Origin of the sequence: Paenibacillus sp. LjRoot153 (assembly GCF_964253085.1) — a bacterium.
Taxonomy (GTDB): Bacteria; Bacillota; Bacilli; order Paenibacillales; family NBRC-103111; genus Paenibacillus_E.
The window spans coordinates 1-57,671 of sequence record NZ_CAXUQH020000002.1 but is presented as its reverse complement, the minus strand read 5'-3'; the positions used below and the strand labels follow the sequence as shown (position 1 = coordinate 57,671).

At 41.9% G+C, this 57,671-nt stretch carries 38 protein-coding genes; 33 read left to right on the top strand and 5 right to left on the bottom strand.

What is annotated here, in order from left to right:
• Positions 1 to 225: 225 nt before the first annotated feature.
• Positions 226 to 1,167, top strand: coding sequence for a hypothetical protein (locus ACSQ8P_RS35610; protein WP_436239717.1), 942 nt, complete (start codon positions 226 to 228; stop codon positions 1,165 to 1,167).
• An 875-nt stretch (positions 1,168 to 2,042) separates the two neighbouring features.
• Here the strand turns inward: ACSQ8P_RS35610 and ACSQ8P_RS35605 are convergent.
• Complete coding sequence (locus tag ACSQ8P_RS35605) at positions 2,043 to 2,801, bottom strand: MBL fold metallo-hydrolase (RefSeq protein WP_436239716.1); 759 nt, start codon at positions 2,799 to 2,801, stop codon at positions 2,043 to 2,045.
• Positions 2,802 to 3,833: 1,032 nt separating this feature from the next.
• Between ACSQ8P_RS35605 and ACSQ8P_RS35600 the strand changes: the two genes are divergently transcribed.
• From ACSQ8P_RS35600 to ACSQ8P_RS35590, 3 genes are all read left to right on the top strand, one after another.
• Entirely contained in the window at positions 3,834 to 5,873 is a 2,040-nt protein-coding gene (locus ACSQ8P_RS35600) for a methyl-accepting chemotaxis protein (RefSeq protein WP_436239715.1), read from the top strand.
• Between the two features lie 754 nt (positions 5,874 to 6,627).
• Positions 6,628 to 7,428 (top strand): putative bifunctional diguanylate cyclase/phosphodiesterase, encoded by an 801-nt coding sequence (locus ACSQ8P_RS35595; protein WP_436239714.1) that lies wholly within the window; start codon positions 6,628 to 6,630, stop codon positions 7,426 to 7,428.
• Positions 7,429 to 8,127: 699 nt separating this feature from the next.
• Entirely contained in the window at positions 8,128 to 9,942 is a 1,815-nt protein-coding gene (locus ACSQ8P_RS35590) for a sensor domain-containing diguanylate cyclase (protein WP_436239713.1), read from the top strand.
• Positions 9,943 to 10,247: 305 nt separating this feature from the next.
• Here ACSQ8P_RS35590 and ACSQ8P_RS35585 read toward each other — a convergent pair whose 3' ends face one another.
• On the bottom strand, positions 10,248 to 10,514 hold the full coding sequence (locus ACSQ8P_RS35585; protein WP_436239712.1) for a hypothetical protein: 267 nt from the start codon (positions 10,512 to 10,514) through the stop codon (positions 10,248 to 10,250).
• A gap of 483 nt (positions 10,515 to 10,997) precedes the next feature.
• On the opposite strand from ACSQ8P_RS35585, the gene ACSQ8P_RS35580 reads away from it, so the two are divergent.
• The 7 genes from ACSQ8P_RS35580 to ACSQ8P_RS35550 all read left to right on the top strand — a co-directional run bounded on the left by ACSQ8P_RS35580 (position 10,998) and on the right by ACSQ8P_RS35550 (position 22,714).
• Positions 10,998 to 13,712, top strand: coding sequence for a LuxR C-terminal-related transcriptional regulator (locus ACSQ8P_RS35580; RefSeq protein ID WP_436239711.1), 2,715 nt, complete (start codon positions 10,998 to 11,000; stop codon positions 13,710 to 13,712).
• A 224-nt stretch (positions 13,713 to 13,936) separates the two neighbouring features.
• Positions 13,937 to 14,248 (top strand): hypothetical protein, encoded by a 312-nt coding sequence (locus ACSQ8P_RS35575; protein ID WP_436239710.1) that lies wholly within the window; start codon positions 13,937 to 13,939, stop codon positions 14,246 to 14,248.
• Positions 14,245 to 14,928: a hypothetical protein gene (locus ACSQ8P_RS35570; protein ID WP_436239709.1), complete on the top strand. Its 684-nt coding sequence runs from the start codon at positions 14,245 to 14,247 to the stop codon at positions 14,926 to 14,928. Before ACSQ8P_RS35575 ends, ACSQ8P_RS35570 begins: the two co-directional genes overlap by 4 nt.
• Positions 14,929 to 15,904: 976 nt before the next feature.
• A complete protein-coding gene (locus tag ACSQ8P_RS35565) occupies positions 15,905 to 16,960 on the top strand; it encodes a DUF4309 domain-containing protein (protein WP_436239708.1) in 1,056 nt (351 codons plus the stop codon).
• Positions 16,961 to 17,985: 1,025 nt separating this feature from the next.
• Entirely contained in the window at positions 17,986 to 20,631 is a 2,646-nt protein-coding gene (locus tag ACSQ8P_RS35560) for a LuxR C-terminal-related transcriptional regulator (protein ID WP_436239707.1), read from the top strand.
• Positions 20,632 to 21,117: 486 nt separating this feature from the next.
• Positions 21,118 to 21,360 carry a hypothetical protein gene (locus ACSQ8P_RS35555; protein ID WP_436239706.1) on the top strand — a complete coding sequence of 81 codons (243 nt, stop codon included), beginning with the start codon at positions 21,118 to 21,120 and terminating at the stop codon, positions 21,358 to 21,360.
• Between the two features lie 622 nt (positions 21,361 to 21,982).
• Complete coding sequence (locus ACSQ8P_RS35550; protein ID WP_436239705.1) at positions 21,983 to 22,714, top strand: EAL domain-containing protein; 732 nt, start codon at positions 21,983 to 21,985, stop codon at positions 22,712 to 22,714.
• A gap of 1,483 nt (positions 22,715 to 24,197) precedes the next feature.
• On the opposite strand, the gene ACSQ8P_RS35545 is transcribed toward ACSQ8P_RS35550, so the two are convergent.
• Positions 24,198 to 24,341, bottom strand: a complete 144-nt coding sequence (locus ACSQ8P_RS35545) for a hypothetical protein (RefSeq protein ID WP_436239704.1) — start codon at positions 24,339 to 24,341, stop codon at positions 24,198 to 24,200.
• A gap of 252 nt (positions 24,342 to 24,593) precedes the next feature.
• Here ACSQ8P_RS35545 and ACSQ8P_RS35540 point away from each other — a divergent pair, with 252 nt between their 5' ends.
• Complete coding sequence (locus ACSQ8P_RS35540) at positions 24,594 to 26,486, top strand: LuxR C-terminal-related transcriptional regulator (protein WP_436239703.1); 1,893 nt, start codon at positions 24,594 to 24,596, stop codon at positions 26,484 to 26,486.
• Between the two features lie 28 nt (positions 26,487 to 26,514).
• Here the strand turns inward: ACSQ8P_RS35540 and ACSQ8P_RS35535 are convergent, their stop codons facing one another.
• On the bottom strand, positions 26,515 to 26,664 hold the full coding sequence (locus tag ACSQ8P_RS35535; RefSeq protein ID WP_436239702.1) for an IS3 family transposase: 150 nt from the start codon (positions 26,662 to 26,664) through the stop codon (positions 26,515 to 26,517).
• A 543-nt stretch (positions 26,665 to 27,207) separates the two neighbouring features.
• Between ACSQ8P_RS35535 and ACSQ8P_RS35530 the strand changes: the two genes are divergently transcribed.
• Entirely contained in the window at positions 27,208 to 27,405 is a 198-nt protein-coding gene (locus tag ACSQ8P_RS35530) for a hypothetical protein (protein ID WP_436239701.1), read from the top strand.
• 357 nt (positions 27,406 to 27,762) lie between these two features.
• Complete coding sequence (locus ACSQ8P_RS35525; RefSeq protein ID WP_436239700.1) at positions 27,763 to 29,157, top strand: PAS domain S-box protein; 1,395 nt, start codon at positions 27,763 to 27,765, stop codon at positions 29,155 to 29,157.
• 198 nt (positions 29,158 to 29,355) lie between these two features.
• Here the strand turns inward: ACSQ8P_RS35525 and ACSQ8P_RS35520 are convergent, their stop codons facing one another.
• Positions 29,356 to 29,961, bottom strand: coding sequence for a TetR/AcrR family transcriptional regulator (locus ACSQ8P_RS35520; RefSeq protein WP_436239699.1), 606 nt, complete (start codon positions 29,959 to 29,961; stop codon positions 29,356 to 29,358).
• A 168-nt stretch (positions 29,962 to 30,129) separates the two neighbouring features.
• Between ACSQ8P_RS35520 and ACSQ8P_RS35515 the strand changes: the two genes are divergently transcribed.
• From ACSQ8P_RS35515 to ACSQ8P_RS35425, 19 genes are all read left to right on the top strand, one after another.
• Complete coding sequence (locus ACSQ8P_RS35515; protein WP_436239698.1) at positions 30,130 to 30,954, top strand: alpha/beta fold hydrolase; 825 nt, start codon at positions 30,130 to 30,132, stop codon at positions 30,952 to 30,954.
• Positions 30,955 to 30,971: 17 nt separating this feature from the next.
• Entirely contained in the window at positions 30,972 to 31,532 is a 561-nt protein-coding gene (locus ACSQ8P_RS35510; protein WP_436239697.1) for a GNAT family N-acetyltransferase, read from the top strand.
• Between the two features lie 1,918 nt (positions 31,533 to 33,450).
• A complete protein-coding gene (locus ACSQ8P_RS35505) occupies positions 33,451 to 34,761 on the top strand; it encodes an MFS transporter (protein WP_436239696.1) in 1,311 nt (436 codons plus the stop codon).
• A 233-nt stretch (positions 34,762 to 34,994) separates the two neighbouring features.
• Entirely contained in the window at positions 34,995 to 36,299 is a 1,305-nt protein-coding gene (locus tag ACSQ8P_RS35500; RefSeq protein ID WP_436239695.1) for a M20/M25/M40 family metallo-hydrolase, read from the top strand.
• A complete protein-coding gene (locus tag ACSQ8P_RS35495) occupies positions 36,292 to 37,407 on the top strand; it encodes an alanine racemase (RefSeq protein ID WP_436239694.1) in 1,116 nt (371 codons plus the stop codon). The genes ACSQ8P_RS35500 and ACSQ8P_RS35495 overlap by 8 nt, the downstream gene beginning before the upstream one ends.
• 23 nt (positions 37,408 to 37,430) lie before the next feature.
• Positions 37,431 to 38,561 carry a M24 family metallopeptidase gene (locus ACSQ8P_RS35490; RefSeq protein ID WP_436239693.1) on the top strand — a complete coding sequence of 377 codons (1,131 nt, stop codon included), beginning with the start codon at positions 37,431 to 37,433 and terminating at the stop codon, positions 38,559 to 38,561.
• Positions 38,562 to 38,583: 22 nt separating this feature from the next.
• On the top strand, positions 38,584 to 39,243 hold the full coding sequence (locus ACSQ8P_RS35485) for a cyclase family protein (protein ID WP_436239692.1): 660 nt from the start codon (positions 38,584 to 38,586) through the stop codon (positions 39,241 to 39,243).
• Between the two features lie 22 nt (positions 39,244 to 39,265).
• Positions 39,266 to 40,288, top strand: coding sequence for a galactitol-1-phosphate 5-dehydrogenase (locus ACSQ8P_RS35480; RefSeq protein ID WP_436239691.1), 1,023 nt, complete (start codon positions 39,266 to 39,268; stop codon positions 40,286 to 40,288).
• A gap of 1 nt (position 40,289) precedes the next feature.
• Complete coding sequence (locus ACSQ8P_RS35475) at positions 40,290 to 40,691, top strand: Rid family detoxifying hydrolase (RefSeq protein WP_436239690.1); 402 nt, start codon at positions 40,290 to 40,292, stop codon at positions 40,689 to 40,691.
• 65 nt (positions 40,692 to 40,756) lie between these two features.
• Positions 40,757 to 42,094 carry a DegT/DnrJ/EryC1/StrS family aminotransferase gene (locus ACSQ8P_RS35470; RefSeq protein ID WP_436239689.1) on the top strand — a complete coding sequence of 446 codons (1,338 nt, stop codon included), beginning with the start codon at positions 40,757 to 40,759 and terminating at the stop codon, positions 42,092 to 42,094.
• A 132-nt stretch (positions 42,095 to 42,226) separates the two neighbouring features.
• Entirely contained in the window at positions 42,227 to 44,539 is a 2,313-nt protein-coding gene (locus ACSQ8P_RS35465; RefSeq protein WP_436239990.1) for a helix-turn-helix domain-containing protein, read from the top strand.
• A gap of 73 nt (positions 44,540 to 44,612) precedes the next feature.
• On the top strand, positions 44,613 to 46,235 hold the full coding sequence (locus tag ACSQ8P_RS35460) for an extracellular solute-binding protein (protein WP_436239688.1): 1,623 nt from the start codon (positions 44,613 to 44,615) through the stop codon (positions 46,233 to 46,235).
• A gap of 468 nt (positions 46,236 to 46,703) precedes the next feature.
• Positions 46,704 to 47,891 carry a trans-sulfuration enzyme family protein gene (locus ACSQ8P_RS35455; protein ID WP_436239687.1) on the top strand — a complete coding sequence of 396 codons (1,188 nt, stop codon included), beginning with the start codon at positions 46,704 to 46,706 and terminating at the stop codon, positions 47,889 to 47,891.
• A gap of 549 nt (positions 47,892 to 48,440) precedes the next feature.
• The gene (locus ACSQ8P_RS35450; protein WP_436239686.1) at positions 48,441 to 50,084 is read left to right on the top strand and encodes an extracellular solute-binding protein; all 1,644 of its coding nucleotides are present in this window, start codon (positions 48,441 to 48,443) and stop codon (positions 50,082 to 50,084) included.
• A gap of 87 nt (positions 50,085 to 50,171) precedes the next feature.
• Positions 50,172 to 51,134, top strand: coding sequence for an ABC transporter permease (locus tag ACSQ8P_RS35445; protein ID WP_436239685.1), 963 nt, complete (start codon positions 50,172 to 50,174; stop codon positions 51,132 to 51,134).
• Positions 51,135 to 51,152: 18 nt separating this feature from the next.
• The gene (locus ACSQ8P_RS35440) at positions 51,153 to 52,028 is read left to right on the top strand and encodes a carbohydrate ABC transporter permease (protein WP_436239684.1); all 876 of its coding nucleotides are present in this window, start codon (positions 51,153 to 51,155) and stop codon (positions 52,026 to 52,028) included.
• 36 nt (positions 52,029 to 52,064) lie between these two features.
• Positions 52,065 to 52,946 carry a dihydrodipicolinate synthase family protein gene (locus ACSQ8P_RS35435; protein WP_436239683.1) on the top strand — a complete coding sequence of 294 codons (882 nt, stop codon included), beginning with the start codon at positions 52,065 to 52,067 and terminating at the stop codon, positions 52,944 to 52,946.
• A 169-nt stretch (positions 52,947 to 53,115) separates the two neighbouring features.
• On the top strand, positions 53,116 to 56,046 hold the full coding sequence (locus tag ACSQ8P_RS35430; protein WP_436239682.1) for an OmpL47-type beta-barrel domain-containing protein: 2,931 nt from the start codon (positions 53,116 to 53,118) through the stop codon (positions 56,044 to 56,046).
• A 200-nt stretch (positions 56,047 to 56,246) separates the two neighbouring features.
• Positions 56,247 to 57,671, top strand: a 1,425-nt coding sequence (locus ACSQ8P_RS35425; RefSeq protein WP_436239681.1) for a choice-of-anchor Q domain-containing protein, incomplete at its 3' end; no start/stop codon positions are given.

The following is a 57,671-nucleotide window of genomic DNA, read 5'->3' as shown; positions in this document are numbered from 1 at the left end:
TTGCGATATATCGCAATAAATTGAATTTAAAAAATAAATATCGAACTTGAGATAATTTTATCTGACTAAATTTATCTCAAGTAATACTAGTAGTCGCTGACAGAAAGGTGTAAAATAATTACTACAATCCTAAAATTGATGAAAATAATATAAAACTGATTAAATTTGAGATAAACAAAAATCATATAAAGAGATAAATGCAAAGAAAGGTAGGGGCCATTAAATATGAATCAACCGACAATGGGAATAAAGCTTGCAACTGAATTTAGTCAGGATGCCCTTTTTAAAACTCTTGCGAAACTCGGAATGCAGGAAATGTTATTTGATAATCACATGGAAGATCTTTCAGATCAGAAAGATTATCAAACGACTGAATTTGAAAAATGGTATTGTGCTAATGAAGAAGAAGAGGATTACTTATGTACTGGTCCAACGATGAGGCATTGGCTGAAAGAGTTGAATGGATATATAGAAGCAAGGAGCATAGGGCGTAATCTGTCTTTAGATTATAAAGCAATCTTTAGACTCAAAATGATTTTATTGTTACGGAAAGAAAATTATAAAATGCCCCGTATAGCTGAGATGGTTGGTATAAGAGCAATATCTCCTGTTATAGTAATGGAGAATCAAAATCAGTCTCAGGAAATAATACATCCTTCAGTAAGGTCGAATTTCTCGGAAGAAGAGCTAAATCTGTTTCAGGGATTTATTGCCCAGCTTAGTTCAGGTCAGTTCAATGAATATATTGTGAATCTTGTTAAAGAAAATCAACAATTGATGCTACCTGGAGAAGAAAAAATAAATGAGTTGGAGCAAAAATTAGAACAAAGCAATAGGGAGCTCTTGGAATTAAGAGAAGCAACAGAAAAATACAATCAAACTTTAGAAAAACAAGAAAAAGAATTAGAGGAAACAAAAAAGCTTCAAAGCGATATTGCTAGAAAAGTCTCTGATGATTTAGAAGGCCTAAGATCCAAGTTGAAAACGGATGAAGAGTGGAAGACATATCAAGAAACAGTATCCGAACTCAGAATAAGTTCTGAGTTAAGGCATCAATCTTTAACAGAAGATCTAAATAAAATAAGGGAGCAAAATAATGCTAATGAACTTAAACAGGAGATAATTAATTCCTTGCCTTGGATAGTTAGGAAGTTGATGAGAAAATAATGATGAAAGAATCTTTGCTAAATATAGAGAATGGGGTTGCATGTGAATAGTCGTTGATACCTTGGGAATCGAGCTTCAGCGCATACTGCCGAATACAATGCCTGACTGAAAACGGTCGCGCTCAAGCTAGCAACATGACATTCGAGGAGGTGGCCGACTCAAGTCGGCGGTTATTCATACTTGCTATTCTTAAGGAAGGGCAACATCCAACGAGGCAGGCGTGTGCTACTATGTTGAGATATTCCAAAAGTGTCGAGGACATACGTGTGCAGCTTTCAAAGCAGCTCGGCGCGTAAGGGATCGGGTATGCTTAAGTGTCAAACCAACCCCCGTACAAAGCTCTTATAGACTATGAGAAATGAACGAAACCTAATGGAGTAGCATTATGAATGCCATAGAGCAACTACGGTAGGGCCAGGAGGCACGTATCGCTGACTAGAAAGTCGGATTATTACAATTGTGGCTAGGTGCACGGCAAACAATTAACGAAAAACTAATTGTTTGCTTAGTTTCATTGCATATCACAATGAAGGTAAGGTAGATAGACTCAACACCTTTGAGCAGTTACAGTCTATTTCAAGAGAAGTGTAGCGATCAATTTAATGAACTGCCATTACGAGGCTAGCGCAGTAAGAGCGTTAACCTCGTTAATCTATTTTGCAAGAAAATTAGAAAAATATGGTAATCATATTAATGTACGACTGAGATAAGGGATGAGACAGTTATATAAAGCCCGCAAATTGACTTTCATATAATTAGTTAGAAAAATTGGTGAAGTAATAAAGCGGCTCGTGCCTGCCTTATGATCATGGGCATTAAAGGGAAATATTGATTGATTTTTTCCAACACTTCTTTATCTATAAGTAAGATTATTCTTAGAAATCAATAACCTCCCCGTCGTGAGGAACAAAAGCAGCATGCTCAAGGCCTCGCTCCTTCAGAAAGGTCTGGAGATGCTTCCGCTTAAATGTACAATGGCTGATTGCATCCATATGTACGGCAACGATTTTCGTGGTTGGAGATAAGTGGGCAATACGAATAATATCTTCAGCTGACATCGTGATAATTGTCCCAAGCAACATCTGTGCGCGCGGCGTATTCAAAATCGCGATATCAGGTTGATGTACTCGGAACGCCTCTTCAATAACTGAGGTGTAAATACAGTCACCGACGATGTAAATGGAACCTTCCATTGGAGTGCTTAAGATAAATCCGGATACTGGACCGAGTAGCTTGGCGGCTAGGCCTAGCGCATGTTGTCCTTTTACTCGTTTCATCTGAATGCCGTACCATGCAAAAGTATCATGGATTTCATATACATGAAAGAAACCAGACTTTTGTAAAAAGACTTGGTCCTCGGGTTGACAGAAGATAGGAATACTCTTATTCAGAAAGGAGAGGGCCTTCTTATCAAAGTGATCAAAATGACGATGTGTCAGTAGGATGGCGTCCATGTTCTCGAAAAAGTGCAGTGGAACTGGTAGAGGAGTTAACGGGTTTCTGCGAAGTGTACGAGTGAAAGGAACTGGCGGGAGCTCGCCGACATCACTTAACATAGGATCAATCAGTATTTTTTTGCCATTGATGGTTAAAACCGATGTAGCGTTTCGAATGTGTTGAATAGAGATAGACATCGAGATCCTCCTTTAATTTTTAAAACCGACCGGTCTGTTTTTAAATTAACATAGTTCTGTGTACTAATCAAGCATATTTTTCTCGCTACCAGAATCCCTCACAACATGGTAGCTGATCAGGGCTGGCATTCCAGGACAGTTAACTCAAAGAGATCGCTATTAACGTTGTTTACTAACACATGATGAAATAAGTTTTACTCATGTGTCGTCGACAAAAATGGAGATTGCTATTTATCATTCTTGAGAGGATGTTTGATATGTATGGGATGGAAAAAATAGATAATTAATCTCATATCTAATCAACTTGGAGTTGGTAAATCAACTTCTTCGAAAAAACTATCACGCTGTAAATTATTGCGTTCTTATTGAGTGAGATGATCTAGTGCATATAAATATAGGAGTATTAATACCTCTATGGGAAGAACGATTAAGTCTAACATGGAAGCTCTCCCCAAAAAAACTTAAACAGTACTGTAGAACAGTACTTAAGTATCTACTTGGTAGTACCTTATTGCAGATATGATACATGTAAACTAAGTAAATGACATAGTCAGTTAAAACAGAACGAAGAAGAGGGTAATGCAAGTTAGAACAAAACCCCATAATGAATGGATCGAGGGCATCACCATCCTATTAGAAGATGATTTCATTGATGAGGAACAGAATAGTGTTTAAGAGCGACTAATCTAAAAAACCATAGAGACTATTGCAGAGTGCTAAGTGCAGATAGACTAGATAGACAGGGTAATATGGGCATCGTAATGTTTACTAGAAATCCGTTCGCTTACAGCTGTCAGTTTGGAATCTCTTACTAGGCCTGATGGGAACGCTCGCAAATCAAACCACCACTTTCTTACAGGAATAATTTATAAGAAGTTTGTGCAACAAAACTGCTATCATTTTTAATTTCAGCCCTTCGTTGCGATGCTCGACGGGTTTGCTTTTTTTCGGGACACATGTGACTTAGTACTCAGATCGACATAATGCAATACTGAAACAAACTCTATATTGTAAAAGGAGTAGTGATTGGTTGTGAAATTGAAAGGCATGTTTCGCTCTTCAGTATCTCTTAAATTATTCTTGATACTTTTGCCTATCATGTTAGTTGTTTTGTTATCGGCAGGTGCGCTAATTTTTCTCAACGCCAAATCCAATATGCAGTTACAAGTAGAACAAAATCTGCTGATTGAAAGCAAATCATTATCTTATCAATTGGGGGAGCTTTTTAAAGAAAAAGCAGAAATTCCCCGTATGATGTCTACAGATCCACGTACAGTTTCTTATCTGAAAAGCGTCAAGGCTAATAGTGATGCCATTACTAACAAGTTGTACAATGAAGTGCTGCAAAATTTAAAAAAAATTCAAGCAACTGACTCGCTGCTCTCTCTTGTTTATATTGTGGGGTTAAATAACAATTTTTATATAGGCCATGATGGCAGTGTGTCCAAACAGGATTTTATTGTTAAAGATCGACCGTGGTATCCAGAAGCTAGCAGGTCAAGTGATGTATCTTTCTCAGACCCATATATCGATCTCGCTTCAGGTCAGTTGGTAATTAGTATGATGAAAGCTATTAAAGAAGGTGATAATGTAATCGGTTATGTAGCTATAGATGTGAATTTGAGCTCCATTCCTGAAATTATGAAAACATACAAACCTGCAGATGGGGGATACGCTTTCCTTCTTGGAAAAACAGGTGAAACAATCTATCATCCTGACAAGTCTCAAATTATGATAAACAATATGAAAGAAAATAATTGGTTGCCAGGGTTATCCGACCATATTGACAATTCGAATAACGGCGTAATACTTACCAAGGAGAACAATGCTAGTGTGTATGTTGCATATGCTCCGATTAAAGATGCAGGTTGGAAGGTAGGTATAATAATGCCTCAATCCACAGCTTTGGCGAGTGTAACGTCTTTTACTCAAGACACAATTCTTTATTTGCTTGTTGCATTAATCGTTGTAACTATCGTTATCTTTGTAATGCTTCGCTACTTGTTGCTTCCTCTAAAAAGAATGAATCATGTCATTTCCGAATTCTCAGCAGGGAACTTGAAGCCTCGTTTTATTGTAAAAGGACAGGATGAAATTGCTCAAGTTAGCGAAAATTTGAATAGGATGATCGATGCCTTTACGATATTCCTTGCTGAAGTGCGGTGTACCGCCTCGGGTATGAGGGGGTCTTCAACCGATCTGACAGCGATGACACAACTTTCCCTAAAAGCTTTTTATCAAATTCGTGAAAGTATGAAAGAAGTAGCGAACAGCAGCGAATTTCAACGAGAGAGCGCTGTTCAAACTTCGAATGCCATGGAGGAAATGGCGGTAGGCGTACAGCGATTGGCAGAAGCATCCGGAACTGTGTCCGAAGAAGCGCAAGCGTCGCTTGAGCGTCTCCATATCGAACAGAACATTGTCAAAAGTACAGTTAAACATATGTCGACCGTGCAATTCTCTGTTCAAGAAACAGCTAGAGAGATGGAGAAACTGTCCGAATTTTCGATGGGCATTTCCGAGATTGTGTCCATCATCTCCAACATTGCGAATGAGACTCGACTTCTTTCACTAAATGCTTCTATTGAAGCAGCTCGTGTAGGGGAGCAAGGAAAAGGGTTTGCTGTCGTAGCTGGGGAAGTGAAGAAATTGGCTGAGCAATCTCATAATTCAAGTGTTCTCATTTCAGAAAAGGTTCAAACTATGCTAGATACGACCATGAAAGCTGTCAATAAGATGAACGAAAGTGTGAAGAATGTTCAGGAAGGTCGTGAAATGGTTTATCATATGGGTGGTGCATTTGAGAATATACAGATAACATTCAATAAAATTACGGATCAAATTACCGAGATATCCGCTGTAGCGGAGCAAATGGCGGCAGGTACAGAAGAAGTATCCGCTTCTATGAGTAGTATGACTGTATCGTATTTGACTACTGTCAAACAATCACAAATGATTAAAGTAGCTTCTGAAGATCAGAATGTAGTGGTACGTAACATTTCCGAGTCAGCCGACGATTTAAACCGAATGGCTGCTGAATTGAATCAGTCTTTATCAAACTTTGAAGGTTAATTTTATCTTTAACAATCATCTTACTATTTTAAAACGTGTTGTATTGTAGAACTCTGTTTTCTGCACTGTGTGCTTAAAAAATAAGACCGGATGCCTTTTTACAGGGAATCCCGGTCTTATTTTACTTGGTAATGTAGGTGGGTCCTAGTTAGTGTAATTAAATAATATCTCTAGGGTAGGGTCTAGCACGATTCACTCACTTTCGTGCTCTTTAGATTCAATTGACCAGAGATATTCTCTACACAGCATATTCATCGTGGAATAATCTTAATGCGATTCTGACAAATAACTGAACTGCAGGTGATGCTTCCTTAAAGGACGGACAAGCCAGGCCAAAGATCCTCCAAACAGGAGGATCCAAATCACGAATATGTACTTTCGTCAAATCTCTGGGCAACGCCAATTCGCCTAAAATGACATTCATCCCTTCAATAAAACACCTCTAAATAACACTAAAGTGTCTATACTTCAATACCGTAATATTGATAAGCTACTTGTAAATCGAACAATCAATTCGCACATGAAATAAGAAATCCGCTTACTTTCCTCAAGGCGTTTTTACAGCTGATCCAACAAACTATCCCTAGACTCGCATGGATAACTTTCCGAAATAATTTTATTATTTAGATTTTTCATTCAGTACTTGAACTATCTTCTTTCTTACATTTAAGAAAGCTTACTTTTCTAGTTAAATAATTGATCCTCTGGATAGAATGCTATTTTCTATTCAAATACATACTATAGGTGTGGTTAAATGGTCGGTGAAAAAGAAATATTCGAACAATATACATTAGAAAAAGATCTAATAAAGGCTTTTGAACGTCAAGAATTAGAAATATATTACCAACCCATAGTTAGTGTCAGTTCAAATAAAGTAATAGGTTTGGAGTCTTTTCTTAGGTGGAATCACCCCATTAGAGGAAACATACCCTCGATAGAGTTTATTCCTATTGCTGAAGAATCGGGGTTAATGAATAGTATTAGTGATTGGGTATTAAAAAAAGCCTCTTTAGATGTAGTACACCTTAATAGAAAATTTGGAATAGACTTATTTGTAACAGTAAACATTTCTGCCCCACAATTACATAGAAATCGATTTTTGGAGACACTCTTAAACATTCTTGAAGAAATCCCTATCGAAGTAAAAAATTTGAAGATAGAGATTACAGAAAGTCTTTTAATGCACGATACCGAAAATACAATTGAGATATTAAGAGACCTTCAAAAAATTGGTATTCAAGTGTATATTGATGATTTCGGTAAGGGATATTCTTCACTCAGCTTTTTGAAATTGTTTCCGATAGCAGGGCTTAAGATTAATAAGTCATTTATAACAAATTCCTTAATATTAGAGAAAGATGAAGCGATCGTTAGCGGAATAATTAATTTAGCACAGATCTTAGAATTAAAGGTAACTGCTGAAGGTGTAGAAACGCAAGAACAGTTAAATGTATTAGAAACATATCAATGTGATTACGTACAAGGAAATCTTTTTTCCAAACCTTTAGAATTGAAGGAACTATATATATTCTTTACAAAACTATCTTTGAATTGAATGAGAAACAATTCAACTCCCCACATAAAGTGTAGGGGTAGCTGGGTATGATTTCTATATATCATGTAATTACCTAAAATTATAAAAATCATGTCCAATGTGCTTCATGACGACTAATAATTATCGTGACTTCGTCTGCTAAGAAATAGGGACTATTATGCATAAACAAATCATACGAACACTAATAGAACCTGGACTTATTCTTACACTAATAGAAGTAACCGATTTTTAGTAATAAATGTGATTTAACACAAAAGAAATGTCTTTGATTAGTGGTCAAATTACTGCGGCTGTAGAAGCATATATTGCTCCTCGTAATTACTAGAATAAAGCTAAAATTTCACCATGTCTCGTCTAATGATCTAATCCATTTTCCAAACCCGATCAAGGATTTCCACGCAGGAAAACACCGTATCTTATTTCTAGCAAACAATAAGAGCAGTTCGTACTTCTTCCGGTTAATGCGCATTTCAGTATTCTCCTTGTGGATAAAGTAGGTTTGGATCAAGCCGAAGCAGGTTATTAATGATCATGGAAGTCGCTTGGGCCACCTTCACATGGAGGAAAGGTTTTGTAATGTAGTCAATAAGTATGGAATTGTGACGAATTAATTTTCTTAAATTAGATTAGAGAAGGATAACTTGATCCATGCCACTCATTAAGAGACTAATGATTACTTTTGGTTTCGCCCTACTCGTAGTGTTAATTATATTTGCATATTCTTTCAAAATCACTGCGCATGATCATTTAGAATACGGAGCAAAAAGTGGAGTATTTGATCTAACAAATGCGACTGGTGATTTTGTAAATCTTGATGGTATATGGAGTGTTTATTGGCACAATTTGTTTTTACCAGAGCAACTTGTTGATCGACTCCCAGATGCTCATGTGCAGGTACCTAGCTCGTGGATTAAGTACAATATGGCTGAGACTTCATATGAATCGTTAATCTTCGTAACGTATGCGATTAAAATTAGAATACCAGAACAAGATCAAGAGTGGGGAATAATTATACCTTCTTTATACTCCGCCTATAGGCTTTTTGTGAATGGAGAGGAACTTATTCAAAACGGGATTATAACAAATTCATCCCAATCACTGCTATTGAAACGAGAGAAGAGGGTTATTTATTTTCATACAAATGAAAAGGAAATAGATCTTGTGATGCAAGTGTCCCATAATTCTATTAATAATGGAGGAATCACACACACTATACAACTAGGGTCTTCAGAAAGGGTAGCAAGCATCCAAAAGCGGAAAGTTGCCATTGAAATGTTTTTAACGGGTGCATTATTTATTATGGCTGTGCATCACATTGGGATTTATTCGATGCGCAGGAAAGAACCTGCAGCGCTATATTTCGGTATATTTTGCTTAGCTATAGCTACACGTAGCGTTTTTGTTGGAGAAACTGTCATATTCAGGTTTCTTCCAAATATCAGCTGGGAACTAGCGATCAAAATTGAATATTTGTGTCTAAGTTTGAGTGTAGTAGCCTTCACTTTATTTCTTTTAAGCATTTACCCTAAGGATACTTCTGTGAAAATTCTACGGTTTGTGACAGCAATAGCTGGTGCTTACAGCTTCATCATTTTATTTGCACGACCACACGTATTTACTTCACTATTACCATACTTTCAATATTTTATCATAGCATTGATTGGCTATACGTTTCTTGTATTCACTTTTGCTATAGCCCGAAAAAGAGAGCGATCGTTTATATCAGCTGTAGGGGCTGTAGTTTTGTTATTAACCGCTATGAACGATGTGTTATATAGTCGTGGAATTATCAATACCGGAGATTATGTTACACTAGGCTTATTCGCTTTTGTTGTTGTACAATCGTATATACTTGCAGTAAACTTCTCCAAAGCATTTTCGTTTAACGAAGAGTTAGCTGGAAAGCTTCAAATGCTAAACAGTAATCTTGAAGAAAAGGTTAGGGAGCGTACGGTGGAACTAGAAAGAGCCAATCAATCATTGAAAAGCCAAGCATTAATCGATGGGCTTACAGGTATAGCTAACCGTAGATATTTCAATAAAATGTTTCAAAAACAACTGACAAAAGGGGAACAGTTTTCTCTTCTTCTCATCGATATCGATCATTTTAAGATGTATAACGATACATATGGTCATGTGTCGGGGGATGAATGCCTTAAGAAGGTAGCAGTGGCACTTCAGGAGGAGGCAGAGAATTATAGCGGTTATGCTTCCAGATATGGAGGGGAAGAGTTTGCTGTAATTGCTCCTATAGATGTTTCAGTTGCTATCCATCTTGCCGAGAGGTTAATTCTAAAAATAAGATCTTTACGAATTCCCCATGACACATCTGATACAGCTTCTTTTGTTACGATCAGCTGTGGTCTAATGGTTAGCAGTCAGTTAATATGTACTATTGAGGCAAATACTCATTCAATGCTTGAAGCCGCAGATGAGGCTCTTTATCAAGCTAAGCGACTTGGAAGAAATCGATTTAGTGTATTCGTGAGCGACTCTCTAACTACGAGCATGTGAAACGCATGCCGTATAGAACACATCGTTACGAGCTGCTCCTTTTTGGGACCTTCCGATTGATTTCTAAAGGGGCTGCCTCAAAAGTAAGTATGCTCGCTTGCTGAACAACTCGCCTGATGAAAAATCGTGTAAAAAATGAAGAGACGGCAGTGCAAGGGTGTTATCCCTGCGCCGCCATTTCTTGCTTTTGGTCTAACGCCAAAATCCCCGGTTGCCCTTCATTTGTCCATCTTTCCGACTCGATCATCCGCCGAACCGATAACGGATACACTTCCTTGCTTCGGAGCTTCTCTCGGGCTTGCTATTTATAACGCAGATACCTCAAACTGGCGCTGATCTCCCGATTCCATTGCGCTTTCGTGCAGGAGCTTAAGCGGACAACCTTCACAACTCGTACTCCCCGCGTTTTCCTTTCTCTCGTTAACCTCCAGTTTTTGGCTTGTCATCGAAGGTGCTTCACCGATCTTGGAAAGGTCTTGTTCAGTCTGTTCATGTTCTTCTTGCTTTTCGACATATTCAATCGTGGCGAACAGCGTCTGTACTTTCTCCTGCTTCGACTGTTCCACGACCACTTTACCTCAGTCGTACCCAAAGAACGGTTTACGCCATAAATTGTCTCACAGGTCACTTTATGACCTTTTGAGACAGCCCCAAGGTCCTAATATCTTGGTTTAACCGCTAAGGATCTGTAATGCCTTAAGAATTGGATAACGCTGGCATGACACGTACGACACGCATTGAATAGAAAGTTAAATCAAGCGGAAGTTCTCAGTCTGATTTTTGCTTGATGGAATTACTAGTAAAATAAAGTATTTGACCGTAAAATAAAGGTATAGGACATCCAAAGCATTAAGTAAACTATCTGATTTGTTATGGGATTACTTCTTTCACTTACAATCAAAGGAGTCTACCCAAATGGTCAACTGTGTTTGTTTATATACTGTAGTGGTGAAAGCTTTAATTGAAATTATCATGATTGATATGAGTCATAGAATGGAGCAATCAATAATGTTGAAATATGTAATTGAAAGTCATCTTCGTGGGAGTATCTATCTATGAATTTTCCAATTTTATATACTAAACTGTATATCCCCCTGCCACGGACTAAAGTTGTCCTCCGATCGCGCCTGATCGAGCGGCTGAACGAAGGTCTGGACCGCAAGCTGACCCTCATCTCTGCCTCCGCCGGCTTTGGCAAGACTACGCTAGTCAGCGAATGGGTCAGTGGTTGTGGGCGACCAATCGCATGGTTAACGCTAGACGAAGGGGATGACGACGTTGCACGGTTCCTAACTCACCTTGTCGCTGCTGTGCGAACGATTAATGGAAATATTGGAGAAGGCGTGATTGGTGCGCTCAAATCCGCACAGCCACCGTCAATAGCATCGATTTTAACGATCCTGCTCAATGAAATCACAGCCCTTCCGCACAAATTCGTCCTCGTCCTTGACGACTACCATGTTATTGGTGCCAAACAGATTGACGATGCCCTCATCTACCTACTTGAGCATCTCCCGCCACAGATGCACCTGGTCATCGCCACCCGTGAAAATCCGCAGCTTTCCCTGGGCCGGTTACGCGCCCAGGGCTATTTGACCGAGTTGCGTGCAACCGATCTGCGCTTTACTTCAAGCGAAGCGGCAACGTTCCTTAATCAGGTGATGGGCCTGGTTCTCTCAGTCGACGATATTACTGCGCTGGAGACCCGTACCGAAGGCTGGATTACTGGGCTCCAGCTGGCAGCTCTTTCGATGCAGGGGCGCGAGGACATTCCTGCGTTCATTCGAGCATTCGCTGGAGACAATCGGTACATTGTGGATTATCTGGTCGAAGAGGTACTGCAGCGTCAACCCGACGATGTCCGGAGCTTTTTGCTTCAGACCTCCATACTTGACCGGATGCATGGCCAGTTGTGCGATGCCGTCACTGGCCAAGAGGAAGGCATCGCACGTTTAGATGCCTTGGAGCGTGGCAACTTCTTTATCATTCCACTGGATGACAGGCGCCATTGGTATCGCTATCATCACCTCTTTGCCGAGGTTCTCTCTGCACATTTGAGGGAGGATCAGCCCGATCGGGTAGCTATGCTGCATCGGCGCGCGAGCATATGGTACGAGCAGTATGGCTCGGCGGCAGATGCTATCCGCCACGCGCTGGCTTCTGAGGATTTCACGCGAGCAGCAGATCTGGTCGAAGTAGCATGTCCAGCCATGCGCAGGAGTAGACAGGAGTCTGCGGTGTTGGGCTGGCTGAAGGCGCTTCCCAAGGAGATAGTCCGCTGTAGGCCTGTGCTCAGCGCTGGGTATGCCTGGGCGTTACTGGCTTGCGGCAAGTTTGAGGCCGCTCTGGAGCGACTGCGAGATGCCGAACGTTGGCTGGGGACGACACAAGATATGCGTGAGCGACCGGAAACCCCATTGGCTGAGATGGTTGTCGTGGACGAAGAGGAATTTCGCCGTCTCCCAGGTGCGATCTCCTTGTACCGTGCCGCACATGCCCAAGCGTTGGGTGATGTTTCCGCCACCATGAAATACGCCCGGCGGGTGCTCGACCTCGCACTTGAGGACGACCACCTCCTGCGTGGATCGGCAGCTGCGCTACTGGGACTCGCATCCTGGACGATCGGGGATCTCGAGGAAGCACACCGGATGTATGCCGATGGCATGGCTAGTTTACGGCTGGCTGGGAACATTTCTGACGCAATCGGGGGAGTAATCGCTCTGGCTGATATACGGATTGCGCAAGGTCGACTCCGCCTTGCGATGCGTACCTATGAGCGAGGATTGCAGCTTGCGACTGAGCATGATGAGCCTGTATTGAGGGGAACAGCAGACATGTACGTGGGAATGAGTCAACTCTACCGTGAGCATAACGATCTGCACGCCGCCACGCAGCACCTGCTGAGAAGCAAGGAGCAGGGCGAACACACCGGATTCCCGCAAAACCGATATCGCTGGCGCGTCGCAATGGCTCGAATACGGGAGGCACAAGGAGATCTGGACGGTGCGCTTGACCTGCTCCAAGAGGCAGAACAATTGTATGAGAGTGACTTTTTCCCAAATGTGCGTCCTGTAGCCGCGTTGAAAACGCGGGTGTGGATCACGCAGGGCAGGTTGGATGAAGCCCTCGACTGGGCACTTGAGCATGGCCTATCCGCCCAGGACGACCTTTGCTATCTGAGCGAATTCGAACACATTACACTGGCCAGGGTGCTACTGGTACGGTATAAGAACGACCGTGCAGACCGCTCCATGCTAGAGGTTATGGGACTTCTGGAACGCCTCCTCGAAGCAGCGGAAGAAGGCGAGAGGACGGGAAGCGCGATCGAAATCCTGGTCGTGCATGCACTTGCTCACCATATGCAAGGCGACATCCCTTCTGCGCTTGTGCCGCTGGAACGAGCCCTGACCCTGGCTGAACCAGAGGGCTACGTCCGCGTCTTTGTGGACGAAGGTCAACCCATGGCGGCCCTGCTGGAAGCGGCCGTGAAACAGGGGATCGCCCTGAATTATGTCCGTCATCTCCTGACTGCCTTTGGTAAGGCTGAGGAAAGAACGATTACCAAACAGGTTATGAGCGACCCGCTAAGCGAACGTGAACGTGACGTGCTTCGGCTGCTCGGAACCGACTTGAGTGGCCCGGACATTGCCCGCGAACTCATGGTGTCCCTGAATACCCTGCGAACCCATACCAAGAACATTTACGAGAAGCTTGAGGTGAACAACCGTCGGGCAGCAATCCGTCGGGCTGAGGAACTTGATTTGTTCTAGCGAGCTCCTATATACCACCCCCAAAAAACTCCGACCCTGGCATGTTTGGTAAATCATGTACAGGGTTTTTTTCTCATTCCCGCACAGCCTCCTGATTGATAAATCACCACATCAATCACCACATGTGGTGATGCCGACTCACCACATCATTGTGTATCATTTTATCAAGAAAGGAACGACGATGTGGAGATACATCCCCAGAATGAATATGAAGGAGACGCGGAATGAGTAAACCAAATGTATCAACGGAAGACCATCAAGAGCCTGGACTGTACGAAATTCGCATCAAGGGACATCTTGATACCCGGTGGGTCGATCGGTTTGAGGGTCTATGCTTTACCCACGAAAGCGACGGAACAACCATCCTCTTTGGCCCAGTGGCCGATCAGGCCGCATTACATGGCTTTCTGAGGGGAGTGCGTGATCTCTGCCTGCCGTTGGTCTCGGTCATTCAGGTTCATCCCAAACAGGCGAGTGGGCTAGATTTCAACACCGATTCAAATTTTAATCGTTCGATAAAGGAGAGAAACTCATGAATGCCAATCGTAATACTGCAGTTATTAAAGGAAACAATCAGGAGAGCAACATGAAGATAAAAACCTCGAGCCTCATCCGTTGGGCAGGTCTGTTAGTTATGGTGGCAGGGATAATTTACGCGGTTGCTATTGGGATGTTCCATCAAGCTAACATTCTTTCGTCAGTCACCACCACCCAATGGGTAATCGTCCACGCCTTGGCCACTGCCATGTGCTTCTTCTTCGTCCTCGGCATCACGGGGCTCTACGCCAGGCAAGTGAAAGAAGCTGGGTGGCTTGGTCTGGCCGGCTATCTCCTGTATTGCCTAAGTTGGATGCTCACAGCGCTCTTTACCTTCGCCGAAGTCACTATCTTGCCGCTGTTGGCAACCGAGGCGCCGACGCTTGCGGAGGGCTTCATAGGGAGCTTCACCGGCGAGACGAACCTCGGAGTCCTCGCAAATGTATGGTCGCTAACAGGGTCCCTGTATATTCTCGGAGGCCTGCTGTTTGGCATCGCGACATTCCGTGCCGGCATCATGCCGCGCTTGGCGGCCGTTCTGCTTGCCGTCGGGTCCGTGTTGTCCCCCGTGGCTTCGCTGCTTCCGCCCGAGCACGAGCCGAAAGTTGCGATTCCGGTGGGGATAGCTTTGGCCTGGCTGGGCTATGCGCTTTGGTCGGAACGGCGTAAGCAAGTCTAGGAGAATTTGGGCTGTAGGAATTCTATATTTGTGAGCCCAGTATGGGCGTTCATCTTTAGGGTGCAATACACATGCAACAAGTAACCGTACTATGTTTATAGGTGATAACGTAAAGAAAGCCATTTGATTTCATAATGGGAAAGTTTAGGTTTTTGGTATAAAACCAATCCTATTCCCCTTATGGGTCAAATGGCTTTTCTTGTTATTTATCAGCGCGGTAGATAAATTCGAAAGCCGCCTAATCTATTTCTGATGAGTGGAATCCATTGGATCGCTGTAGCTGGACAAGCATCTTAGTTGGAAGGCAAAAGGTATTCTGAGCTACATGCTATCGAAGCGCTAAAGCCACATTTGAGTTTGACGATGTGGATCAGCAGCTCAAGTTATTCATGGAACCGTTGAACAGGCGTTGGACAAGCTTTCTGAGGATGAGAAGACTTTGATATCGGTATCTCTTCGTTTGCGACACGTAAGAAATTTTCATATTAAGGGGGGCATGGCATAAATTAATCGTGGTAGCGTTTGGGTAGGTGGAAACGTGGCAGCATATAAAGGTTTCATACATGTTAAAAAAGGCTAAAAAGTAATTCATTATTAGGGAGAATCGTTCTCGACACCGAGGCGAGAACTGCCCCTTTTTTATTAACGGACTAAAGCGAGATCCATCAGCTCTACAATATTTAGACCGATCATGGGATATATGTACTTTGTAACGCGGACAGCCAGCTTATTCCGATTGTGATTTACATTCTGTACGATGCAAAAGCGATATACATTACAGAGTTTTACAAAATAAAGATAGATAAGTCTGGAAGTAGATGGTAATATACTATTGAACCGAAAGCATCGGACAAAGCGAAAGCCCTGAGGGAAAGCGTCTCTTAGGGCTTTCTTGTTTAGTTTTATAAAGGATTCTAATATAAATTTGGTGTAAAATTTCATTTGATTACTGTAGGAAAAATGGGGGAGAAAACTTGTGCTTCGTAAAAATGTATCGAAATTGATTGCTATTATGGGAGTCGTTCTGTTTGCTGGTGGTTGTGATGTAACGACTTTTTCAAAAATATCTGATAATACAGGTAATCTAAAGAGAACTGAAGTAATCGCAACGCAAGTAATCGATAATGTTAAAAGAGTAATAGATGATACAGATATAACAGGCAATCATTATATGGTTTACGGCTTAAAGGTAGGGGACTCAAAAGATTCGTTAGTAAGCAAGCTAGGGGTACCACAAAACAAATCTGTTAAAGATGGGATTACAGCATATCAGTACCCTAAGCTTGTATTTGCAATTATTGATGAGAAGATAAGTGTGATAAAATCCAAAGACCAAGAATTCAGGACACTAAAGGACGTTGGTATTGGGAGCACTTTTGAGGAAGTTGTTAATAAATATAAAGGATTTTCTATTAAAGGATATTCTGAAAACTCCTCACTGGGTAATTTAGCTAGGGAAGTTTATGTTATCGGTAAAACGAATTTTGTGAGCTTCGGTATCACATATAAAAATAGAGAACCTGTTGTTGAAAGTGTCGAGGTGGGGCAAGAACAACTATCTTCATCCTTTTTAGACAAGTTATATGATATCACTGATACAATGAGCTGGGATTACAGTGTAGTTAGGAAGAATTTAAACGGAAAGTTTGTTATAAATGCCAAGACCCTTGAGTCAGCTAAGATTGGTCAACTGACTGGAATTAAATATAGTTTAGGTGCGTCGACAACGGAAATTAAAGATACCTTAGGGAACCCTGAAGAGGAAGAATATTATGAGGGCGGAAAGTATATGAAGTACAGTGACTGCCTTTACTTTTATGATGAGACAACGAAAACGGTTAATAACATATTTACAACCACCAAAGCAAGCCGTGATGAAATAATCAACACACTAGGAAAACCTACGGAAGAAGATTTGGATGAAGAAGGTGTCCTCTTCATAATTTATAAAACAGGTGATAACGAATTATCCTTTAGGAAGGGTAGTAACAATGAACAAGCTTTTAGGGTGACAATTAGTGCCACTCCATAATTCGAACACTCATCGTGTATGTGCTTGATTTGGTTGTGGAGCCTTAGAAGCGATTCTAGAGGCTCGGTTTTTTCTTTTAGGGACTCTTTTTTTGTGTTTTATGCGATCATCGTGGCACCGTGCCAACATTCTACTAATAATATCCCTAAAGAAGTCTTCACCTACTTTTCTTATTTTTTACGGCCAATTCCGCAAATTCTAACGGATATTTTCGAGCTTTCTGTGCACTCCGATATGCAAGACAGCTGATATAAAACTAGTAGACTTGCAACCAACTGCTTTTGAAAAAAGGAATTTCCAAAGCGAAATAGTAGAGATATCACCTCAATTCTCTGCTATTCACAATCAATCTCTTCAAGCTGAACAAAGTGGATTGAATTAATTTGTGGTCCTGGCTATAGAAAAGCAATTGAGTTTTTAATAAAAAATTATTTAATTAGTAGATTAAAAAAAAGTTACTAGGTAATTGCATTAAAGAATTATTGACGGGCCCTAGGATTAAAATGTGTGCGGAAAGAGCCATTTGGTTGGGCAATGACGAGACTCATTACGTAAGAGAAAGATCTTACAAATCATGCGGATGGTGCTTTCACACCCTTATTATAGTTGGCACATTGTTCCCCATCCAGAACAAATTCTTTTTTTCTGAGTTGTATTATTATAAAATGCTAGACCCGCTCTATCTTCTTTATAGTTTGTGCTCGGACAGGTTACCGGGTAAGTCAAATGCACTAGAATCACGATACCACTAGCAGGGAAATTGCATTATTTGCGCTCAATCAAGAAGAATACGTCTCTAGTGATTTGCCATGTGAGCAAAAGCAGTATCTGCGCCTGAATGCTGCGTATAATACCATCACTGTAAAGCTAAGGGGCAGTTTGGAAGTAGAATTAATCGAAGAGGGACTAACCCAAGCATAAAACACTTGCTGACTATTATTGTTTGAAGAAAAGGGATGTTGGCGCGTAAATGTAAATTTACTAATGCATTCTCATTAACTGTGCGTCTGTGTTATATTTAATTAATGAATATTCCAATTTTAGCTACTAAACTATATATTCCTCCGTCTCGGTCTACATTTGTCCTCCGCTCACGTCTGATCGAGCGACTGAATGAAGGTCTGCACCGAAAATTGACAATTATATCTGCTTCTGCCGGTTTTGGTAAAACCACGCTGGTCAGAGAATGGCTCACCGCTTGCGGGCGACCGGCCGCTTGGCTGTCGCTGGACAAAGGGGATAACGATTCTACACGCTTTTTAACCTACTTCGTTGCCGCTTTACAGACGATTTCGGCGAATATTGGAGAAGGCTTGTTAGGTGTGATGCAATCCCCTCAGCCACCGTCAACTGAATCGATTCTGACAGCCCTACTGAATGAAATCACTACTATACCAGATGATTTCGTCCTAGTCCTTGACGATTACCATGTTATAGATACCAAATTGGTTGACAATGCTCTCACCTTTCTTATTGAGTACCTGCCACCAAACATGCACCTGGTCATCGCCACGCGTGAAGATCCACACATACCCTTGGCTCGGTTACGTGCTCGAGCCCAATTAAACGAGCTACGCATCACAGACTTACGTTTTTCCAACTCCGAGGCAGCGGGATTTCTCAACGGGGTGATGGGCTTGAACCTCTCATCGGAAGACATCGCACTACTTGAAAACCGCACCGAAGGGTGGATTGCCGGCCTGCAGTTAGCGGCGATTTCCTTGCAGGGACATAAAGATTCCAATAATTTCATCAAATCTTTCACTGGCAGCCACCATTTTGTGTTGGACTATCTGATGGAAGAAGTTCTGCTTCAGCAACCCGAGAGCATTCAGACTTTTTTGCTGCGCACATCTATCCTCGACCGCCTGTGTGGTCCGCTTTGTGATGCCGTTCTGCGCATCTCAGGTCTTGGGCAAGAAAGACTAGAATATCTTGAACATGCTAACTTATTTATCTGCCCCTTGGACAATGAGCGGCGTTGGTACCGCTATCACCATCTTTTCGCTGATTTTCTTCGACAACGACTGCTACAGATCATCTCTTCGTCAACAGGAGATGAAGGATTGGCCGAATTACACATACGTGCCAGTGCTTGGTATGAAGACAATGGCCTGGAGATTGAAGCTTTGCACCACGCTGTTACCGCAAATGATGTTGAGCGCGCCGCGATCCTTGTAGAAGGAAAGGGGATGCCCCTGCACTATCGTGGTGCCGTGGCTCCTGTACTAAACTGGCTGGAGTCACAGCCAACGACGGTACTAGATGCTAGGCCATCGTTATGGGTGATGTATACCTCGGCATTACTGTTCGCCAACCGATTGACTGGTATCGAAAAGAAATTTCAAGCTGCTGAAGCAGCACTTCAAAGCAATGAGTTAAACGACAATATACGAGACCTCGTAGGACATATCGCCCAATTACGGGCCACTGTGGCTGTTAGTCAGCATCAGGTAGAAACCATCATTACCCAATCAAGTCGCGCATTGGAATATTTGCATCCGAACAACCTACCTGTCCGCAATGCCACGATGTGGGCACTGGGTTATGCCTGCTATCTTCAAGGAGATCGTGTCGCAGCATACCAAGCCTATACCGAGGCTATTACTATGAGCCAAAAAATTGGGCATAACCTTATTAACATTCTGGCTACTATCGGCTTGGGAAATATACAGGAAGCAGACAACAAGCTCGATCTTGCGGCCCAAACCTACCGACGCGTCTTGCAAATGGCAGGCGATCCGCCGATTCCGATTGCCTGCGAAGCGCATATTGGCCTAGCCCGTATTTACTATCAGTGGAACGACTTGGATGCCGCTTTACAACACGGACAATGGAGTGTCCAACTGGCGCGCCAAGTAGAGAACACGGACAGATTCATTTGTTGTGAGGTATTTCTCGCCCGTCTGAAGTTTGCCCAAGGAGATGTGACAGGCGCGGCTGCAGCTCTAGCTGAGGTCGGTCAGTCCGTACGGCAGTATAATTTCGTGCATCTGATACCAGAGGTTGCTGCTGCAGAAGTGCATATATTGCTTCAACAAGGGGATTTGGGAGCAGCGGCTCAACTGGCTCAGTCGCACGAACTCCCAATCAGTCAGGCGAGGGTACACATGGCCTTGGGAGATATGTCCTCAGCATTGGCTTTGCTGGGGCCGTTGCTTGAACAGTTGGAGGCTAAGGGTTGGGAGGATGAACGGCTCAAGGTTATGATTCTACAATCTATTGCTCTACAAGCACACGGCGAGAAAAAAGCCGCTACTAAACTTCTTATTGATGCGCTAACGCTGGCAGAGCCAGGTGGCTTCATCCGCATCTTCCTCGATGAAGGTAAACCAATAGCAGGATTATTATCTAAAGCTGCTGCCCATGGGAATATGACTGACTATATAGGTAAACTACTAGCTGTCTTCATTGTTGACAAGCAAAAGAATAGAGACAATTCTGTTCTGCGCCCAACTCCGAATGTTCAACCTCATATCGAACCTTTGAGTGAGCGCGAGTTAATAGTACTACAGCTCATTGCACAAGGACTCTCGAATCGTGAGATAAGCGAACAGCTTTTCGTCGCCTTGAGTACGGTTAAAGGGCATAATCAGAATATTTTCGCCAAATTACAGGTCCAGAGGCGCACCGAAGCACTAATACGTGCCCGCGAGCTGGGTCTATTGTAGCCTGACGTCTGTTTTATCCCATCTCTTTCTACCCTCTAAGTAACCCCACAGCATTTCTTCTAAAAACCTAAACAAAACCTTAGGACAGTACTTAAGGATATGTAATACCCCTAACGTATGCAAAACATTTTATCGTATATCAAATCAGGATCAAGGGAAGCCTTGGTCCTTGTAGACCTAATGATAGGGAGTCACCATCCTCATAGATGCTGTCTTCATTGCTTATGAGAAGAAAGTGGAGACAAATTCTGTTCCGCGCCCCCCTTGCTCCGAGAGGCGCACCGAAGCACTAATACATGTCCGAGAGCTGGGTCTATTGTAGTCTGACGTCAGTTTTATCCCTACACTTTCTACCTTTTCCTCTAGGTAACCCCATAGCATTACCCCTTAAACTTAAACAGTACCTTAGAACAGTACTTAAGTATCTACTAGGTAGTACCTTATTGCGGATATGATACAGGTAAAACAGCCCGAAGGAGACGGATAATGCAAGATAATCGAAACCCAAATAAGGATATAATAAATTCTATTGTGTATCAAATCAGGATTAAGGGACATCTTGGTTCTGGGTGGACCGACTGGTTCGGGGGTCTCACCATCCTGCTTGAAAATGAAGGTGATACGATATTAACAGGTCCGCTCGATCAGGCTGCGTTGCACGGAGTGTTAAGAACAATCCGTGATTTAGGAATGCCACTAATCTCGCTAAGTCGTGTTCAATCCGACTAGACACATGCTTCAGATCTTAGAAACTAAATTGGAGAGACTACACGAAAGCTTCATAGCAATCAATATGAATTAAGGGACTCAGTATAACGGATTGGATGAAAAAGACTTATGTACATTCAAAGAAATTGTATCATCAAATCTATTTATTAAAAGGAGATACACAAATGAATTACGTAGTAATAGAGTAATAATTGTTGGAGACAAACAAAAGAATAACAACAGGAAGAGAACTATAATTGAGGGTACAGTTTATACTTGCGACGTTTTTGTCGATAATATGACTTCTTTTATACGATTAATATGATTTCGATTTTCAGTTTGTTACAACTCTCTTCGGTGTAATTCGTTCACTTACAGCATGGGTAACTATTTTGGGGATGCCAGTAGATTCTAGTTTGAAAAGTATTACACAATCAAATCCGGTGCATAGAAGGTTATCCGGATTTGAGAGGTCGAAAACTTAGCACCAAAGACAATGAAATTTGTTAAGAGTGTTTGCGATAACTGTAACCGTCGGGGACTGTAGAATACGAAGTTTTACAGTGCCCCATGGTATGGCTCTCCGCTCAAATCACTTAATGTTAAAAGAAATCCGATATTCGGAATGTGAGGGGCGAATAAGTTGCAATTATTTTCCGTATTTCAGCCTATAGTGGACTTAAACAATAATATTACAGTGGGTTATGAGGCACTATTAAGAGGACCTCACGAACCTAGTCATATTTTTAAAAAGGCAAGGTTTGAGGGGGATGAGTTGTTGCTAGACAAACTCGCTCGTAACATTGCCTTTAAATCGTATTCAAATCAGGAAGTCTTATTTGTCAACAGCCTTCCAAAGTCTTTTGTGAACGGACTCGATATAAACCTTTCAGCCTATCCCCACTTACGACCAGAGAGAATTGTCCTTGAGATTGTCGAAGGCAAAATTTCAGACATATCGAAAGTACAGGAAACCATTAAGCGATTACGAGGTGAAGGGTTTCTTATTGCAATAGATGACTTTGGCATGGAGTACTCTTGTCTGTCACTGATTGAAAGATTAGTTCCTGATATAATCAAGTTGGATCGCTCGCTTGTGCAAAGTACGAATTTAATGAGCAAAAATTTGTTGTCGGGTATTAAAAAACTTTGTGATGAGGTCAATGTAACAGTAATTGCTGAAGGAATAGAAACCGATGAGCATAAAAATAAAGTGCTAGACAGCGGGATTATTTTTGGCCAAGGATGGCTCTGCGGAAGACCAATGCCACTGCCCGAACAACAAACTCAACAAAGCAACGACATTTCACTTGGTTTAATAAGAAAGCAATCTGTGGTACCTGCGGGCAGCTCAACTCAACGTGTATTCCGTTGAAAAATGTTAAAATCTTAGATCGACTTGTGCTTTTGAAAGTAATGTTAAATAAAGCTTACTGCTCAATGGCACTTTTTATTGCGTCACAGCGCAAAAAATTTTCGTTTTTCTAAGTGGTCAATTGGTGTATTATTTATAATTATTTCGAACTGCAATTTACGTTCTCACGATGTCAATACTCGATCTATTTAATGCTTATCTAGTACATTTTTTTATTTATTACCGTACTTTTGATTAGATTTTTAATGCGATTGCGATAAAGAAAAAAGAACTCTTAGCACTAATGCTTAAATAATTAGACGTATTACTTAAAAATAGTACTTGATGTTGTAGTGCGTCTCAAAGGAGAGACATTTTCTATCATTCTCTTGTTATTGCTGAAAGAATCTTGCACAGAGAGTTAATATTACCACTACGATCGGTATAGCATAATTAAATCAAAATAATAGTGGAAATATGTTAGAAGAAGTGGATGTATCCCTGTAAATGGAAAAATTATGTGCTAGAAATTTGGTTTGTTCAAACAGCATAGCAGTTTCATTAAATATAAATCAAACTATAGTTCAATTAAATATCTGTAGAAGGCTATCGACAGAAATGAATCGGTAGCCTTTTACGATAATAGGCTAAATAGGTCAATTGATACAATGTAAGTGTTTTCTTTCTTATTATGGGGAGTATTACTTTTTGGGTGGAGTTTGATAATTGTTGAAAATGTTAGCTAGGATGTTATTTCTCTATGATTGCACTTAGACTCCTTTTCGCTTAAACAGTAACAAGTAATATTCGTTCAAAAATATCCGTACACTCCAAAGATTATCCAACTGGGGAAAACTGTAATATAAAGACGAATTCCACCTCTTCGTTATGAAGGATAATTCAAATATAGAACGAATTTGGACTGACTAAGTGACTATTTTAATTAGTGACTACTTTAGATGTCAAAACGCTAGTAGAGATTTGAGTGAGAGTTATTTAGATCAGTGTGATGTGGTTAAGTGCTTATGCCGAGTACATATATTTTGAAGATAGACAGAATGCTAGTCATAATGCCGGTCAATTGACCACGAAGAAACTACCGATATTTCCTTTTGATAAAGTTCGATAAATAAAAGGAGAGAAACTAAATATGCAAATTTTAGCCACTAAACTATATGTCCCCCTGCCGCGAACTAAAGTTGTCCTCCGACCGCGCCTGATCGAGCGGTTAAACGAGGGTCTGGACCGTAAGCTGACCCTCATCTCTGCCTCCGCTGGCTTTGGCAAGACTACGCTGGTCAGCGAATGGATCGCCAATTGTGAGCGACCTGTCGCATGGCTGTCGCTGGACGAAGGGGATGATGACTCTACACGGTTCCTAGCGCACCTTGTCGCTGCTTTACAGACGATTGCAGAGAATATTGGAGAAGGCGTAATTGGTGCGCTCAAATCCCCGCAGCCACCGTCAACCGAATCGATTCTGACGATCCTTCTCAATGAAATCTCAACCATTCCGCACAAGTTCGTCTTCGTCCTTGACGACTACCATGTTATTAATGCCAAACGGATAGACAATGCGCTCATCTTCCTGCTCGAGCATCTCCCACCACAGATGCACTTGGTTATCGCCACCCGTGAGAATCCACAACTCCCCCTGGCTAGACTACGCGTCCGGGACCAATTGACCGAGCTACGCGCTGCGGACATGCGGTTTACAGCTTTCGAAGCCGCTGGTTTTTTCAACCAAGTGATGGGTCTCAATCTCTCTTCGGAAGACATAGCGTTACTTGAAACCCGCACGGAAGGATGGATTGCCGGCTTACAATTAGCTGCGATTTCACTGAAGGGACACAGTGACACTACCAACTTCATCAGATCCTTCACCGGTAGCCACCATTTTGTGCTGGACTATCTGATTGAAGAAGTCCTACAGAAGCAATCGGAGCAAGTTCAGACTTTCTTGCTCCGAACATCTATTCTTGACCGCTTATGCGGTCCACTTGTAAATGCTGTTCTAAGTAATTTTGGTTTCGGACAAGAAACCCTGGAATATCTCGAACAAGCTAACCTGTTCATTGTCACCTTGGACAACGAACGGCGTTGGTTCCGATATCACCATCTCTTCGCTGATTTACTGCGTCAGCGCCTGCAACAGAGCACCGCCTTTTCTACAGGGGAAACGGGGAGTAGCATAGCTGAATTACATATTCGTGCTAGCGTTTGGTACGAAGAAAATGGGCTGGAGATTGAAGCTTTTAAACATGCTGCTGCAGCCAATGATGTTGGGCGCACTGCGCGCTTGATGGCAGGAGGGGGAGTGCCTCTGCACTTTCGAGGGGCTGCGGCCCCTGTACTGAAATGGCTAGATTCACTACCGACTAAAGTTTTGGATGCGACGCCCTCGTTGTGGGTGATGTTTGCTTCGGCGTTATTGGTTACCAGCCAATTAGTTAACGTCGAACAGAAACTACTTGGTGCTGAAGCAGCCATGCAAGGCGCCGAGTTAGACGACAAAACCAAAGATCTTGTAGGTCAAATTGCCGTCATGAGAGCTACAGTGGCTGTCACTCAGCACCAAGTTGAAACCATCATTGTCCAGTCACGTCGCGCCTTGGAGAATCTGCACCCCGCTAACTTGCCTTACCGCTCTTCTGCTACTTGGTCGCTGGGTTATGCCTGCTATCTACAAGGAGACCGCGCCGCAGCATACCAAGCCTATACCGAAGCTATAACTATGAGCCAATCGATTGGACATAACCTCATTACGCTACTGGCTACTATAGGCTTGGGCAACATACAGGAAGCAGACAACCAGCTCGATCTGGGAGCCCAGACCTACGGCCGCGTCCTGCAACTGGCAGGTGATCCGCCGAATCCGATTTCCTGCGAAGCGCATCTTGGTCTTGCCCGTATTTGCTACAAATGGAACGACTTAGATGCTGCTTTACAGCACTGTGAACGGAGCGTTCAACTAGCAAAGCAATTAGATATGGACAGAATTGTTGCCTGTGAGTTAGTTCTCGCCCGCCTGAGACGTATCCAGGGAGATGTGGCAGGAGCAGCTGCTATTCTTGCTAAGGCCAGTCAGTTAGTACGCCAGCATAATTTTGTGAAACGAATACCTGAGGTTGCTGCTGCACAAGTGCTTACATTATTACATCAGGGCAACTTGGCTGACGCTGATCATTTGGCTCATGCGCACGAAATTCCCATTAGCCAAACTAGGGTACACTTGGCCTTAGGAGATACGTCTGCAGCTCTGGCTGTGTTGAGACCCTTGCGCGAGCATGTTGAGGCCAAGGGCTGGGAGGATGAACGGCTCAAGGTTATTGTTCTACAGTCGGTTGTTCTATATGTGCATGGCGAGAAGGACGAGGCTGTTCAACTGCTGCTCACAGCGCTAGCGCTGGCTGAGCCGAGTAACTTCATCCGTATCTTCATTGATGAAGGTAGAGAAATGGTAGGGCTATTATCTGAAGTGGCTTCTCAAGGGATCATGACCGACTATATAGGTAAGCTACTTGCTGTCTTCGTTGCTGAGGAGCAGGAGAGCGAAGACAAGCCCGATCCGAGCCCAACTGCACATGTTCAGCCCCCTATCGAACCTTTGAGTGAGCGCGAGTTATTAGTACTACAGCTTATTACCAAAGGATTCTCGAATCGTGAGATTAGCGAGCAGCTTTTCCTCGCGCTAGACACGGTAAAAGGGTACAATCGCAGGATTTATGGCAAACTGCAAGTTCGAAGGCGCACTGAAGCTGTGGCTTATGCCCGAGAGATGGGATTGCTTTAAATCGTCATTATTCCTAGCATTCTTTCATTCAATAATTAAAAACAACAACTCCAACCAACCCTTTGGACTGTGAACCGTAAGGTGAATGCTGAACGAATACCCTTACGCTTAAGAGGTGGCTCCTGAATTCATAAGGAGTCATCTTTTTTAATGTCCACTGCTGTCGCTCAGTATTCACTCGATGTATTTTTCAACTAGTCTCATAACTCTGCAATTGTCTCGTAATTATGGATGGTATTCCAATTCGTCTTTCATTTTGCGCATCGTTTCCCTGGGGCATTATCTGGCAGTTGCCTACCTAGACATCAATTGAAGAATGCCAGCATCTGCAACTCGCTGGTTAAAACTCGGATGTGTATAGTGTACCGCTTGATCCAGGTGCAAGATGGCCTCCGGATGAATATTATCATCTAGCCATTCGAGAAGGATGTTTAGCGTCCGTTGTACCAACGAAGTCAAAAGATGGTGTGCAAGGTTTTAGGAGTGTGGCATGTCCTGCATACTGGATAAGTATTCCCCTTAGCTAGAGATGCTCTCCAACTTCCCCTTCAATAATTAAAAACAACACCTCCACTTAACACTAAAGTGTCTATACGTCAATGTCGTATTATAGATAAGATACTTGTAGATCGATCGAGTCGCACAGACAGCTAATCAGGCCCACAAAGGAGAGGAAAATATCATTATTCAAAACACTAATACGGATGCAATAGATTCTATCGTGTATCAAATCAGGGTCAAGGGACATCTTGGTCCTGGGTGGAGCGACTGGTTCGGGGGGCTTACCATCCTGCTTGAAGATAACGGTGATACGCTATTAATGGGTTCTGTCGATCAGGCTGCGTTGCATGGAGTGTTAAGAAAAGTACATGATTTAGGAATGCTACTAATCTCACTAAGTCGTGTTCAATCCGACTAGGCATTAATGGTACTGAAAACACAAACCAGATCATCCTGGGAGATGAAGTTAAATTATTATCGTTACAGCTATTGGAACTGCGATTAAGCTGTTTCCATTATTAAAATAGCACAATTGAATGTATAGCTCTAGTGCATGTTTGCTTCTGGTTTATTGGCGCAGTTGTCACTACGGATAGATCAACGACACTTATGGGTATCCCAATGTCTCGGTAGAAGTAAATGTATCTCCTGTATATGGGAAAAAACTATAGGATCCTTAAAAATCGAACCAAGTATGGCATAGCCATTGACGGTGGAGGTGGCCGTACTTGTACTGTCGCTAATATCACTAAAGACGGGGGGGGGGAGTAAGAACATGGTCAAAATTCATGAACAGGGTGTATATGATATGCTAAATAGAATTCCTGTTGCATTTTTTGCGGTAGATATGACATGGAAATTTACATATACAAACACTGAGGCAACAAGACTCTTGTTCCGTAGTCAGGAAGACCTTGTTGGCAAGTGTCTGTGGGACGAGTTTCCTCAGGCACTTCATTTAGTATTTTATGATCTATACCTTTTGGCAATGCGTGAGCAAGTGACAATTGAATTTAATGCGTACTTCCCTCCATTAGGAACATGGTTTGATGTAAAGGCTTATCCCTCACCACATGGCCTTTCTGTATACTTTCAAGATATTACAGAAAAAAAACGGGCATCTATACAAAAAGATCAACACTACAAATCACTTTTTACAAATAATCCTGATGCCGTATTTTCTCTAGATTTAGATGGAAATTACCTAAGTGTTAATCCTGCTGGCGAACAATTAATAGGATATAGGGAAGATGAGTTGCGACAGATGTCGTTTATCTCATTAATTACTTCAGGCTACTTAGATATGCCATTGAGATCTTTTACAGAAGCAACAAGGGGGGGTTCTCAGCATTATGAAACAAAGATTATACATAAAAATGGTCATATCATTGATGTTAAGGTAACCAATATGCCGATTATTGTTAACCAAGAAGTTGTGGGTGTATATGTCGTGGCCCGAGATATATCAAAAGAAAATAAAAACGAAAAAAAGTTGTTCGAAACTGAAAAGCTTACCGCTGTAGGACAACTAGCAGCTTCAATCGCACATGAAATAAGAAATCCGCTTACTTCTCTCAAGGGGTTCTTACAGCTGATCCAAACAATCATGCCAGAGGTTAAGAAGGAGTACTTTGAAATTATGATGGATGAGCTGGCAAGAATTGATATGATCTCAAGTGAACTGCTTATATTAGCGAAGCCTCAAGCAAATGAGTTGCGTTATGGAAACGTCGGGAAAATTATTAACGATGTTGCACTGCAACTTAGATCGCAAGCATTAATAAATAAAGTTGAGATTAAAACATTTAACCTAGAGTCATTGCCTCAGATCCAATGCATAGGGGCTCAAGTGAAACAAGTATTTATTAATTTGATTAAAAACGCAATTGAGGCGATGCCTGGAGGTGGGGCGATAAGAGTTGTTGGAAAACAGTCTAACTTAAATCTGATAATGATACAGGTTATAGATGAAGGATGTGGAATTCCCAAGGCGTTTCTTAACCAAATAGGGAATCCCTTTTATACGACAAAAGAGAAGGGAACTGGTCTGGGGATGATGGTAACGCAAAAAATAATTCATGCTCACGGCGGGAACATGGATATTTCCAGTGTAGAAGGTAAAGGCACAACTATAGATATTTACTTACCTGTTGTTCCACCTCTCCTTTAAGAATGATACTCCAGATATAGAACGAATTTGGACTGACAAAGTGACAATTTTAGTTAGTGGCTACTTTCAGATAACATTAAACTAACTGAAAATGCTAGTGGTTTTGAGTAAGAGAAAGCAGATAGAGTAAACCTTTTCAAAAGGACGCTATATGAAGCGGATAAAGCTCAACAATATTTGTATTGCAATAGTGTTTACTTAACTCAAGTGATTCAACAGCAGTTGTTCATCAATATACTGAATTACATTACTTGTGCAATGGCGAATGTACTTGCTATCATCAAATAATTTACTAAGCATCACGCCTCCTTCAATTACAGCAATGAGATAAATACAAATCTCTTCAGGATTTATAGCTTCTTTAAATTCTTTATTTTCGATACCCTCAACAATGATCAAGGTTAATTTTTCAATAAAAATTTTCATAGCACTTTGAGCCCGTTCTTTAAGGAAAGGATGTCCATCGTCGCTTTCAATTGCAGTATTTAATATCGGACATCCTCCTTCTAAAGAGTTGTTTTCAATGATTTCAATATATACCTTACAAATTGCTAATAGTCTTTCTTTTGAATTCTTGGCATTCTCTAATGCTTTGGAAAAGAAACCTAGAATTTGTGAAAAAGAATAATCAAAAGCTGCAAGAGCAAGTTCATCTTTGCTTTCAAAGTGATTGTATATTCCACCTTTGCGTATTCCACATCGATCGATGATTTCAGACAGGGAGGCTCCTGTATATCCCTTTGTATTAAATAAACCGGCCGACTCACGAATGATATGTTCTTTAGTCATCTGACCCTTACGCATGATAAAATCTCCCTTCAAAAAAAACCGTTTGGTCTTAAAATATCATACAACTACTTGAAAAACAAATAATAAATTCAAAAGAAAAAAGTATTGCAGAATGTGTAACATTATGTTAACTTAAAAACGGACCGAACGGTCGGTATTTAAAAAAGAGAGGATTTGTTGATTATGCAAAAAAAATCTATTATAGTTCGCGGAAAAAATACGTTTTATTTGGATTACGGCAAGTTTGATGCTCCAGTAGTACTTTTTTTACATGGTTTCCCTGAATCTTCATTGCTTTGGAAAGAAGCAGCCCAAGCCGTTATGGAGGCTGGCTACAGAGCAATCGCGCCTGATCTTCCCGGTTTTGGACAAAGTGAAGCCTTTAATGAACCGTCTACGTGGGAGCGTTATGTGGAATTTATAAGTGATTTTACTGCTGAGCTTTTCATTGAGCAATTTCACCTTGTCACCCATGACTGGGGAGTCTTAATCGGAACCAAGTGGGCGTGTACATATCCCGAGCGTGTACAAAGTTTAATCATTTCGGATGCCACTTTTAGCCCTGATTTTGAATGGCATAAGGACGCATTGACTATTCGCTCTCTTGTCGGAGGGGAACAATTTGTAGCGTATCTGCAAAACAAACCGGTTTTTGAAGGTTTTATGAAAAAATCAGTCCCTCACGTATCTCAAGCGATTATTGATGATTTTTATAACCTATTCTCTGATCCCAAGAAGGATAAAGTTACACTAGAGTTATATCGCTCAGGAGATATGAACAAGCTTGAAATGTATCGTGGGCGATTAGCTGAACTTCTTTCGATGCCGATAACCATCATATTCGGGGAGCATGATACTTATATACTTCCGGAACTCGGACTGAAGTTAAAGCAAGAGGAGCTTCACCAGGCTTCTTATCACATCATTCCGGGAGTAGGTCACTTCACCCCCTTGGAAACTCCAACAGAGTTTATTGCACTTCTTATCCAACATTTAAACCAAATCTAACGATACAAGGTGCTTTTATGAGTATTGAAGAAATATTAAGTAATTTAACTATCCTAGAAACAGAGCGTCTGATACTAAGACAAATAACATTAGATGATATTGAAGATATGAATGCATATTGCTCTAATGACGAGGTGTCTAAATACGGTTCTTGGAATGCTCACAAATCATTATCAGATACAAAAGAGTGTGTTGAACTTATTCTAAGCAATTACGAAAATAAGAAAGTGGTTCTTTGGGGAATACAATATAAAGAAAACGGAAAATTAATTGGAACGATTGAATATGTATTGTGGGATCCAAAACATAAAGTTGCTGAACTCGGATATGTTATTTCTCAGAATTACTGGGGCATTGGCATTGCAACAGAAGCGGTAAATGAAGTTATTAAATTCGGTTTTAACAATATGGATTTAGTTCGTATTCAAGCTAGATGCTTTGTAGAAAATACCCGTTCAGCACGAGTAATGGAAAAAGCGGGAATGTCATTTGAGGGGATAATTAGAAAAGCCATGTTTGCAAAGAGTAGACATCATGATTTAAAAATGTACTCTATACTAAGGGACACAGGATTATGACCAACAGCATGTCGCGGTCTTTGTATCCGCATTTGTAATCAAACCAAATTTAGACAATCTGATTATTGTCAATAAAACATTAGCACGCTCTGTGTGAAGCAAGACAAAAGCTGGGGACTACATCAAATACTTACCTAATGTAAACTAGAGTTGAATAGTTGCAGCGGCAGTCTAGGACTTTGATTTCGCGTCCTAGTCATGCCACTGTTGGTATAAAACTTATTTATGAAACCCTAATCGTACTATAGAATTTAGAATTCAGTTTACTTGGATCGAGTGATCTGGCCGAGAAGTTTCCACGAATAATTGTTAATCAAGAAAACGAATCGGATGAAAACAATGATCCCAATACATGAAGTAAAGATAAATACTGCACCGAAAGGCTCATTGTTTTGAAACGTATGAGGCAAAATTTTAAAAGCATTGGCGGATCGAAAGAGATTGCAAAACATGTATGAGTAAACACAGCGGGGAAAACGTGCGTTTGCGATATATGTGAAATCATTGGCACCTGGAGCTATCACCAGATCAATAGTGCTGTAGTGAACGGATTTCTTCAGAAGAGCAGCGCTTCATTTTTAGACCAGTCGCTCTTATATTTTCTTAGAATGTAAATTAATTTTTTTGATGTATGTATCAATATAATTTGATGAAGGAGTGGTTGTTCATGATATTTCACGATATCAATCCACAACTGATGTATGTAAAACAGCAATGTAAACATGTAATCATAGTGAAAGAGGCTCAAGATCAGGTAGAAAACAATTTAGCCTTAGCCTCTAAAACTTCGAAAAGTTAAGCTGGATTAACAAAATTTAAAGTGTTAGATGTACATTTTCTTGCTCCAAAAAATGAGTAAGTTTGCGTCTTTCGAAGATAGATAATGACTTAAATGGATGATAATCATAAAGAAAGAATACTAAAGTAACATCTGAGTCTATAACTGTTTTCTTGTCGTGTGACTTAATTAGGACGTTTGATTCTATTTTTTCACCACGGATGATTATGTTGATAGGATGGCTAAAGCCTGGGATTATCGTCTTTCAAAATGCATACTTTTAAACTATTGGAAATAGAAGCTGGGGCTAGGGGGTTAAAGACAGACAATAGTCCTACGCGGAATTTATTTCAATTGTTTCAAAAAAGATGGTGGTCATTAATTATGGAAGGAATACGAGTGGTTTAAGAATTCTAGGTGTTTTATTACACATATACCAATTAACGAAGCTTTTCTCATGAGAGGATGACTTTTTTGTTTTGAAACCATCAAAATTAAAGGAGGGGAGAAAGCTGCTAGAATTAACCACTTACTTATTTTATCGGTATAAGGAATCAGACTGGATCTCATTAAATAGTCGGCATATAAAGCGTAAGCAGTCGACATGGTTGATTTTTTTATGAGCATCAGGAATTGAATGTCTGACAAGGCATTCAATTCCTGATGCTCATATGGCACCCATAGGCGGAGGAAAATTTATTGGTCTGCTTTAAAATGACGTTAGAACAAAAACAATATTTTGATATTTAAGCGGCTGCACTTCCTGGGAAGATAGCTGTGATCGGAAATATGCTGAGAGTGAAGCAAGAACCTATCTTTCCTAAGGAGTAGTAACCTCCGACATTGCATAAGGCCCGTAGCGTATATCCATCGCATGATTCCATAATCCAAGCTGGTGTTTAGTAAAATAAGTAAACAGGATAACCCATCTTTAATATGGACTATATACTGTTTGATGGACACTCTTATATAGTTAGCTTATGTTTTTATTCGGTATGGGAATGAATGTCGATACATTTATCCCCAGAGTCTTTAACCATTTTTATAAAAATGAAACCTATATTAGCTATAACAAATCATCAATCCCAGCTGCTTTTTTAAGTCGTCCTTAAACCTGCTAGAAGAAGGGGGCTCTGAGCGATGTCTGTTGAAACCGAAGATAAAATCAAAAGTCTAGCATACAATTTACATGGTTACATTGATTCCCTTGAAATGCAAAGACGTCTATATAAACGGACGTTAATTATAGTTGCCATTTCGCAAATTTTCGGCGGTGCAGGACTTGCTGCAGGGGTTACTGTCGGAGCACTCCTTGCCCAGGATATGTTGGGAACGGACAACTTTGCAGGAATACCTACTGCGTTGTTCACTCTTGGCTCTGCTGCGGCTGCACTGTTTGTTGGGCGACTCTCCCAGCGTTTCGGACGCCGCTTAGGGCTCGCGACAGGTTTCCTGATTGGAGGCATTGGCTCGATCGGTATAGTCATTGCAGCTGTAGCCGACAATATTCTACTTCTATTTGCTACACTACTTATCTATGGTGCAGGTAATGCTACAAACTTACAAGCCCGATATGCAGGTACAGACCTGGCAAAGCCTACACAGCGGGGAACTGCTGTCAGTATTGCAATGGTTTCAACTACCGTCGGTGCCATTGCGGGTCCGAATACGGTTGATGTCATGGGCCGATTTGCTATGTTACACGGTATCCCATCTCTAGCAGGTCCTTTCATTTTAGCTGCCGCAGCCTTCATTCTTGCAGGTGGTGTGTTATTGGTTTTACTCCGTCCAGACCCACTCGTTACTGCGAATGCAATCGCCAAAGGGCAGAAATCGGATCAGAGCGCCACCGCTGACAAAAAGAATATAAAAGCATTCAATAACAGTAGAATCATTGTTGGGGCTACAGTAATGATTGTAACCCAAATCGTAATGACCTCGATTATGACAATGACGCCTATACATTTGAAGAACCACGGACATGGTTTAGGTGAGGTAGGACTAGTAATTGGCATTCATATCGGCGCAATGTACCTCCCATCCCTCGTGACCGGTATTCTGGTTGACAAGATCGGGCGAATCGCAATGTCGTTTGCTACTGGAGCCATTCTACTTACTGCTGGCATTGTTGCGGCTGTTGCGACTACTGATTCCACGCTAGCACTCATAATTGCTCTTGCGCTGCTAGGTCTTGGTTGGAACTTTGGTTTTATTAGTGGGACAGCTCTCATCGTGGATGCGACTCATCCAGCCACTCGTGCAAAGACGCAAGGAACTGTTGATGTGTTGATTGCTTTGGCTGGGGCATCGGGTGGAGCACTTTCTGGCATTCTTGTCGCACATTCTAGTTATGCATTGCTCTCACTTGGCGGAGGCATCCTTTCACTATTACTGATACCAGTCGTCATCTGGTCTGGCAGCAAACGAAATCGAAAAATTGTGATGTCTTAAAATATGAATAAGTAATGGAACAAAAAAATAGCTATTTGAACATATTAGTCGTGAATAATATGCCAAATAGCTTTTTATATTGTTTGGCTTGTGGCGATAAGTAAACTGGTTGATCTATCTATAATATGGACTATGTACAATTTAATTAATGCGCTTATATATTAAGCCTAAGTAAATTTAACCAAGAAAAATAATGATAAAGGATAAAAAGAATTTTGTCGGGGGACATGAAAATGAGGAATACATGGAATGAAAGTATTCGTATTTGGTTGGATAACAACAGTGAGAACATGCTAGGTCTCGTGCAGGATTTGGTGAGATTTAACACAGTGAATGAAGTGACACACGGTTCGGAAAAAGAGAGCCAATTGTTTCTTGCTCAGTATTTACGCGATATGGGAATGAATGTCGATATATTTTCTCCAGAGGATGTACCTCATTTTCGTGAACATGAAGCATATTTCCCTGGAAAGGACTATAGGGACAGACCGAATGTCGTTGCTGTAATGAAAGGAATAGGCGGCGGGAATTCGCTTATGTTTTCAAGTCACATCGATACAACTGTCGCTGCTCCTGGCTGGGATCGTGACCCTTGGACCCCGGAAGTAAAGGAAGGTAGACTATATGGTCTGGGCACCTTTGATATGAAGGGCGGTCTAGCTGCATCCGTCATGGCGGTCCGTTGTATTCGTGAGCTTGGGATTCAACTGCAAGGTGATTTATGGGTGGAATCTGTTGTGGATGAAGAATTTGGCGGCGCGAACGGAACCTTAGCCAGCAGACTCAAGGGTTATAATCCGGATGCGGCGATTATTCCTGAACCAACCAATATGGCAGTATGCCCAGGTACGAGAGGCGGAGCATTGTGGCGTGTCACATTTAAGGGAAACACAGGCATGTCCTTCAGCGGGGAGAAAATTATTAATCCCGCATTGATTGCGGCTAAGTTCATAGTCTTTTTGGAAGCTTATGAAATTACAGCAAGAGGCAAAGCAGGTCCACAGCCTTGGTTTGAAGATGATCGTTCTCTTAGTGTAATCGTTACTCGACTTGAGGCAGGTGATATGTTCGCCCCATTATGTGACAGTGGTCCAACGGAATGTCATGTTGATATATGGGTTGAGTGTCATCCGCATATAACAGAGGAGCAATTGCAACAAGATCTGTTGGTGGGCTTCAGTCAGATGTACGCTAATCAATATTTAGAATGGCAAATGCCGCAATTTACCAAAATGATTCGCTTCCTGCCGGGATGTGATGTGGATGTGGACTTTCCTTTAATTGACATCATGGCACATAACGTGGAGAAAGTAACAGGGACTGCAGCAATTAAGGCAGGCGCACCTTTTGCCTGTGATGCTTTTATATTCAATCTGCACAGTACAACTCCCGCTATCATAATGGGACCATCTGGGGCGAATGCACATGCACCCGATGAATATATCGATATTCCACAATTCTTTCGCTTGATTGAAATATACGTGCATACAATTCTGGATTGGTGCGGCATTGTGGAGGAGGGAGGAAAAGATGAATAAGAAGATGAATAAGAAGGATCTGGATACGCCCTTTATTTTGATTGATTTGGAGAAGGTTGAAAAGAATATAGCGGATATGCAGCAATTTGTTAACCGTGCTGGAATTGCATTGCGGCCACACGTCAAAACCCATAAAATTCCTGAGTTGGCGATACAACAGATCGCAGCAGGAGCCATTGGTGTAACCGTGGCCAAAATCGGAGAGGCCGAGGTTATGGCTGCAGCAGGGATACAAAACATATTTATAGCTTATCCAATAGTAGGGGAGCAAAAGCTGAACAGATTGCGTCGCTTAGCAAAAACGGTTGATTTGACGATTGCGGTCGATAGTATGGTTGTTGCTCGCGAAGTTTCGTTTGCTTTACAGCAAGAACCTGGTATCTCCGTAGATGTACTTGTGGAAATGGATTGTGGCTTTGGACGTGTTGGCGTACCTGAAGGTCAGCCCGTCGTGGATTTGGCCAAACAGATTGCCCAGCTCCCTGGTCTTGTCTTTCGTGGCTTGATAACATTTGCGGGTCACTCTTATGACGCCAAGGATGTGTTTGAAGTTGAGAAGATTGCCATATCAGAAGGGACTGCAGCGCGTACAACCGCTCAATTACTTAGAAACAGCGGCTTGCGTGCAGATGTAATAAGCGCCGGTTCTACACCTACTTCGCGCTTCTCTGACCAAATGAACGGGATCACAGAAATTCGTCCAGGTACCTACATATTCGGTGATTTAATGCAAGTGAGCTTGGGGGCACTTGCTTTGGAAGATTGCGCATTGACCGTGAAAACAACAATTGTCAGCCGACCCTCCGCGGATCGAGCGGTTATTGATGCAGGTACGAAAGTATTCACGATGGACGGCGATGACTCTCCAATAGGAACTGGCAGAGGATATGTTTTGGGACATCCGGGCATCATCGTTTCCTGGTTTACAGAGGAGCACGGGATGTTGTATCTGCCGGAAGAAGAAAGGGATCTTGCAATCGGGCAAACCCTTGAGATCATCCCCGTACATTGCTGCGGTGTTATCAATATGTTTGATGAAGCAGCAGCAGTGCGTCAGGAAGAAGTGGAAGCCATTTGGAACATTCAGGGCAGAGGAAAAGTAAGGTAATTATCTCAAATTGAGGTGTTTTTATGTTAAAACGTTTCCCAGCGCCCATCGTTGTTCTTCGAGATCGGTTAAGCAGATTGGTTGATTATATGAAGGAGCATCAGCTTGATTTATGCTGTATAACAAACCCCGCTCATCAACTTTATTTGATTGACTGTGAGCTAAACTTTAGAGTGCAGCGGGTATTTCTTATCACTAAGGAAGGGGAGCTCATTCGTATCATGGCAAAGGATGAAAGTTACGATCATCCAGTTGAATTGAATATTGAGGTTAAAGAGTTTGTGAATTATGACCTGCATGAGTGGGCTGACGCTCATGATAATGCGTCAAGGCTTACACAACAAATCATTTCTGCCTTAAAGCCTAGGAAGATTGCAGTGGATTTCTCGTCTTTGGATATGACAAAGGCATTGGTAAACTCACAGGCAAGCGTAGATACCATAGATTTACGACCTTATTTACGAGAGATGCGGCTTCTCAAAGCATCCTATGAAATAGATAGAATAAAGTACGCAGGTGAAATCAATCAATATATGTATGACTATATCCGCCAGGAATTGACAGACGGCATCTCGGAGTTTGAATTATTTACCAAAATGAACGCCGCTATATGGCTAAAAACTGGTGAACCTATTCAGCTTTTTGGGAAATGTGATCTAGTTTCAGGCAGCAGGTCATTGAAAGCAGGCGGTCCGCCCACCTCCAAATACATCCATAACGGAGAAACTTTGATTTTAGATCTATTTCCAACCATTAACGGTTATCATGCGGATAATTGTCGTACTTTTGCTGTCGGGGAAAAAACACAACTACAGGTTAAAGTCCATGAAATCGTAAAGCAAGCTTTGACGCTTGCGGAAACCATGTTGCTGCCTGGCATAAAAGCAAGTGAGATTTATCACGAGGTTAGCAGAAAGCTCAAAGAAATTGGGAGGGGATATATACTTTTTCATCATGCTGGCCATGGCATTGGAATTGAAGATCAGGAAGCTCCTTTTTTAATTCCAGACAGCAGCCAACCTCTTATGGAAGGCATGGTTATCAGTGTGGAACCGGGAATTTATGCGGAGAATGTTGGAATCCGAATTGAGAATGCCTATTTGGTTACCAGATCGGGTCCCGTTAATTTAACGGCGTTTCGAGATGATCTTTAATGGGCAAAGGAGGAGTTGTTTCGTGCGAGTCCTTGATTTAAGCGGTCCTATTTACAATGGCATGTGGAGCTATGGAGCTCCATTACCTTACGTACGTGTAGAGCCGATTGCTAGTCTGGAAAAGGTTGGTTGGAGTGGTCATCTTCTTCAGTTGCATACACTTGCAGGTACATATCTGGAAACGGCAGATCATTTGTTTCCGGGGCGCGAAACGATAGCTGAAGTATCAATAGACCGCTTCATTAAGAAAGCATGGGTCGCCCAGCTTACGGATAAAGAGAAATGGGAAGAGATAACAGCTGATGAGTTGAATCGTGCTGTTGGTGCTGATTTCAAATCAGGTGATGCTCTGCTGATAGCCACCGGCTGGGATCAATTTTGGGGGCACGAAGATTTTGTGCAAGGCTGCCCTTTCTTTTTGCCGGAAGTTATGGAATGGATTGTAGAGAAGGATGTCGGTTTACTCGGCTTGGATATTCCTAGTGTGCAGGATCCAAGAATGGATGACAATGAATTGAACCGGTTGTTTTTTGCCAAGGATCGACTGTTGCTTGCTCCGCTGGTTGGTTTAAGGAATGTTGGAAAAGGACCCGGAACATTAATTGCACTGCCGTTGCCTATATCGGGTGTTTGCGGAACACCATGCAGAGCAGTTTATCTAGATGAGGTAATTACTAAATGATAGAAGGTAGGGAAGGTAATCAGTGAAAGCATTAGTTTATGAAGGTCCTCGCGATATGCAGATCAGGGAAGTTGACCTGCCTGCACCTAATGATGAAGAGGTATTGATTGAGGTTGCATTTTCAGGCATTTGCGGTTCAGAACTAAGTGGATATTTGGGTCATAATGCACTTCGCAAGCCCCCACAGATATTCGGACATGAATTTTCGGGAACGATCGTACAATTAAGCGAACAGCTGAAAGAAAGCTACTCGCTGAAACCCGGACAACGAGTAACGGCAAATCCACTAGTGTCCTGCGGACGCTGTATGCATTGCTTAAAGGGTCAACAGCAACTATGCACAAGTCGTAAATTATTAAGTGCATCACTGCCGGGAAGCAACGCAGCCTATGTGAAAGTGCCTGCCTCTTGCGTATATCCGCTTCAGGATCATATCACTTTTCAGCAAGGCGCGTTGACTGAGCCGATTGCTTGCAGTGTCCGCGTAGCAGAATTATCGGCGGCTAAGCCGGGAGATCAAGTATTGATAATGGGAATGGGCCCATTCGGTTTGTTTGTACTGCAAGCACTGCGGGTTCATGGAGTCAAAGATATTATTGCCGTTGATTTGCATCGGGAAAGGTTACAAATGGCCGAAGCACTTGGAGCAATAACTCTTCAAGCGACGGAGGTCGATATCACAAGTGGGATACAATCCCTTACAAACGGATTAGGTGTTCAGGTGGCAATCGATGCCGTAGGATCGGCTCAAACACGTCGTCAATGCATGGATAGCACCGCACCTGGCGGTAAGGTTGTATTTACTGGACTACATGAACCAGAGTCACTGCTGCAGGTAAATTCGTTAATTCGGAGTGAAATCACATGCATTGGATCATTTGCCTATTCGTCCGTCAATTTTCAGACTGCATTGAAGTGGCTTTATGCGGGGTATTTTGATTTGAGTGATTGGATTGTCGAAGCACCGCTTGAAGAAGGCGCCGAGTGGTTTGACAAGTTATTGGGCAACCCGGGAAAAGTGGCGAAAGTACTGTTATATCCATAAATTGAAGATAAAAGATGGGGGAGTAAAAATGAGAGAAGTTGTGGAGACTTTAAACGCATCAAAGGGTGACGGCCCTTATTCTCAAGCTGTAACATCTGGAGGCTTTCTCTATATTTCCGGTCAAGGTCCACTGGATCCGCAAACAGGGGAGATTCTCGGAACTGAGATTGAAGAGCAAACCCTATCTACTATGAAGAACATTCTCCATATTTTGAACGCTGCTCATTGCACCTCTGATCATGTAGTTAAAGTGACGGTCATTCTATCAGATATGAGACTTTTCGAGCGATTTAATACGATTTATAAAACGTTTTTTGAATATCCTTATCCAGCAAGAACTTGTTTTTCCGGAGGCTTGGGCGATATTTTGGTTGAGATTGATATTATTGCTCAGCTACCTTAGAAAAGTTATCATTCTTATTTTATTTGTGCATGTGTTTTTATTTAAAGAGGGGGGAGTAATGGAGAATGAGTAAAATCGAGAAGCTTGCACTATTGGGAGGAAGTAAAGCGGTAACTGGAAATCCGGGAAATATGTTTACATGGCCGATCATAACAGCGGAAGATGAAGAAGCCGCGCTCGGGGTACTGAGAAGGGGGGCAATGTCTGGTACAGAGATTACACGCCAATTTGAAGATGACATCACCAAGTGGCTGGATGTGAAGCATGCACTTGCTTTTAACAACGGTACTGCATCGCTACAAGCTGCCATGTATGGTTGTGGACTTGGTGTTGGTGATGAAATCATAGGTCCGAGCATCACTTACTGGGCATCTGCCTTGCAGGCATTTTCACTAGGAGCAACAGTCGTTTTTGCCGATATCGATCCGGTCACGCTTTGTCTGGATTCGAAGGATATCGAGCACCGGATCAGCGAACGAACAAAAGCCATTATGGTCGTCCACTATCTTGGTTATCCCGCAGACATGGATGCAATTATGGCAATAGCTCAAAAACATCGTATTAAAGTTATTGAAGATGTTTCCCATGCCCATGGTGGACTATATAAAGGACGTAAGTTGGGGACCATCGGTCACGTAGGGGCAATGTCGCTAATGGCGGGCAAGGCTTTGGCTGTTGGCGAAGGTGGTATGTTGGTCACTAATGATAGATTGATCTATGAAAGGGCACTCGTTCTTGGGCATTATGAGCGATTTGACAAAGAAATAGAGAGTCCCGATTTATTGCCATACAAGGGTCTTCCAATGGGAGGCTATAAGTACCGGATGCATCAGATCAGTTCAGCAGTTGGGCGCGTGCAGCTTAAGCATTACGATGAAAGGCATGAAGAAATTAGCCGGTCCATGAATTATTTTTGGGATCTCCTCGAGGATGTAAGTGGCATCAGAGCGCATAGACCGGAGAAAGGCTCTGACATTTATATGGGCGGCTGGTATGCCGCACATGGGCATTATAAGGCTGAAGAGCTTGGAGGATTGTCTATTTCCCGTTTCTGTGAAGCTGTTCGGGCGGAAGGTGTGGAAGAATGCAGTCCAGGCTGCAATCGTCCGCTACATCTTCACCCTTTATTACAAGACGCCGACGTGTATGGACACGGTGTACCGACCAGAATCGCGAACGCAGCTAGAGACATTAGAGAGCTTGACGATTTATTGCCAATAAGTGAAGGAATTGCAGATAAAGTATTCAGCATTCCATGGTTCAAGCATTTTAGACCGGATGTTATACAAGAATATGCCAATGCCTTTCGTAAGGTTGCGGGGAATTATAGGGAGCTGCTAGCAGGAGATCAAGGAAATTCAATGGAATTGGGAGATTGGAGTTTGTATAAAAAAAGGGGATAGCTAGTAAATTAAAAAGAAATGATCGCCTAAAAAGTTCCATTTTATTTGATGATATAGAAGGGTTAACTCAGCTCGTTGTCGAATAGGTCGAATAGCATGTAATCTCAGTAAGAGGTGGGATGAGATTTGAACATGTTGCGAAAGGCTAACCGTAGAAAAAGTATATTTATTACAAACCTCATTTCTTATATCGCAATTCTTCTTTTTCCAGTGGCTATCGGGGGCTATTTGTACCAACGGGTTGAGACGATTATGATAGATAATGCAAACCGTACAAACATGGGGCTTCTGGAGCAAATCAAGCTTGTTGCGGAGAATCGTTTTAAAGAAGTAGATACGATGACCCTCCAGATCGCATTCAATCCTAAGCTTCAGTGGGCGTTAAGCAATTTTGAGAACGATTATACCAAAAATCAGTTTGATTTAATCGACATTATGAAGGACTTTAGAAACGTCAATAAAGTAAGCAACTTCGTAAGTGATTTTTTGGTGTATTTCAAAAATACAGACACGGTACTGACACCGTCTGGAAAGTCTGATTCTTCATTCTATTTTAGAAAAATGCTTGTATACAATGAAAAAAGCAGCGACTGGGCTGTAAACGAAATGTTTACAGGTAATCATTTCAAAACATATTTACCGCTTACCACGATCAAAGAAGGGGAACGGATTAGCAATGTTATTACTTACGTCCAATCATTACCGCTTGGAGAAGAGGTGAATGTGAAGGGCTATTTGGTGGTTTTAATTAACGAACAGGAATTCGATCGTTTAATCAAACAGGTTGAGAAAGTAAACTACAGTTCCATCTATATCATAGACGACCGTCAACAAATCATTATGTCTACCGCTAAAAATCAAATCTTAAACACCGATTTAATGGCTAAGATGGGTAACGAAAATGGTTCAGATCATACTTTCAATCAAAATGGACAAGAGATGATGCTCTCTTACACAACAGGACAGAACGGGTGGAAGTACGTCTCTGTGGTGCCAAGGCAAATCGTGCTGGAGCAGGTCCTAACTGTGAAAAATATGGCTGTAACGCTGCTTTTGTTGATTTTGGCTGCAGGTATTGTTGCTTGTTATATTATGGCCTATCGGAATTACACGCCGATTCGTGATGTAGTGAGAACGATTATGCAGGATAATATTCATAAACGGGAGGACGCTGATAACGAGTTTGATTACATAAAGCAGTCGATTGTTCGCTCATTGGGTGAAAATAACCAGATGAAGCAAACGTTGACCCAGCATGCTCCGGTAATTCAAGCCAATTTCCTGTCCAGACTCATCAAGGGGCATGTTGAAACAACAGCTTTAAGTGATGATTCATTTAAATTTATGGGTGTTTATTTCGAGCACGACTATTTTAGCGTAATGATCATCGAAATTGAGGATTGCCGTGAGTTCATTATGAAAGATACGGAGCAGGAATGGGCGCATGTGAGGTTTGTATTGTCCAATTTGAGCAGTGATTTGTTGGGAAGGCAAGGATATATCGTAGAGATGGATCGCAGCCGATTGGCGATTCTGCAAAACAGCTGTACGCTTGATGAGTCTACCTATGTGGAGAGAGCAACGTTAATTGAAAAACTGCAAAAAGTGTCGTCCCAACGTTTTAAATTGAAAATTTCGATTGCTGTCAGCCAGTTTCATCAGGGTGTAGAGAATATTGGGAGATGCTACCGTGAGGCATTAATTGCACTGGATTATCGCATGATTAAAGGCTCTAATGCGGTAATTTATCACGAAGACATTACGGACCTTGAAACGCATTTTTATCACTACCCTCTAGAAGATGAAGTACAGCTGATGAATTATGCTAAAAGCGGCGATTATGCGAATGCCGAAAGGCTACTGGAACAAATTTATCAAGCTAACTTTCAATCAAACGGAATTTCACCGGAAATGGGGAAGTTCTTATTCATTGATCTGCTCAGCACGATCGTTAAAGTAATAAATGGTTTGCAAATCACGGACAAGAGGCAATTTGAAAGCTCTGTTGATCCGGCTAAGGTCATTGCAGATTGTCCAACAGCTGAAGAAATGATTGATAAGACGAAGGAATTGTACCGGATTATTTGTAAATTCACTAAAGAAGAAAAGACCGAACACGGCGAGAGGTTATATTACAGGATACGCCAGTATATCGACGATCATTATTATGACAACAACATGAGTTTAACCTCTATGGCCGATCATTTCCAAATCAGTTTACAATACCTTTCGACATTCTTTAAAAAACATAGCGGTGAAAATATTACAGACTACATCGCTAGTGTCCGGATTCGGGAGGCCAAAAAGTTGTTAGCTGATCCAAAGGCGACTATGGGTGATATCGCTTTAAAAATCGGCTATGCAAACGCGGTCAGCTTTATTCGTTTTTTCAAAAAAGTGGAAGGGGTGCCTCCTGGGAAGTATCGAGAAATGCTGGATCGTTAACTATAATTGAGGGGTGGGACGTGCTTTGATATTTGGGAAGGGGAAAGGGTTATCTGTTTTTCTATCAGTTTCTATGCTAGTCAGCCTAAACGCTGCCTGCAGCGAAAGCACCGAAAAACTGGGTGTCGCTGAGAAGGGTACTGTGAAAGAAAGTATGCAATCGGAAACAGAGAAAAAAGGAAGCGACCGGAAGTACCCTCCCTCATTAACTTATTGGGTGTCTATGGATACTGATGCTGCATTTACGATTAAAAGTTATGGGGAAATGGGTTTGTACAAGCAATTGGAGAAGATTACGGGAACTAAAGTCGAATTTCATCATCCTCCAGCCGGGGAAGCCCAAACACAAGACCAATTCAATTTGATTATGGCTGCAGGTAAACTTCCAGATATTATTTATACCAATTGGGTGTCCAATTCCCCGGACAAGGCCATCAAAGATGGCAAGATTCTTCGTTTAAATGAAATCATTGATACGTATGCACCAAACCTTTCCAAGTTACTGCAGGATAAACCGTATTTGAAAAAACAAATTACGAGTGGTGAAGGGAATATTTTTGCGTTTCCTTTTATTGCGGATGATCCACCGATATTTGCACACCATGGTTTAATGCTGCGCAAGGATTGGTTGGATCAATTGAATTTGCAACTACCTGCCACAATTGACGATTGGGAGAAAGTGCTGACAGCCTTCCGCGACGGGGACCCAAACAGGAACGGCAAGAAGGATGAAATTCCGTTTTATTATAGAAAGATAGATATGGAAAACAGTTACCCTTTTATAGGAGCATTTGGAATTACGACTGGATTTTATCAAAATGGCGGTGTTGTCAAGTATGGTCCCGCAGAGCCGCAGTTCAAGGATTTCTTGACTTTAATGAACAAATGGTACAAGGCAGGACTGATTGATAGAGATTATTTAACATCTGACACCAAAATAAGGGATGGTAAGATGTTGGATAATCAGCTTGGAGCTATGGCAGGCTGGGCAGGAAGTAATCTTGGTGCATTTATGCAAAAAAAGAAAGACAAAGAGCCCCATTTCAAGCTAGTCGGTGTTCCTTTCCCTACGCTTAAAGATGGCGGTAAAGCATTATCGAAGGATGTTCCTCTAATTACTGGTTATGGTGCAGCGATTTCCACAACAGCCAAAAACCCTGATCAAATTGCTGCATGGCTGGATTTCGGTTACAGCCCTGAAGGATCAATCCTGTACAATTTCGGTGTAGAAGGCGAGAGCTATACCCTCGTAAATGGAATGCCGCAATATACAGAGCTAATATTGAATAACCCTCAAAATTTGTCTGTTTCTCAAGCCCTCTCAGCATATGCACTACAAACCATTAGTGGACCTTTCGCATCAGACTCGGATGCAGACAAACAGTGGCATGCTGACGCGGTACAAGCGGATGCCATGGCCAAATGGATCCAAGCAGATCACTCGAAAGAGTTGCCGAACATATGGATGTATGTGGAAGAACAAAAGAAGTTTGCTTCTATTATGAATGATTTAACTACCTATACAAATGAAATGATCGATAAGTTTATTACGGGTGTTGAGCCGTTAGATCAGTTTGACCAGTATTTAAAAACATTGACCAAATTAAGAATCGAAGATGCGATAAGTCTTAATCAAGCTGCATATGATCGGACCTTTCGCATCAGACTCGGATGCAGACAAACTGTGGCATGTTGACGGGGTACAAACGGATGCCATGGCCAAATAGATTTAAGTAGATCACTCGAAAGAGTTCCCGAACGTATGGATGTATGCGAATGAACAAAAGAAGTTTACTTCTATTATGAGTGATTTAACTTCTTATACAAATGAAATGATCGATAAGTATATTACGGTTGTTTAGCCGTTAAATCAGTTTGATCAGTATTTAAAAACATTGACCAAATTAAGTATCGAAGATGCGATAAGTCTTAATCGAGCAGCTTACGATCGGTATTTGTGAAAAGTAACAGTACATACCTACAGTTCATAGCACAAGTAATAACCTAGATCTTCTTGCGAAGGTCTATTTTCATTTTCTCTCCAAATAAGTAATCTAGATAACCAATATATAATATGGATTATATTCGATAGCATAGACTCTTAATATACTAATGGGAAGCTACGGCTTATTGAATAATACAGATTAATGGAGGTTATTACAAGGTGAATTGGAGAGAAGATACGTTAATTGTTCATGAGGCACAAGTTCCCGACAAAGACTCGGGTGCGGTCGTTCCAGGAATTATTCCTGCTGTAGCTTATGCATTTCCGGATTTGGAAACAGCCGCGGCTATAGTAGCTGGTGACAGAGAAGGTACTTATTATGGACGATATGGTAATCCGACAACTCTGCTTCTTGAGAAAAAAGTTGCGAAACTTGAGGGAGCAGAAGAGGCACTTGGTTTAAGCAGTGGTATGGCTGCAATTTCGAGTGCTTTACTAGCTTTTTTGAAGAAGGACGACCATGTTCTTGTGACTAAGGACGTTTACGCAGGAACCTATAAATTTGTTACCACATTTGCCTCTCGATTCGGTATCTCAACTAATTTTGTAGATTGTACAGATGTTGATAAAGTAGAGGCAGCCATTCAGCCGAATACCAAAGTTCTATATATTGAGACACCATCAAATCCGTGTTTGACTATTTTAGACATTGGTAAATTGTCGCAATTGGCTCATTCATATGGATTAAAAGTAATCATTGATAATACGTTTATGACTCCTTATTTACAAAAACCAATAGAGATGGGCGCAGATCTCGTTGTGCACAGTGCAACCAAATATCTAAATGGTCATGGGGATGTCCTCGCAGGTTTCGTGGTAGGTAAAACCAGAGATATTTCATTTATTCGCAAAAATATAATGGGTGATTTGGGACAAAATTTAAATGCTTGGGATTCATTCCTGATTTTACGAGGTATGAAAACATTGGCTATAAGAATGCATCGACATTGTATGAGCGCACAAACAATTGCTGAGTATTTGAAAGATCATTTTCTCATAGAAAAAGTTTACTATCCGGGATTAACATCACATCCGCAATATGAACTGGCCAAGAAACAGATGAAGATGATGGGCGGAATCGTTTCTTTTGAAGTGAAAGGGGGTCTTGAAGCCGCGACAAGATTTATGAATTCACTTCGGTTGGCAATGATTTCCTTTAGCTTGGGTGATCCTGAAACACTTGTGCAGCATCCCGCCTCCATGTCGCACTTTGCTATTCCGGGGGATCAGAGGGGGAAGTTTAACATAACTGACGGGTTAGTACGCCTTTCTATCGGATTGGAGGATGTATCGGATATCATTGAAGACTTGGATCAAGCGCTCGGAAGGATAAAGTTATCGTTTTGAGAGTAAAAAAATGTAAGTGACTTACATTTCACTAAGTTATCCAAGTTAAATTGTACTAACTGGATATGGCCATAGTCTTGGTTATTTGAAGGATTTATTATCCGGAAAATTGCCCTGTGAGAATGTGTTATTTAACGGAGACGTGACAGTGATGTACGTCACTTAGGGCAGCAATTGTCTGATTTCTTATTGCAAGTATTTTACCTCATATCCCAAAGGTAATGCTAACTCCATCCAGAACTTTGCTGGTTCCACTGAAGCCATTTTGCCATTCTAGTATGCTCCAAGTGTGTAAACTGCAAGCCAGGAGGGCAAAAACTATAGCTAAACCCAGTGAAAGATGGATCAAGATGCATTGAGATATGGTGGATTGCCACCAAATCTTTAAAAAGAACTGGGAATATGAATACTGTTAACCTTAAATAATTAATCCAGACATTAAATATGTAAAACGGGCTATATGCGATTGAAAGCTCCACTAATATAGTTAAAGCAAGCCGAGAGGCATGGTTCATAACGAATAACATGATCTAAGGGAGGTATGCATTGATGAAGCTATCGAAGAAAAAAGGGCTTTTGACAGTGATGTCGGTGTTTATGTTGGGAAGCTTAACCATCGCCTGCAGTAACACTAGTAACTCAGGTGTAAACGAGAGCAGTCCCGCGAAAGAAAGTACGAAACCATTAGATACAGCTAAGGAGCCAAGTGCAGGTTCGAAATACCCGGCCTCATTGACTTATTGGGTGTCTATGAACACGGATGCAGCAGTATCGATTAAGAGTTACAGTGAGATGGCACTGTACAAACAATTGGAAAAAGTCACTGGAACCAAAGTAGAATTTCAACATCCACCTGCCGGAGAAGCGAATACAAAAGATCAATTTAATTTGATGATGGCCTCAGGTAGACTCCCAGATGTCATCTATAACCAGTGGTCGGCGAACTTTCCAGACAGGGCGATCAAAGACGGAAGAATTCTTCGTTTGAATGAAATTATAGAAAAGAACGCGCCAAATTTATCTAAATTACTGAAGGATAAACCGAATATCAGAAAAGCGATTACAAGTGATGATGGGAATATATACGCGTTTCCATTAATTGCAAGCGATCCTCAGGTATTTGTATATCACGGCTTAATGATTCGTAAGGACTGGTTGGACAAATTGAATTTACAATCGCCCAATACAATTGAGGATTGGGAGAAAGTGCTAACAGCCTTCCGCGATGGGGATCCAAACGGGAATGGTAAAAAAGATGAAATTCCATTTTTTTACAGACAAACGGATCAGGAAAGCAGCTACGCATTTATTGGAGCTTTCGGAATCACAACAGGATTCTATCAAGATGCCGGCCTTGTAAAATATGGTCCTGTTCAACCGAAGTACAAAGATTTCCTAACCTTGATGAACAAATGGTACAAAGCAGGTCTTATTGACAAAGATTATTTAACATCGGATCCGAAAATAAGAGATGGTAAGATGCTGGATAATCAGCTTGGATCAATGGCAGGCTGGGTGGGGAGCAGTCTTGGAGCTTATATGCAATTAAAGAAAGATAAGGACCCAAATTTCAAACTCATTGGTGTGCCGTTCCCATCGATTAATGGGGGGAGTAAACCTATATCGACGGTAGGTGTTCCAATCGATGGTAGCGGCGCAGCGATTTCTGCATCAGCCAAAAATCCGGAAAAAATTGCGGCATGGCTGGATTTCGGTTACAGCAAGGAAGGAGCGCTCATGTACAATTTCGGAGTTGAAGGTCAAAGTTACAGCTTAGTGAATGGGAAACCACAGTATACTGACCTTATTTTGAAAAATCCGAATAAATTGTCCGTTTCACAAGCCCTAGCACTCTATTCGTTAGAAACTTCAGGGGGACCGTTCCTTGTAGATGCAGACGCGGACAGACAATGGCATAACGATAAGGAGCAAGCGGATGCCATGGCAACATGGATTGTTGCCGATCATTCTAAGCAGCTGCCAAATTCATTACTAAATGCAGATGAACAAGCGAAGTTTGCTTCTATTATGGCAGATTTAAATACTTATAAGAACGAGATGACTAATAAGTTTATTATGGGTATAGAGCCGTTAAGTAAATTTGATGATTATATACAAACCTTGACTAAATTAAAAATTGAAGACGCGGTAAAGCTTAATCAAGCCGCCTATGACCGTTATATGAAGAAGTAACCAAGCGAGAAGTCCGTGTTGAGACGCTATGTTTGGGCACGGACTTTCGATTATTAAGCTGCTTTTTTTAACAAGGAGGAATATTTTATGCCGCTTATCTCCAAACAGATTCCTGCCGTGACAAAGGCGGCGGATAAAATGAAGTTTAGCTATAGGTTGAAGCGAGATATAAAAGTAAATCGTTACATCTACATAATGATAGTACCTGTTGTGCTCTACTATTTAATATTTCATTATGGTCCGATGTATGGCATACAGATTGCTTTTAAAGACTACTCCCCTGGAACGGGCATGTGGAATAGCCCATGGGTTGGTTTTAAATATTTCGAGGAATTTTTCCATAGCTTTTACTTTGTCAGATTGATTCGAAATACACTGCTTCTTAGCTTCTACGATCTTACCTTTGGATTTACTGCACCTATTCTTTTGGCTTTACTGCTTAATGAGCTTCGAAGTGCTTTGTTTAAACGTATTGTTCAGACAATCACCTACGTACCGTATTTTATTTCGCTTGTTGTTGTAGTTGGACTAATGGTCGATTTTTTGGCAAGGGATGGACTGATCAATAATATTTTGGCACATTTCGAATTTGAAAAATTGGCCTATCTGAGTGAGTCCGGATGGTTTCGTACGTTATTCGTTAGCTCCGGCATTTGGCAAAACATTGGCTGGGGAACGATTATTTATTTGGCAGCGATGTCCAGCATTGATCCTTCGCTCTATGAAGCGGCCAAGGTTGATGGGGCGAGTCGGCTAAAGCAAATCGTACATATTACGATGCCTGGTATTATGCCAACCGTCATCATTTTATTGATTCTGCAAATAGGCAGTCTCATGTCTATTAACAGCGACAAAATATTGCTCATGTACAATACAGCTACTTATAATACAGCGGATGTCATCGGAACATACGTTTACCGCAAGGGCATATTGGAGGCGAGTTTCAGCTACAGTGCAGCAATCGGATTATTTAATTCAGTAATTAATTTCATGTTATTAATATTAGCTAACTCCTTTAGCAAGAGGGTAACGGAAACAAAGCTATGGTAAAGCAGGGGGTTGCATCACATGAATAATAGATCAGTATGGGAGTTAATTTTTGATGGCTGCAATATCTCGTTTATGCTGTTGCTAATGTTTGTTACCTTATATCCATTTTGGTATGTTCTGGTTGCTTCATTCAGTGATCCAGGATGGATCGCGCAGACAAGGGGGATGATATGGTGGCCCCATGAATTCAGCTTGGAATCGTACAAGGCTGTATTTAACAATCCAATCATTATTACCGGTTATTTGAACACTCTGTTTGTGGTAATCGTAGGCACGAGTCTTAATCTTATTATGACTTCTTTAGGTGCTTATGCTTTGTCCAGGAACAACGTTATGTTGAAAAATCTTATCATGTTTATGATCGTTTTCACGATGTTCTTTAATGGTGGACTAATTCCGAATTACTTACTTGTGAACGGTCTTGGAATGTTGGACACTTTGTGGGCGCTGATCTTTCCTGTGGCCATGAGTGCATTCAATTTGATTATAATGAGAACGGCTTTTCAAGCTGTGCCAGTGAGCCTGGAGGAAACGGCGCGGCTGGATGGTGCAAATGATTTTACAATTCTCATGCGTGTGGTGCTACCACTTTCACTGCCGGTTGTAGCTGTTATGTTTTTATTTTATGGAGTCGCTCATTGGAATTCTTGGTTTAACGCGCTCATTTATATGAGAGATCGTGGGAATTATCCGCTGCAACTAATTCTGAGAGAAATTCTAATCAGCAACAGTACGGATAATATGACAGCAAATTCGGGAGGAAACAAGTTAGAAGTTGCTTTGACCATTAAGTATGCAACGATTATCGTCGCCACAGGGCCGATCCTTATTTTATATCCCTATTTGCAAAGGTTTTTCGTTAAAGGCGTTATGGTTGGGGCTATTAAAGAGTAAAAAAATACTGTTAATACAGGGAAGGAAGTTTTAAACATGAGCTTACTAGGAAATATTCCGGTTATACCCACGCCATTTGTAGATGGTAAAGTACATTACGAAGATTTTGATAGATTAATAGAACAAACCGTGCAGTCATTGGATGGATACGTCGTTTGCGGAAGTACGGGAGAAGCTCCGGCATTATCCAAAGAAGAGAGAATCCAAATCATTGATTATATGGCTAAACGAATGCCATCAGGGAAAGAGATTGTGGTCGGACTCGGCCACACGAATTTGGCGGAGGCAGTCGAGATTGGCAAAGCAGCATCAGATTCAGGTATTAAGGCTGCATTAGTCCCAAGCCCTTACTATTTTCCTAATTCACTAGAAATGGTAGAGGAATACGTGGGGATGCTTGCAGATCAAACTGGTTTAGAACTTGTATTCTATGACAACCCGACAACAACCAGCACCCAATTTACAGCTGATGAACTTTTACATCTTGCTCAATCCATCCCATCTATCAAAGCGATCAAAATGACCGACCACTCATTCTCAAAAATTCGCAAATTAAAAGAACAATCGAACCTGATTGTTTTCGGTGGCGATGATATTATTTGTTTTAGAGCCTTTGAAGCTGGCATTGACGGGAACATGATCATCGCCCCCATCATTTACCCTGAGGATTTCCGCAATTGTTGGAATCTGTATGTAAGCGGTAAACGAATTGAAAGCTTCAAGCTCTATGCAGAAGTCATTCTGCCGTTTATAAGCATGTTCGGTCCCGGTGACGAGATTCCCACTTCGAAAGCTCTTCTGTATCACTTAGGGATATTCTCCTCCCCTGAAACAAGACTACCACTTCTGACTTCCAATTCCAGAAGAATTCAAGAAGTTATTTTGGGTTATGAAACTGGCATGCAACAAAAGTCATAGTTTAGAAGAAATGCAGTCACTTGTACGGGGTGACAGAAGGAAGTGTAAAGCTTCATAAGCGAATCTTTTTCAGGTTTGTGTAGCTTCAAGCTACTGAAAATGATATTTACACATCTAAGATGATCAGAAGGAGTGATTTTAAATTCTAGAAGTAGAAGGAGTGTAATCAATGTTCAAAAAAAGCAACCTTTCAGGAATGGCTTTGAACAGAAGAGTCATGATCCTTTTCCTGTGTTTATCTGTAGTCCCGGGCCTGGCAACTTTTATTCAGTCGACTGCCTATGCCGCTACAGATTATTATGTAGCTACTACGGGGAACGATTCTAACCCGGGAACACAGGAAAGGCCATTCCTAACGATTCTCAAAGCTTCTCAAGTCGCCTCTCCTGGTACCACCGTGCATGTCGCACCGGGTACATACACTGGCGGGTTTCGAACATTGGCAAACGGTACAGCGACCAACCGAATCCACTATATTTCAGACACGAAGTGGGGAGCAAGGATCATTCCACCGCCTGTCAACCCTACAGAATATGTATGGGATAACCAGGGGGACTATGTGGACATCGAAGGTTTCGAAGTTGACGGAAATGGCAGTGATACGCGTCAAGGTATCTATACTACGGGAACCTACACCGCTATAAAGAACAACCACGTCCATCATATTGCTACGAATATCGCATGCACAGGCAGTGGCGGGGCAGGCATTAACACGGATTATTGGACATACGGAGTTAATACCGAAGTTACTGGGAACGTCGTCCACGACGTCGGCTATGAAGGTTGTCATTTCATTCAAGGTATCTATATCAGTACGTCTGCTACTGTGAAGAATAACTTGGCTTATGATATTGGCGGGGCAGCCATTCATCTTTGGCATGATGCGAATAACGTTACTATTGCTAACAACACAGTTTTTTCCTCAAAATTCGGTATCATTGTGGGCGGAGGCGACTTCCATCATACCACTGGACCAGCTGATAACGTCAACGTGTCCAACAACATCGTTTATAACAATCTCTACGGGATCTCAGAACAAGGTGCTACCGGTACTCACAACACTTATACAAACAATTTGGTCTACCAAAATAGCATCTATAATATTAACCTTCAAAACGGCTTAACTCATTCCGGTACATTCACTGCAGATCCGGAGTTTGTGTACGACCCAGGGACAGGAGGCGGGGATTATCATCTCAAGTCCACTTCACCTGCGATTGACGCCGGATCACCGACCTACGCGCCTTCTACGGATTTGGATGGTAATACACGACCGATGGGTACTGGCAATGACATCGGTGCTTACGAATATTCCCCTAATACATTCACTTTAAATGCCGTTTCGAAAAATATGAAAATCGGAGAAACGACAAAACTGATCTCGTCAACCGACTTAAGCGGAGCACAATACGTTAGCGACAATCTGAGTGTGGCCACTGTCGACAGCAGCGGAGTTGTAACCGCTACAGGAAATGGTGTGGCTAACATTACAGCGACCGTAACAAACGGAACGTCAAAGTCAAGCACCATTCAAATATATGTAGCGGAGCGCTTGCAATCGTTAACATTGCAGACTAACGAACCCAATCCAGAGGTGGGGCAAACGCAGCAGTATACGGTAAGTGGTCTATTAAGTAATGGAAGTGCTGCAGATTTGAATAATGCCACCGTCCGTTACTATATGAATAATCGTGTTGTTGCTTCTGTCAATTCGGCAGGTTTAGTTACCGGACTTACCAGCGGGACTGACCTATTGAATGTGGAAGTTACGTTAGACGGTGTGACCAAAAAAGCAAGTACGAACGTGACAATTGATCCGCCTAGTCTTGCTTCCGTTGCCTTAACTGTTACGAAAGATGCCATGGTCAAGGGGCAATTTGCCCAAGCGACTGTTTCAGGTACATCCAACAACGGTAAGGTTGCCTCTTTAAAAAATGCCACAATTACTTATCGCAGCAGCAATCCTGGTATCGCTAGCGTTAATGCCAGCGGTTTGTTAACAGCGATCGCACCGGGTACAGCTGGTATTACAGTGGATGTTACTTTTAATGGTCAGGTCTTTTCCGCAACGCGCATGATTACTATACAGCCCGGTATTGCGGTTATTTACCAATTTACCAATGTGCCAATCGTTTCCAAAACAGCGGGCATCATTATCTATGCTCCTACATTGCAGTTTGAAGCGGTAACTGCAGGACCTTCGATTACGTTCAGTTTAGATGTACCAGAAACGCATTTGTACCAACTCGGTCTGAAAACTTTTAAGGCGAGCAGCTATGGAATTTACACAATCAAAATCGATGGACAGCAACTCGCGGAATATAATTTTTACGGAAACACGGGAAGAGGTACTGCCTTCGACCCGATTGGAGAAACATGGCTAACACAAGGCATCCATCAAATTACATTTGAGAATATAGGTAAAAATCCAGAGTCCTCCAATTACAAAATGGGTATTACTGAAATCGAACTGCTTGCTCCTCAGGATATATCACCTCCCACAACCATAGCAGCTGTGTATGGAGCGGAAAAAAATGGATGGTATCATTCCGATGTTCAAGTAAGTTTGAAAGCCGATGACGCTGATCCCGGAGTAATCAAAACAGAGTATCGTTTGGATCAAAACTCTGAATGGGCGACTTATGTAGAACCCATTCATTTATCCGTAGATGGCATGCACACGTTATATTATCGTTCAATAGATGGGGTGGGAAATATAGAGGAGGCTAAATCTCTTCAAATCAACATTGATCAAACAGCACCATTACTAACCGTTCAGTTAGATAGAACGTCCATATGGACACCGAATCATAAAATGGTGCCGATTAATGCCATATTAAATTCGAGTGACACTGGATCAGGCGTAGCCACCGTGATCTTATCCTCAATTTCGAGTAATGAGCCGGACGGCTCGCAAGGTGACGTTCAAGCCAATATCGGTTCAGAAGACACATCCTTCAGTTTACGGGCTGAAAGATCAGGTAGCGGAACAGGACGTATATACACAATCACGTATACGATAACTGATCAGGCAGGCAACCAGGATGAGACTTCTGTAATTGTTACAGTGCCTCATGATCAATCTGGAAACACTAAATAAAGGGAATAATTAGTAAGTATATAGTGAAAACAAAAAAATGCCCCTACTTGGTAAAACAGAAACTGTTTTCTTCGAAAGGGGTTTGTTATGTAAAGCTTTCGAGATTCGTACGGAATGGTTATTTTGGGGTTTGTGTAGTCATGTATTTCATAGCTAAAGAATCATGGTAAGATTTAAAAATTATGTAAGGAGTGAAACAAATGTATAATGGAAAAATTCTTTTTATAGAATCACATGGTAGAAGAGTTTGGACAGTATCCTTATGTTTAATGATAATGCTTTGTTTGGTTCTCACTTTTCAACCATCAAAAGCACATGCCATAGTTAACCACATCTATGTAGCAACCACTGGAAGCGATACTTACCCGGCGGGCGACGGTTCGCCTGCAAAACCATACGCCACGATATACCAAGCTTCTACAGTAGCAACTCCCGGCACCATCGTGCATGTCGCTCCGGGTACCTATACTGCCAAAATGACTACTACTGCGAGCGGCAATTCAACTGACCGAATCAGCTATGTATCAGATACAAACCCGGTGACTGGAGCCAGAGCCAGGATTATTCCGCCGACAAGTCACACAACATTTGACGGAACTATATGGGTTAACCGAGGCAACTATGTCGATATTGATGGGTTCGAAATTGACGGTACAGGCAATCACATTTCTAACGGCATCTGGAACGGAGGTCACCATGTCACGATAAAGAATAATCACGTCCACCATATTGAATATATGTATGGGAGCGGTGCAGCCGCATGCAACGGTAATGGCGGTTCTGGCATTAACATATCCGATTTTTACCAGAAATATGAAACTCCTCCTGTACGCATGGTAGGAACCGTGGTCACAAACAATATAGTCAACTCCATAGGTGACCCTGGCTGCAACAAAATTCAAGGTATCTACATTTCCACGACAGCTACTGTATCGAATAACATCATATATGACATTGGTGCCGCAGGAATCCATCAATGGCATGATGCTACCGCTAACGTAATTGTCAACAATACTATCACAGACACCGATATTGGCATCTTAATTGGTGCTGGAGACGGTTATGTCGCTTCTTGGCCTGTTAATACTGATAATAACATAGTATCCAACAACATTGTCTATAAAAACCGTCAACATGGGATCAACAATCAGCTAAACGGCTCAGTCGGCACCCACAACACTTACGATAGCAATTTGGTGTACGGGAATACTATTCTAGATTGGCGGCTTGCAGCCCAAAATACACATTTGAACACAGTTGCAGATGAGCCAGAGTTTGTGAACTATGCTGGGCATGATTTCCACCTCCAATCTGATTCAAAAGCGATAAACGCTGGAGTCACGGCCAATGCGCCTTCCACTGATTTTGAGGGTAATAGTCGCGTTGGAAAGGTGGATATTGGAGCATATGAAAACCAAGTTAGCACTACGAAAACTCTTACGTTCTACCACCATGACAGTGTGAGTACTACTAGTGGGAATGCATCTGGGGTCTGGTATAAACAAGCACTTGTCGATGGGGTGGTTGTATGGGAAGCGGATGTAACAGACCTGGGTACAGCTTGGCGATCGGAAACCGTTAATTTCACAACTTCTGGCCCAAGTTTTACATTAAAGTTCAGACTA

Excerpts from the sequence above, each read along its gene's own strand:
- ACSQ8P_RS35610 (WP_436239717.1), top strand. The coding sequence starts at position 226 with ATGAATCAACCGACAATGGGAATAAAGCTTGCAACTGAATTTAGTCAG.
- ACSQ8P_RS35605 (WP_436239716.1), bottom strand. The coding sequence starts at position 2,801 with ATGTCTATCTCTATTCAACACATTCGAAACGCTACATCGGTTTTAACC.
- ACSQ8P_RS35595 (WP_436239714.1), top strand. The coding sequence starts at position 6,628 with ATGGTCGGTGAAAAAGAAATATTCGAACAATATACATTAGAAAAAGAT.
- ACSQ8P_RS35580 (WP_436239711.1), top strand. The coding sequence starts at position 10,998 with ATGAATTTTCCAATTTTATATACTAAACTGTATATCCCCCTGCCACGG.
- ACSQ8P_RS35575 (WP_436239710.1), top strand. The coding sequence starts at position 13,937 with ATGAGTAAACCAAATGTATCAACGGAAGACCATCAAGAGCCTGGACTG.
- ACSQ8P_RS35570 (WP_436239709.1), top strand. The coding sequence starts at position 14,245 with ATGAATGCCAATCGTAATACTGCAGTTATTAAAGGAAACAATCAGGAG.
- ACSQ8P_RS35560 (WP_436239707.1), top strand. The coding sequence starts at position 17,986 with ATGAATATTCCAATTTTAGCTACTAAACTATATATTCCTCCGTCTCGG.
- ACSQ8P_RS35555 (WP_436239706.1), top strand. The coding sequence starts at position 21,118 with ATGCAAGATAATCGAAACCCAAATAAGGATATAATAAATTCTATTGTG.
- ACSQ8P_RS35525 (WP_436239700.1), top strand. The coding sequence starts at position 27,763 with ATGGTCAAAATTCATGAACAGGGTGTATATGATATGCTAAATAGAATT.
- ACSQ8P_RS35520 (WP_436239699.1), bottom strand. The coding sequence starts at position 29,961 with ATGCGTAAGGGTCAGATGACTAAAGAACATATCATTCGTGAGTCGGCC.
- ACSQ8P_RS35515 (WP_436239698.1), top strand. The coding sequence starts at position 30,130 with ATGCAAAAAAAATCTATTATAGTTCGCGGAAAAAATACGTTTTATTTG.
- ACSQ8P_RS35510 (WP_436239697.1), top strand. The coding sequence starts at position 30,972 with ATGAGTATTGAAGAAATATTAAGTAATTTAACTATCCTAGAAACAGAG.
- ACSQ8P_RS35505 (WP_436239696.1), top strand. The coding sequence starts at position 33,451 with ATGTCTGTTGAAACCGAAGATAAAATCAAAAGTCTAGCATACAATTTA.
- ACSQ8P_RS35500 (WP_436239695.1), top strand. The coding sequence starts at position 34,995 with ATGAGGAATACATGGAATGAAAGTATTCGTATTTGGTTGGATAACAAC.
- ACSQ8P_RS35495 (WP_436239694.1), top strand. The coding sequence starts at position 36,292 with ATGAATAAGAAGATGAATAAGAAGGATCTGGATACGCCCTTTATTTTG.
- ACSQ8P_RS35490 (WP_436239693.1), top strand. The coding sequence starts at position 37,431 with ATGTTAAAACGTTTCCCAGCGCCCATCGTTGTTCTTCGAGATCGGTTA.
- ACSQ8P_RS35470 (WP_436239689.1), top strand. The coding sequence starts at position 40,757 with ATGAGTAAAATCGAGAAGCTTGCACTATTGGGAGGAAGTAAAGCGGTA.
- ACSQ8P_RS35465 (WP_436239990.1), top strand. The coding sequence starts at position 42,227 with ATGTTGCGAAAGGCTAACCGTAGAAAAAGTATATTTATTACAAACCTC.
- ACSQ8P_RS35460 (WP_436239688.1), top strand. The coding sequence starts at position 44,613 with ATGCTAGTCAGCCTAAACGCTGCCTGCAGCGAAAGCACCGAAAAACTG.
- ACSQ8P_RS35450 (WP_436239686.1), top strand. The coding sequence starts at position 48,441 with ATGAAGCTATCGAAGAAAAAAGGGCTTTTGACAGTGATGTCGGTGTTT.
- ACSQ8P_RS35445 (WP_436239685.1), top strand. The coding sequence starts at position 50,172 with ATGCCGCTTATCTCCAAACAGATTCCTGCCGTGACAAAGGCGGCGGAT.
- ACSQ8P_RS35440 (WP_436239684.1), top strand. The coding sequence starts at position 51,153 with ATGAATAATAGATCAGTATGGGAGTTAATTTTTGATGGCTGCAATATC.
- ACSQ8P_RS35435 (WP_436239683.1), top strand. The coding sequence starts at position 52,065 with ATGAGCTTACTAGGAAATATTCCGGTTATACCCACGCCATTTGTAGAT.
- ACSQ8P_RS35430 (WP_436239682.1), top strand. The coding sequence starts at position 53,116 with ATGTTCAAAAAAAGCAACCTTTCAGGAATGGCTTTGAACAGAAGAGTC.